This is a genomic window from Halomonas meridiana (genome assembly GCF_009846525.1).
Classification (GTDB): domain Bacteria; phylum Pseudomonadota; class Gammaproteobacteria; order Pseudomonadales; family Halomonadaceae; genus Vreelandella.
Window position 1 is genome coordinate 2729348 of the sequence record NZ_CP024621.1, and the last position, 55426, is coordinate 2784773.

Consider the following 55426-nt stretch of genomic DNA (forward strand, 5'->3'; position numbering starts at 1 on the left):
GTAGTCGTTCCAAGATTCATCTGTCCAACACAACAGTCGCTGACTACTCATCCATTAACTCGCGTGCGCTTGTTTGGCCAGCCCGATATTGCGCTATTGAGCGGTTAAGGTGTTTAGCATTATTAGGCGAACGAAGCAGGTGCACTGTTTCCATTAGGCTATTGTAATAATCCAGCGACATCACCACGGCATCTTCCGCATCCCTGCGCGTGATCACGGTGGTATCCGCATCATTAACGACGCCATCCAGCACAGCTTTCAAGCCATTCCTCGCTTCTGTAAAAGACACGATTTTCATACACGCCTCACATGTACTATTTAGGGTACAAGTCTAGCCGTTGCCCGCAAACCTGTACAGCTAATAAGACAGAACGACTGCTTCAGGCCTTTTTCACAAACTGCGCGGTTACCATCATGTCGCCTGCGCCGTCCACTTTGCAGTCTAGCTGGTGGTCTTTGCCCTCTTTTAGCCGTTTGATGACGGCTTTGGTGCCGATCTTGAGCACTTGGGAGCTGCCTTTCACCTTGAGGTCTTTGATCAGCGTGACCTTGTCGCCTTCGGCAAGCGGCGTGCCGTTAGCATCCGCCACGTTCACGGCCTCTTCGGCGGCGGCTTCTTCAGGGTTCCATTCGTGGGCGCATTCGGGGCAGATAAACAGGCGTTGATCCTGATAAACGAATTCCGATTGGCAGCGGGGGCATGGCGGGCAAGACATAAGCAGTGGCTTCTGTGGTGAATGAGCGGGTGATGATACTGAGCCAGAGCGGCCTTGGCGACTGGCGAGCGCCTTGGGTAGCGCCGCCGTGGGCGCTGGCGAGGCTCAGGCGCTGGCATCGTCCGCGTGTTCGCTGGGGTGAAACGCTTCTTTCTGCTCAGCCCATTTCAGCAGCGCATCCAGCGCAGGGCAGAGCGCTTGGCCCCACTCGGTTAGGCGGTACTCCACTTTGGGCGGCACTTGCGGGTACACCTTGCGCGCCACGATGCCATCGGCTTCCAGTTGCCGTAGCTGCTGGGCGAGCATCTTTTGCGAGATGCCGGGGATCAGCTTTTCAAAATCGGAGTAGCGCTGCACGTTACCGTCGAAGAGGTGGAAGAGAATAATCAGCTTCCAGCGCCCTTCCAGCATTTTTAATACATCTTCCACTCCGCTGGCCGCGCTAGTGGGCGTGTAAATCCTTCTCATGGGTAAGCCACTTACCTTTTTGTGCGTTCTTGATAATCGGTAAGCCTAAGCAGAAGATCCTCGTACAGCAACCACGATGAGGAAGGCTTACCATGAGCGTGTCACTCTCTACTCCCATTGCCACCTATATCGCCATTAGCAACGGCGCGGATGATGCCTCACTGGCGGAGTGCTTTACCGCCGATGAACGCGTGGTGGATGAAGGGCAAACCCACCAGGGCATTGCCGCCATTCGTGCCTGGTTACGCGACACCCGCCGCCAGTTTGAGTACCACGTGGAGCCCACCGACGTCTCTCGCGATGGCGACAAGATGGTGATTACCACCACCGTGACCGGCGATTTTCCCGGCAGCCCGGTGCAGCTGTTTCACCATATCGAACTGGCCGATGAACGCATTCAAAGCTTGGAGATTACCCCATGAACCTGCAGCTTAGTGGGCGTCGCGTATTGATCACGGGTGGCGGTAAAGGCGCGGGCGCGGCGGTGGTGGCGCTGTTTCGTGAAGAGGGCGCGCAGGTGCTGACGACTGCCCGTAACCGCCCCGCTGCCCTACCTGAAGAGCTGTTCGTCGCTGCCGATCTCACCACTGTGGATGGCTGCGCCACTGTGGCAGAAGCCGTGAAGGCGCGCATGGGCGGTGTGGATATCATCGTGCATGTGGTGGGCGGCTCGTCTGCCCCGGCGGGCGGCTTTGCGGCCCTGGGTGAAGACGAGTGGCAGCAGGAGCTGAACCTGAACCTGTTCCCCGCCGTGCGGCTAGACCGCGCCCTGCTGCCGGGCATGCTGGCCCAGGGTGAAGGGGTGATCGTTCACGTGACCTCGATTCAGCGGGAGCTGCCTTTGCCGGAATCCACCACCGCGTACGCGGCGGCCAAGGCGGCGCTCTCGACCTATAGTAAGAGCCTCTCAAAGGAGGTGTCGCCACAAGGCGTGCGGGTGGTGCGCGTCTCGCCGGGTTGGATCGAGACGGAAGCCGCCGTTGCCTTGGCGGAGCGGCTGGCCGAGCAGGCAGGCACCGATTACGAGGGCGGCAAGCAGATCATCATGGGCGCGCTGGGCGGCATCCCGTTGGGCAGGCCCTCTACCCCGGCGGAAGTGGCGAACCTGATTGCGTTCGTGGCCTCGCCGCTGGCAGGCTCAATCACGGGCACCGAGTTTGTGATTGATGGCGGCACGGTGCCGGTGGCGTAGCGCTTGAGTCAGCGGGTATCTCAATTGGCGTTGGCGGGCGGCGGCTCCTAGACTGAAGCTTCGTTTCTCTTGAGATACCCGACCTATGCGCGTTTTTTCTAATCCGGTCGGTGCCGGTTCACTCTGGTTTGATAATTTGGTCACGGCGGATGGTGTGCCGGTGGCCTACGACCCCCAGGCGCGGGCGTTCATTCCCATGCCGCCCTTCTGTGCCAACCGCGACGTGATTGGCTGTAACTGGATTGCCCCGAAGCAGGGCGAGTTCTGCCGCGCCTGCGCGATGACCGCCCTGGCCCCAGACCCTTCCATTTCCGATGCGATACCCAACTGGGCACACACCGAGGCGGCCAAGCGCTGGGTGATCGATAACCTGGGCCGCTGGCACTGGTTTCGCCCGGAAGACCCCGGCGCGCCGCCGGTGTTTCATATGCTGGCGGAAGGCGGTACGCCTGTCCCTATGGGGCACGTGGGCGGCGTGGTAACGATTAGCGTGGCGGAAGCGGATGCCCTGGTGCGCACCACCCGCAAAGAGGCGTTGGATGAGCCTTACCGCACTATGATTGGCCATATGCGCCATGAAATTGCCCATATGCTGTGGTGGCGGCTTAGCCTGCGGGAGGATTTTCTGGCGGCCTTCCGCGAGATGTTTGGCGATGAGCGGGAGGATTACCCAGCGGCCTTGCAGCGCCACTACCAAAACGGCCCGCCGGCGGATTGGCAAACGCGGTTTCTGTCGACCTACGCCTCTTCCCACCCCCACGAGGATTGGGCGGAAACCGCCTCGCACCTGCTGCACCTTACGGACATCACCGACAGCTTCGTATCCTCGGGCATGACGTCGCCCGCGCTACCGGACGACCACAACTGGGATGCCTACGCTGAACCGGATTCAGAGCGGCTAATTCATATTGCGGCGTCATTGGTAGCAGGCGTGAACCATGTCAATCGTTCGATGGGGCTGTCGGATCTTTACCCGTTTGTGCTTTCCGAAGTGGCGCTGCGCAAGCTGGCGTTCGTTCACGACTGGCTGCGGCGCGGGGCGCAAGGGCTGTAGCCACGTGCGCTTTGCTTGATGCGGGTTAGTGAAGGCCCAGCGCCTCAATCACCGCTGCGACCCGTTGGCGAGCTTCCCCTTGCAGGGTGTTCAACGGTTGGGGTAGGCAGGGGGCGCTAACGCGATCGGTGAGTTCAGCAATGGTTGCCGCCACCCGCAGGCTCCCGCCGTATTCATGATACAGCGCCCAGAGCGGTGCTAAGGCGTCTGAGCGGGCTTGAGCCTGTTCAGCGTCGCCCGCTTGGGCGGCACGTGTTAGCGCCAGCGCTAATTCTGGGTAGAGCCCACCCATCACCGAATACCACGCCTCGCAGCCTGCCAGCAGACCCGTCGCGGCGGCGGGGTCGCCGCTGATGCCGATGGTTACATCATCAGGAATCAGCGCCCGCAGCCGCGCCACGCGGGCTTTGGCATCTTCCAAGTCAGTAGACACTGGCGGAATTTTGATCGAGCGCACCTGGGGCAACTCGGCAATGCGCCCGTGCAGCTCGTCGCTGAACGTGAAGTGGGTGGTGCCGGGGTTGTCGTACACGCACAACGGCACGCTGATGGCGCGGCTGACGGTGCTGAACAGGTTGAACACGTCGTCATCGGTCAGCGTTTGGTACGAAACAGGCGCTAATAGCAGGCCGCTTGCCCCGACCTGCTGGGCGTGCTCGGCATTGGCCAGCACATCGCGGGTGCGCAGCGCGCCAATGCCTACCACCACCGGCACCCCCGCCGCACTCTCCACACTCAGCTTGGCCACCCGCGCCCGCTCTTCCACGCTTAAATAAGCATAACTCCCGGTAGAACCCAGCACGCCAATGGAATCCACCTGCGCCCGTGCCAAACGGGCCACGAGCTGGGTCAATTCCTGCTCGTTGATGCCCTGCTCATTCATGGGGGTTAGCGGAAACGCACTCAGGCCGGTAAACATGGGGTGTCCTTTTAGATGGTTGTTTGCACGAGGCGGCTATTCAGCATTACTGCCCAAAGCTAAGTCCCAAGCGCAGCGCTTGCAGGCTATCGAGCTGTACCGTGACTTCATCAGACACCAACGGGTGGCCTTGCACGCGCACGTTGACCGCTGCCTGGGAGCCACGATACCCCACGGTAACGGCGATATGGGTGCTGTCGCTCACCGGGGCCAGCCAATCGTACTCAACGTTATCTACGCTCACCGATGAAAGCCCACGGGCTTCTAACTGCTCCTCGACTTCCTTCTCAATCACCACGCCGTAGTAAAAATAGAGTCCTGCGTAGCCCAGCCCCAGCAGTACCAGCAATGAAAAGAGCTTGCCCATTATTTGCCTCTGTTTGTGGTCATTTGCACGATAGGTGATGGATTACATCCGGCGCTTTAGCGACGCGTAGACTTTGCCTTTGTCACGCTTACCCACAGCAATAACGTAGATAAACAGTTCATCATCCACTACTTCATAGACCAGACGATAGCCTACGCTTCGAAGCTTTATTTTATAGCAGGCATCGAAACCACTGAGTTTATCGGCAAGCACACGTGGGGTTTCTAGCCTTTCAGCCAGCTTCTTTTTGAACTGTTGTTTGACGGGTGGGCTAAGCTTTTCCCACTCTTTCAAGGCCGCGGGCAAAAAGCGTAGCTTATAGGTCATCCAGTGATACCGTGACGGCCTTGTCTTTATCGGCGCGACGCTCTTCCACTAGCTTGGCCAGCTCGTAGTCTTCCAGCATCTCCATCATCGCCTCATAAGTTTCTACAGGGACAAGGTAAGCGGCGGGCTTGTTGTGATTCAACACAGCAATGGGGGCACCGCTTGCCTGGCTCAGCAGTGCCGAAGGGTTTTTCTTTAGCTCAGAAATACTGACCGAAAAGTTAGCTAATACTTGGTGCATGGAAACCTCCTGAAGCCATAAAAAAGCTCCTTTTCTAGCCCTCATATTAGCTCTTTTTTTGCAACTACTCCAAGCGTTCGCTGTTTACATTCACTGCTCAACGATGCGATGCCTAATGTCTACACCCTCTCACACTCTCCGCCAGTTCTTTCACCAGCCCATGCACCCGCATCACGGCGTCATCACCGCTGCTGGCGTGTTCGATGCAGTCTACCAGCGCAGAACCTACAACCACGGCGTCGCTGAAGCGGCCAATGGTGGCGGCCTGTTCGGCGGTGCGAATACCAAAGCCTACGGCGATGGGCAGCGGTGTGTGTTCACGCAGCTGGTTAACGGCGCTTTCTAGACGCTCCGGTGTTGGGGCGCTGCCGCCCGTCACCCCCGCCACGGAAACGTAGTAGATAAACCCAGAGGCATTGGCCAACACTTTGGGCAGGCGTTTGGCATCGGTGGTGGGCGTAGCGAGGCGAATAAAATCGATGCCGTGCTGGGCGGCGGGCTGGCACAGCTCTTCGTCGTGTTCGGGCGGTAAATCTACCACGATCAGCCCGTCTACCCCGGCCTTGGCGGCATCGGTTAAGAAGCGCTCGACGCCGTAGCAGTAAATCGGGTTGTAGTAGCCCATCAGCACGATGGGGGTGGTGCTGTTCTGCTCACGGAACTGGCGCACCATCTCCAGCGTTTTGGCTTGGGTCTGGCCGTTTTCCAGCGCGCGCAGAGCGGCTTTTTGAATGGCGGGGCCATCGGCCATGGGGTCGCTGAACGGCATGCCGAGCTCGATGATATCCACGCCTGCTTCCGGCAACCCGTGCAGCATGCGGCGGGAGGTCTCGGCGTCCGGGTCGCCAGCGGTGAGGTAGCTGACCAGCGCCGGGCGGTTTTGCTGTTTGAGCGCGGTAAAGCAGTATTCAAGACGAGAGGTGCTAGTCATGTCGTTCTCCTGTAGCGCGCTCATACGTTTTTCACTCCGAATTTATCGCCCAGGTGGTGGGCCACGCTCATCATGTCTTTATCACCACGGCCACTGAGGTTGACCACCATCAGGTGCTCGCGGGGAAGTGTCGGCGCGCGCTTAGCCACTTCAGCCAGGGCGTGGGCAGTTTCTAGCGCGGGGATGATGCCCTCTTGGCGGCAGCAGATTTGGAATGCTTCCAGCGCTTCGTCATCGGTGGCGGAAACGTACTCGACCCGCCCTTGCTCGTGCAGCCAGGCGTGTTCGGGGCCGATGCCGGGGTAGTCCAGCCCTGCGGAAATTGAGTGAGCGTTGATAATCTGACCATCTTCGTTTTGCAGCAGGTAGGTGCGGTTGCCGTGCAGCACGCCAGGGGTGCCGCCGTTCAGGCTGGCGGCGTGCAGGCCGCTGTTGACGCCTTTGCCGCCTGCTTCCACGCCCACCATGTGAACGCTGTCATCATTAATGAACGGGTAGAACAGGCCCATGGCATTAGAGCCGCCGCCCACGCAGGCAATCAGCGAATCCGGCAAACGGCCCTGTTTTTCGAGCATCTGAGCGCGGGTTTCATGTCCAATCACCGCTTGGAAATCGCGCACCATCGCCGGGTAAGGGTGCGGGCCTGCCACGGTGCCAATGATATAGAAGGTGTCGTCGACGTTCGTGACCCAATCGCGCAGCGCTTCGTTCATGGCATCTTTCAGCGTGCCGGTGCCTGAAGTGACGGGGATTACTTCCGCCCCTAACAGTTTCATGCGGAATACGTTGGGCTGCTGGCGCTCGATGTCGGTGGCACCCATGTAAATCACGCAGGGCAAACCAAAACGCGCAGCCACGGTAGCGGTGGCAACGCCGTGCATGCCTGCGCCGGTTTCCGCGATGATGCGCTTTTTGCCCATCTGCTTGGCTAACAACACTTGACCAATGCAGTTGTTAATCTTGTGCGCGCCGGTGTGGTTAAGCTCTTCACGCTTGAGATAAATGCTCGCGCCGCCGAAGTGCTCGGTGAGCCGCTCGGCAAAGTAGAGCGGGCTGGGGCGGCCGACGTAATCACCCTGAAAATAGGCGAGCTGGCGCTGAAACTCCGGGTCGTTTTTGGCAGTGGTGTACTCATCCTGCAGCTCAAGAATCAGCGGCATCAGGGTTTCAGCGACAAAGCGGCCACCGAAACTGCCAAACAGCCCGTTGGCATCGGGTAGGCTTAAAGGTTTGTTCATCACGACCTCTGCGTTTTGGGTGCGATTTAGGGTTGTGATGACGTTAGCGCAGGCAGGCGGGAAGAAAAATCGATAAGATGGCAATCACCTGTGAGTTTTACGCAACTATTTGAAGAGGCCCCCATGCACCACAGCCTGCCGCCCTTAAGTGCTCTGCGCGCCTTTGAAGCCACCGCCCGGCTAGGCAGCGTAACCGCCGCCGCCGATGAGCTAAGCGTGACCCACGGCGCGGTAAGCCGCCAGCTAAAGAGCCTGGATGAGCATTTTGGCGTGGCGCTGTTCACCAAAGCTGGGCGGGGGCTAGTGCTCACTCACCACGGAGAGCAATTGCAAAATGGCGTGGGGGAAGCTTTCACCAAACTCAGGGATAGTTGCACCCGGCTCAAGCATGAAGTGGAAGAAGCGCCGTTTACCCTGGCCTGCCCCGGCAGCCTGCTGGCCCGCTGGCTGATTCCCCGTTTAGACCGCTTAAACCAGGCGCTACCGGAGCTAAAACTTCAGGTGGTAGTGAGCGATTCTGAGCAGCCCGGCCAGCCGGAGACCAGCGCAACGCTGGCCTTTTTCGAGCCACCGTGGCCTGACGAGGGCGAGCTGATTGAGCTGATGTCTGAGGAAATTTGCGCCGTGGCCAGCCCACGTTTGGTGGATGGGTGCGATGCCGCTCATCCCGCATCGCTGTTTACCAACAAGCTCCTTTACACCGCCTCACGCCCCCAAGCGTGGCCCCAGTGGGCAGACGCCCAAGGGCTGGAAACCGCCGCATTGAAAACAGCCCTCCAACAGGGCCAAGGCTTTGCGCATCTTTACTACCTCATAGAGGCTGCCGTGGCGGGCCTAGGGGTCGCCATCGCCCCGAAGCTACTCGTAGAAGATGATCTGAAAAGCGGACGGCTTGTCGCCCCTTGGGGCAGTATCGAAACCCCAGCACAGCTCTGCCTGTGGCTACCCAAACACGCCAACGCCCGCCGCAGCGAATCGCTGGCTGACTGGTTACGTAAGGCGTTGGAAGGTTAAAGCCCTACTCGGTGCGGGTACACCACGAATGCCAGCTTGTTGCCATCCGGGTCGCGGACGTAGGCGGCGTAGAAGCCTTCGCCGTATTGGGGGCGAAAGCCCGGTGCGCCTTCGTCGCTTCCGCCGCTTTCCAGGGCGAGCTGGTGCAGCGTGTCGACTTCTTTGATGTCGGTGAATTGAAAGGCGGTCATGGTCCCGTTGCCCACCGTGGCGTCGTGGCCATCGAAGGGATAGCCCACGAAGTATTGGGGTACGTTGACATCGTCCGGGTCGCCAAACGAGACACCGCTATCCTCCTGCCAGCAAATATCCAGCCCCATGGCATTGAACAGCGGCGTATAAAATTGCAGGGCACGCGCTAGGTCTTGGGTTCCCACCATTGTATAAGCCAGCATACGGTTCTCCTTATCGCGCTTGGTCCCCCTAGGTTATGCCATAACGCCAAACAGTCGGCCAATCAGCGACGTCAACGCCATGGCCAGCGCTCCCCAAAACAGCACGCGCAGGGCGGCGGTTCGCACCGGAGCGCCGCCCACTTTGGCAGCCAGCGCGCCCAGAAGCGCCAAGCACGCTAACGAGGCCATGGCCACCAGTGGGATCAGCAGCACCGAGGGTGCCCACCAAGCGACGAGCAACGGCAGCAGTGCCCCCAGGGTAAACATCGCCGCCGATGAGAGCGCGGCCTGCAACGGCCGCGCTTGGCTGACAGCAGTGATGCCGATTTCATCGCGGGCATGAGCGCCCAAGGCATCTTTTTGCATTAGTTGATCGGCCACTTGACGGGCTAGATCTGGCGTTAATCCTCGCTCGACATAAATTGCGGCCAGTTCCTCTTTCTCGTCGTCGAAATGGTGATCTAACGCTTTTCGCTCCATGGCCAAATCGGCGCGCTCGGTATCCGATTGCGAGCTGACCGAGACATACTCCCCCGCCGCCATCGACATAGCTCCCGCGACCAACCCCGCAAGCCCCGCCAACACGATCTCATTTTGCGCAGTTGACGCCGCCGCCACTCCTAAAATCAGGCTACTGGTGGACACGATCCCATCGTTAGCACCAAGCACGGCGGCTCTTAACCAACCTGAGCGATGAGAGCGGTGATGTTCTTGATGGGTCATGGCTATCCTATCCGTTGGATGAGTGACGTGGCGCTGATGGTTCATCGGCCCTCTTTTTAAACTAGCAGGTTATGACCCGATAACAGCAGGCATATTGTCTGCCTCCCCTCACACCGCGCAGTGGCTGGCTCCCTCACGTCGTTTAGTCGTATGGCGAGATCATCATCGTGGCCTGCCCCACGACTTCGTGCGTTTGTCATGTGTGACAGGTAAGGTCATACCTCTCTCGACGACAAGGAGTGATGATGTTGCGCACCTCATGGATCACCCCCCTCACGCTGCTGGCCAGCACGTCCTCGTTGGCCCTGGCAGCCGACGCTACCCCGCTCGCTGAACAGCTCGATGATCTGAATCGCTTTCAGGTCATTGCTCACCGAGGGGCCAGCGGGCATGCCCCAGAAAGCACGCTGGCCGCTTACGAGCTAGCCCACCGCTGGGGGGCGGATTACCTGGAATTGGATGCACAGCTCAGCGCCGATGGCGAGGTGGTCCTGTTTCACGATGGCACCATCGAGCGCACCAGTGACGGTGAAGGGCATATCCACGATTACACCTTGGCCGAACTGAAAGCCTTGGATACCGGTTCATGGTTCCATGAGGCCTACCCTGATCGCTTGGACGAGGACTATCGCGGCACACAGATCCTGACGCTCGATGAGCTCTTCGATCATTTCGGCCATACCACCCGTTACTACATCGAAACCAAGTCTCCCGATCTCAACCCTGGGTTGGAAGAAGCCCTGGTGACGCGTCTGGAAGCCTACGACATGATCGAGCAAGGCCGCGTCCTGGTGCAGTCCTTCGATCAGGAGAGTTTGCTGAAAGTGCGCGATCTGAACCCAGACGTGCCGCTCATTCAACTATTGTGGTACTCCCCCAGCGAGCAAGATAACGCCACTTTCACAGAGTGGAACGACACCACGCCGGGGGCCGACACGATCCGTGACGAGGATTTCGAGCGCATTGCTGAATACGCCGTGGGGATTGGCACCAATGCCGCCTACCAGGGCCAACCCGTGATCGATGCTGCGTTTGTTCGTCAGGCACAGGCAAATGGCTTGCCGGTTCACGTGTACACCATCAATGAACAAGAGGACATGAAGCGTTTGATGGCGCTGGGCGTCAATGGCCTGTTTACCGATTACCCTGACCGCCTGCTGGAACTGGTGAACGAATAAGCCGGAGAGTGAGTGGCAACGTTGATACGCCACAGCGCAAGGGCGCTTGGGGTGATGTAAATTACCCTAAGTGCCCTGTCACTTTTTGCCATTTTTTGTTGCTTGCGTTACGTAAAAAAGCCGATAAGCTCTTTTCTCTAACTCATCTTTTTGGTTGATCGCCGTAAGGGAGAAACGTCATTCACTCATTCACAGCTAACGTGTGGGCCACCCCCACAGGGTGCATGAACCTGACGTTCGGCAAGCCAAGGTACCCCCTGAGCCATGCCGTTTAAGAGGCCGCGACGCACGCTCATTAGCGCTTCACTGACAGCGTTAATGACGCTCGGCCTGTTCTTGGTGACGACGTCAGCCCAGCCCAACGAATTACCCGATACGATCGTGTTGATTGCCCACCCGTCCGTGGGCACGCTAAAGGTGCACCGCGATACGGTGCGGGCCATGTTCGCCATGCGCCAGCGCACGTGGCCCAATGGGCAAGCCGCCCAAGTCTTCGTGCTGCCTAACCGAGATCCCGTTCATGGCCGGTTTACCAAGGAGCAGCTGGGGGTCTATCCCCATCAGCTACAGTTAGCGTGGGATCGAATGGTGTTTTCCGGCATGGGGCAAGCCCCCAACCGAGTACGCGACCAAGCCGAGATGCGTGAGCGGGTCGCTGGCACTCCGGGTGCGCTGGGTTACCTTGAAAGGGAGTACTTGGATGAGAGCGTCCTTGTCATTTCAATGGAGTGAATACCGAGCGCCGACGGCGTGGCTAGCCACAGGGCTGTTGGCCCTGCTGCCCCTGAGCGTCCACGGCGATGGAGGCCGCTGGGATACGCTTCAGGTTCACGGTTTTCTCAGTCAGGCGTTGGTCATTACCGATGATAACGACGTTTTTGGTGCCAGTAGCGATCACGCGGGTAGTCTGGAGTTCACCGAGCTGGGGCTGAACGCCTCGTACCGCCCTCACCGTCAAGTGCTGGTGGCCGCCCAACTGCTCAGCCGCCGTGCCGGCGGCGATACCGAGGATGCCGTGCCGACGCTGGATTACGGGGTGATCGACTACCAAATGCGCTCGACCACCTCGCGCACGCTGGGTGTCCAGCTAGGTCGCTTCAAGAACCCTTTTGGCCTGTACAACCAAACCCGCGACGTGGCGTTTACCCGGCCCAGCATCTTGTTGCCGCAATCCATCTATTTTGACCGCACCCGCGCCCTTGGCTTGGCCGCCGACGGCGTTAGCTTTTATTGGGAAGAGCACATGGACGCGGGCACACTGCGTTTTCGTAGCGGGCTGGGCCGCCCGCAAACGGGCTCGGAGCTAACGCGACAGCTCTTCAACGGTGCGGCCAACGATGTCTCGGCGGCAGAGCCTTCCGCGATTGCCCAGCTGCTATACGAAGCCCCTTCCGGCCAGTGGGTCGCGGCGCTAAGCACCGCCACGGTGAACCTCGACACCTCGTTCGGCGGGCAAGCGGCCGACTTCGATTTCCAGCCCTGGATTGCGTCGCTTCAATACAACGAAGAGTTCTGGAGCCTGACGGCGGAATACGCGCTACGCCAGCAGTCGCTGGCTGGCGAAAACCTGCCGCGCACGTTCGATATCACCGGCGAGAGTTGGTACGTGCAGTATCAGTATCGCTTCACGCCTAGCTGGAGCGGGCTAGTTCGTTTTGATCGCCTGATCAACAATACCGATGACCGTTCGGGTCAGCGTTACGAACAGGCAGGCCTCGGCCCAGCCCACTCACAGTTCGCCGATGACGTTACGCTGGGCGTACAGTGGTCGCCCACGCCTACGCTCATGTTAGCGGGTGAGTACCACGCCGTGGATGGCACCGGGTGGCTGCCGAAACAAGACAACCCAGAGGCCAGCGCCACACGCCAACACTGGAACATGCTGCTGTTTCAACTATCGCTGCGCTTCTAGCCCATTGAACGGATCGGGAACTGCCGTGATGAATCGGTTTTCACCATTGCCAACACGTCATCGGTTTAGTCTCGCCTGGCGGGTCACCGCGCTTAGCAGCCTGCTGTTGCTGATATTGGTCGCGCTGTTCATTTGGTTAGGGCATCACCATCTTGCCCAGCAGTTCGAAAGTAGCCGCTTGGCCCACCATGAGCGCCAGCAGCGCGAAATACGGCTCGCCCTTCAACGCACAGCAAACAACCTGCGTCAACTAGCAGGATTGACCGCCTCGGCACCGCCCCTCGTGGATGCGCTGGCCGTGGGAGACACCACCGCCATCGACGACGCCCTACGCGCTCAGTGGCCCTCTTTGCAGTTGGAGGCGGGGATCGATGAGGTCTTCGTCTTCGATCCGCTAGGGCGCTTGCTCGGCCACTCCGGCGGCATTCAAAGCGCGGTGGATATCCCCGTCGAGGGGTGGGTGGAGGACGTGCTCGCCCGCGAGGCCCCCATCACCACGCTACGCTGTGGGCTGAACTGCCAGCAGTATGCGGCCGTGCCCATTTTGATGGAGGGCAGCAGCATTGGCATGGTGGTGCTATCCCGCTCGCTGGCCGACGTGACCCGCGAAGCCAGAGAGGTGTCCGGCAGCGAAGTCGCGTTGATGGTGACGGGCTATAGCGGCACGCCCGGCATGGACGCCAGCCGCCGGATAGCACAGTGGAACGGCCATTTGGTTGCCCTCACCAGCCGCGAGGTCACGCTCCCCTTATTGGAGCGCGCTGCCCTCACGGCGCCCATCGTGGAGCTGGCCGAGCGGCCGCTGAATTTGCCGTACGCGGAGCGCTACCTGGAACTCAGCGCCGTTTACATGGAGGACGATGCCGACTGGCGCAGCACGGGCTATTTTCTACTGATTTCCGATGTCACGGCGCAAACCGTGGCCATTCAGAAAGCCACCAATACGCTGCTCTTACTCGGCGTGGTGGGCTGGCTGGCCGCCGAGCTGCTGCTGCTCGCGATTCTGCTCGGGCCCATGGCCCGGCTGCGCCGGGTTGCCGCGCTGCTACCAGCACTAGCGAGAGGCGACTTTACGGGAGTGCGAGGCAAGCTGCCCCAGCGCGCGCCTCGGCTTTCCAATGAGATCGATGTCCTGGAGAACGCGACCCGCACCCTGGCGAACCAGCTCGAGCACTTGGAGTCCAGCGTGACCGAGCACAGCAGCCAGCTTGCCGAGCGCATCGACGAGCTGGCCCATGAAAGAGACTTCGTGAATAGCCTGTTGGATACCGCTCAGGTCTTCATCGTGGTACACGACCGTGAGGGGCGCATTCAGCGAGTCAACGCGTACACGCGCACCCGGCTCGCGCTGAAAGATAGCGAACTGATGGGCCGGTATTTTGCGGACATTTTTGACCATGCCCCGCTCACCGGGCTGCCAAGCCGTTTCATTGCAAAAGACGCGCCGCTCGATACCGCCCTGACCACACCCCAGCAGGAAGAAAAAATCCTGCAAACCGCCGACAAGCGCTGCTGTACCGTGGTCTGGTACCACTCCGTGCTGCCGGTCAGCCCCCGAGACGATGCGCTGCGCATTTCGGTCGGGCTGGACATTACCGAACGCAAAGCCGCCGAAGAGCGACTGACCTGGCTCGCTGAGCGCGACCCGCTGACCGAGCTGTTCAACCGTCGCTATTTCCAGGATGCGCTGCAGAGCGCCCTGCTGAAGAACAGCGAAGGGGCCATCGTGCTGCTGGATTTGGATCAGTTCAAAGAGATCAATGAACTCAGCGGCCACCATGTCGGCGATCACTTGCTGCGTGAGGTCGCCGAGACGCTGTTCTTGAACCTTGGCCAGCGCAGCATCATCGCCCGTCTGGGAGGCGACGAATTCGCCCTGCTACTGGAGGGCGTCAGCAGTGAGCAGGCCATTAGCATGGCGGGGTACATCAGCCAGCTACTGAGCGGCATCGGTTTTCAATCGGCAGGCCGAAAGCACCATATTTCTGCCAGCATGGGCATTGCGCTTTTCCCTCTACATGGCCGCACCCCCGCCGACCTGCTGGCAAGCGCCGATATGGCGATGTACAAGGCCAAAGAGAGCACTCACCAGCGCTGGTATCTACTCTCTCAGGCCGAGAACGCCAAAGACGAACTACAAGATCGCGTTTACTGGGTCGAGCAGCTCCATCACGCGCTGGAGAACGACAGCTTCGAACTGATGGTGCAACCCATCGTGCACTTGTCCGACCAATCAATGAAGCACTATGAAGTGCTGCTGCGTCTTCGCGCGCCGGACGGCAGCCTGATTGCCCCTCAGCACTTCATTGCCATTGCCGAACAGAGCGGCTTGGTCGTGCCGCTTGACCGATGGGTCCTTCGACATAGCCTGGAAGCCCTGGGTACGCTGCAAGCGCGGGGCATTTCCTTGGCTGTGAATTTGTCGGGGCAGTCGCTGCACGACCTGGAGCTCAAACAGTACTTGACCGACGAGTTACAGCACAGTGGCACCGACCCCCACCATTTGATTCTGGAAGTCACCGAAACCGCCGCGATCACCGACTTTTCGACCGCGCGCAACGTGCTGCAAACCGTACGCGATTTAGGCTGCCGTACGGCCCTGGACGACTTCGGCATTGGGTTCAGCAGCTTTCACTACTTGGGTCAGCTACCGGTGGACTACATCAAAATAGATGGCTCGTTCATTCGCAGCTTATTGATCAATCCCGATAGCCATACCATTGTGAAAGCCATCGCCGACATCGCCAAAGGGTTTGGCAAACAAACCATTGCAGAGTTTGTCGACCAGGCGGCACTGCTGCCTATTTTAAAAGAGTACGGCATTGCTTACGGACAAGGCTTTTATGTAGGCAAACCCCTGCCCCTGGCGCAGCTACTAAAAGGATGAACGCTGGTGATAACGACAATAACCCCCGCCATGACCACGCCAGAGATCCTCGAAGACACGACCTTTAGCCCTACGTTTTTCAACGACCACTTCAGACTGCTGATTGCCCAAACCCCCGACGAGCAGCACCGGGCGTTTGCACTGCGCCACGCGGTATTCATCGAAGAACTCAACTACGCCATTGGCAAGGAAAGCGCTCTGAACATCGAGCGCGACGAGCACGATCAACACTCGCTGCTCTGTTTGCTTCACCATAACGCCACGGGGATCGACGTGGGCTGCGTCAGGGTGGTATTGATCGACCCCGCCCCAGGACAACCCGCCCGAGGCCTACCGCTGGAAGATTACTATCATGCCCACCTCTTTATTCCCGACGCCCACCCGCATACGTTTCCACTTCATAAAACCTGCGAAGTATCGCGCTTAGCCGTTCACCCCACCGTTCGTAAAAAGCCGAAAGGCCGCGCTGGGCTAGCCGCTTCCACCTCTGATGCACGACGTCCCTCGCCTTTTCCAGCGCTTCAAACGCCTTACGAAAGCATCAAAGAGAGCCCAGCGCTCTTGAGCCTGAGCCTCTTTTTAGCGGCCACGGCCATGGTGGGGCTCAGCGGGCGCTACCATGTTTTTGCCATGTTAGAGCCGCGCTTTAGCCGTTTATTGAAAGCCTCGGGGCTGCATTTCCATCAGGTAGGTGGGGTCATCAATTACTGCGGCAGTCGCGCGCCCTACTACATCGACCAGCGGGTCGCGGAAGAGAGCCTGCCTAAGCGCATCGTTCCGCTTTACCACACCATCAAGACGCAGCTTGCCGCCCAACTACCGGCCACCACCTGCGTCTATGCTCATTAAGCCGCAGGCGCAGCGGTAGATGGCGTCGACACGCTTTGGGGGGTGATGCTGGCAAACTTGTCGACGAAATAGACCAGCGTTTCGGGATGTCGGAAGCGACGTTCGAAGGTTTCCTGGCGAACCTCGTCTTCGGTGTGATAGCGACGCGTGACGTTGGCGAGGTAGTCGCTGCCCACCTTCGCCACCTTGACGCTGTTTTCATGGCCCGGCTCCCGGTGTACCAGCGTGACGTTTGGCTGCTGCGCCAGCAGCGTCGCTAGCCGCTGGGCCGCGTCACGCTCTTCGTCAGTGGCCCAAAGCGGCTGGTCGCGGTTGCCGTAGTGGTAGAGCAGCACCGCCAGCAGCACGGCGAAAATGCTGCTGGTGAGCATCCAGGTCAGCAGCACGCCGGACACCGGCATGGTCAGCATAATGACGAGCTGCAGCAAGCTCCCCAACGACAAGACCGCTGCCAATGGTCGCCACATGCGCTGACTCATGACGGCGCGATTCAAGATGTATCCCCACAGCCCTACCACGCCCAGCGCCCCGAAAAACAGGTGCGCCATGGCAAGCGGTGTTCCCCCACCGGAAAAGATCGCCACGACTCCCATCACGGGTAGCAGGCTGTAAAGTCCGGCCAGTAGCACGTAGGCACGCTGTAGAGACATAGAGGACTCCTTATTTCATGGTAAAGCCGCGTTTCACCAAGAAGTCACGCATATGGGGGCGCAGCTTGCTATCGAACAGAGGGGTTAGGTTGTGCGACCAATCACTGTTTTTATTGCCGCTACTCCGAGACTGATAGTACGCCTGCATGGTGTCGTCAAAGGCGGCCACATGATCGCTATCATCAGTGTAGTAGTCCTCTTTCAGAATCGCTTCAACGGGCAGGCGCGGCTTCACTTCCGGCTGATGCGCTGGGTAGCCCAGACACATGCCGAACACCGGGTAGACATGGGCTGGCAGACGCAGCAGCTCACTGACGGCGTCCGGGTCATTGCGAATACCGCCGATGTAGCAAATACCCAGGCCTTCTGATTCGGCGGCGACCGCCACGTTTTGCGCCATGAGCGCCGTATCCACGGTGGCGACCAGCAGCTGTTAGGTCATGCCGCGCTCGACATTGGCGCCGGTACGCTCAGAGGCGTCGGTGGGACGCTTCATGTCGGCACAGAAGACCAAAAACGCCGCGCTGCTAGCCACGTAACCTTGGCCACCGGCCAGCTCGGCAATCGCTTCGCGATTGGCGGTATCTTTGACATGAATCACCGTGTACGCCTGCACATGGCTCGACGTCGCTGCCGCTTGGCCCGCTTGAATCAGTTCACGCAGTAGCCCCTGGGGAATCGCTTGATCGGTGAATTTACGAATCGACCGGTGGGCATTGAGTAGCTTGATCACATCGTTCATATCACGTACCTCTTGGGTGGTTGTCCATTGGGCGGGTTAGTGTTTACGGCGGTTGAACAGGCCCTGCTTACACTCCCGCTGCGCCTCGACGTCGCCACGAATCTGTGCATGGCTGATCAGCGCGAAAATGAAGGTGCCGCCAATGACGTTACCGGCCAGCGTCGGCAGTGCAAAACCCACCACCGCGTCGTACCAGGAAATATGGCCATCGAACACCAAATACAGCGCTTCGCTGGTGCCGACGATGATGTGAGTGAACTCTCCAATCGCCATGACGTAGGTCACGATGATGATGATCCACACCTTGGCCTGGTCGGCGGCGGGAATCAGCCACACCAGGGTCGCAATCATCCAACCAGCGAGAATCCCTTTAGAGAACATTTCCATGGGCGTATTCGCCATCATGTGCTCCCCAAGGGCGATGAACGCTTGGTGCGTTGCCTCGTCGAACATCGGCATGTGCAGGAAGGTAAAGGAAGAGAGCGCGGCCCCCATCAGGTTGCCTACCAGTACCACGCCCCATAACCTGCCCAATGCTCCAAGGTTCGGCAGCGTTGGGCGGCTCATGACGGGCAGCACGGCCGTGACCGTGTTTTCGGTAAAGAGCTGTTGGCGGGCCAAAATGACGGCAATGAAGCCCACGGTGTAGCCTAGACACTCGACTAAAAAGCCAATGTCGGTTTGCGGCAGATGGGCATGCATGACGCCGCGCGCCACCATGGAGAAACTCATCGAGATACCCGCCGCAATGGCCGACCATAGCAGCGCCATGGAGTCTCGCGAGAGCTCCTTTTGCCCCTCTAAGCGTAAATGCTGATGCACCACGGCAGCTCTGGAGGGCAAGTTCGCCTCTCGCGCTTCCTGCTGATTACTCGACGCCTGGGAAGCTGGCTCATGCTGGCCGTGCTCCTCACGACGCTGATCCCCCCTTCAAAATTGTCATCCGCTTGGTGCTGTTGGTTCATGCTGGCTCTCTCCCTAGTGAGTTTTCAGCGTAACGCTATTGTCTAAGATTGGGTAGCCACTCAAGGGGGTTAACGTACGGTGGATAAAGAATTTTTACGCGATGTTGCACGCGAGAAAGACAACGCTCGCTATACTATTTCTAACCCTCAGGCCTCATCACGTTGCTAGGAAGCCGATATGTCTAACGCCTCTCACACACCGCCCGGCCAGGCATGGAACGCCGGTCGGTATGCGGAGCACGCCAGCTTTGTTCCCGATCTAGGTACGGAGGTCCTCCGCCTGCTTTCGCCCCAACCAGGTCAGCGCATTTTGGACGTGGGCTGCGGCGACGGTGCCCTCACCGAACGCATCATGCAGCTTGGCGCGGACGTCGTAGGGATCGATGCCTCAGCAGAGATGGTTGCCGCCGCCCAACAGCGCGGCGTAACGGCGCGCGTGATCGACGGGCATCAGCTGCCCTTCGACCACGAATTCGACGCGGTCTTCAGCAACGCGGCGCTGCACTGGATGCTCGACCCGCAAGCCGTACTGGCGGGCATAAAACGCGCCTTGAAGCCCGGTGGGCGTTTCGTGGCAGAGTTTGGTGGCCATGGCAACGTGGCGGCTATCTGCACCGCGCTGATTGCCTCGCTCCAGTTCCGCGGTATCAGCTCGAAGGGCCGTCACCCGTGGTACTTCCCCACTACCCAGGAGTACACCAATCTGTTGCAAACGGTCGGCTTTCGGGTCGATAGCGTCGAGCTCATTCCCCGCCCTACGCCGCTGCCGACGGGCATGGCGAGCTGGCTGGATACCTTTGCCACTCCTTTCTTCCACGGCCTGGAAGAGGACCTGAAAGATGCCATTTTCGATAACACCCTCAACCTGCTGGCCCACAGCCTGAGCGACGGCCACGGCAACTGGACGGCAGACTACGTGCGCATCCGCGTCGTCGCCCACGTTTAAACGCGTTTCCTCTTATCGCTCCAAAAAACAGGGCGGCTCGATAGCCGCCCTGAGAGGGATGTACGGATGAGAAAGATAGACAGATAGGGCCCCTGGTTAGAACTCATCCCAGTCGTCGCTGCTCGACACCGTCGACTGCGCAGCAGGCTTGGCCGCCGGGCGCTGCTCCACCAACGGGGCGCTAGCCGCAGGCGGCTGGCTCCCTTCGGCTAGCCGGAACGTTGCCATGAGCGTCGCAAGCTGGCTGGCTTGCCCTTCCAGCGCGCTTGCCGCCGAGCTGGTTTGCTGCACCAGCGCAGCGTTTTGCTGGGTCACCGAGTCCATTTCCGTCAGTGCGGCGTTGATCTGTTCGATGCCGCTGTTTTGCTCTCGGGTAGCCGTGGAGATCTCCCCCATCAGCGTGGTGACCTGACGAATGGCGTCGACGGTCTGGCTCAGCGTCTCGCCGCTCCGTTCGGCCTGCGTGGCGCCGCTGTTGATTTGGGTGGTGGTTTGTTCGATCAGCCCCCGAATCTCTTTGGCCGACTCCGCACTGCGGGTCGCCAGCGAGCGCACTTCGCTTGCCACCACCGCAAAGCCACGCCCCTGCTCGCCTGCCCGCGCCGCCTCTACCGAGGCGTTGAGCGCCAGAATGTTGGTTTGGAAGGCAATCGAGTCGATCACACCGATGATATCGTTGACCCGATCGGCGCTGGCGGCGATCTCGCGCATGAGCTGGACGGTACGCTCGACCTCTTCGCCGCTCGCCTCAGCAGATTGGGAGGCCGCGACCGAGAGCTGGTCGGCCTCCTGGGCTATCTCGGCATTTTTGCTCACCGTGGTGGCCATTTGCTCCATGCTGGAGGCCGTTTGTTGCAGCGCCGAGGCCTGCTGCTCGGTACGTGAAGAGAGGTCTTGACTGCCCGACGAGATATCGCTGGCGCCGCTGTAGACGTGTTCACTGCTGCTACGCAGCGACATCACCAGTGTCTTCAGCTTCTCTTGCATGGTCGCTAAACCGATGAAGAGCTGACCAATTTCGTTACGGCCACGGTCTTCGATACGCCCGGTCAAATCACCGTTGGCAATGCGGTCGAAATGCCCCAGCGCCTGCTGGAGCGGGGTCACCACGCCACGCATCATCGCCATACGAATGACGATCGCCGCCAGCAGGGAAAACAGCAGCAGACCAACCGCTACCGCACCGCCAATCGTCGCCAAGCGCTCCACCTGGCCCATGACTTGCTGGCCGCGTGCCTCGGTGTAGGCCACGAACTCGCCCATCGCGGTATCCAGGTTAGCCCCCAGCTCGCCCAACGCTTCCTGTTGGCGCTGAATTTGAAACGGCGCGGCATCCAATAACGGCACGATGCCGTCAGTCACGAAGGCGTGATAGGCCGCGATCACGTTGTCACGCCTCTGGGCCAGCTCGCTTTCCGGTGTTACGGGAATCGCCGAGAACTCGTCAAAGCGGCTTTGCGCTGCCGTCACGGCGTCTGCCGCCATGGCCAGGCTCTCCTGCCCTTTATCCGGATTGCCCTGGGTACTGAAACTGGCCGAGCGGTCGAGGAAGGTTTGCGCCCTAAGCGCATTCACTTGGGTGCGGTTCGCCAAGTTGGCGAGTCGCACGTTGATGTTATTGATCTCGCTGAGTGCTCGATCGCTGGTGGTATTGGTGTAAAACCCCAGCGCGCTGATCAAGCCGATCATCACTACGAGCAGTGCCAAGGCAGCCGTCAGGCTCCACTTGATGGAGAGTTGTTTCATCGCTGCGTTCCCTTCTGCTTTATTAGTTGTTACCCCACCTGTCAGGAGGGTAAAGCAAGACGAGCAGAAATATGACGCCACTACGACCTTTGTATACCAATAAATTTTACATAACGACAAAACAAAAAAGCCCACCGCCTTGAGGGGGTGGGCTTGCCGACGCTCGATGGCTTAGGCAGCGGTCTCTTTTAGAGTCGCCATGTCGATCACGAAGCGATAGCGCACGTCACCTTTCTCCATGCGCTCGAAGCCTTCGTTGATCTTGTTGATATCGAGCATTTCGATATCGCAGGTGATGTTCTGCTCGGCGCACAGCTTGAGCAGCTCTTCGGTTTCCGCAATGCCGCCGATCAAAGAGCCTGCCACGACGCGACGCTTGAACACGAGGTTGAACGCTTCGATGGCTGGTTCGATGGGCTCTAGCAGGCCGACCAGAATGTGCGTACCGTCATACTTCAGCGACGCCAGGTAGGGGTTCAAGTCGTGCTGAACCGGCACGGTATCGAGCATGAAGTCGAAGGTTTCGGCCACGGCATCCATCTGTGCTTGGTCGCTGGAAACCACCACGTGGTCGGCACCGTTGCGCTTGGCTTCTTCGACTTTGGCATCGGAGCGCGTGAATACGGTCACTTCGGCACCCAGCGCCTTGGCCAGTTTGACGCCCATGTGGCCCAGACCGCCCATGCCGATCACGCCGACCTTGTGGCCTTTGCCAACGCCGTGATGCTTCAGCGGCGAGTAGGTGGTGATACCGGCACACAGGATGGGCGCCGCGGAGGCCAGATCGATACCGTCAGGCATCTGCAGAACGAAGTGCTCGCTGACCACGATGGAGTCGGAGTAGCCGCCCTGAGTCAGGGTACCGTCCTGGCGGTCCGAGCTGCCGTAGGTCATGGTGAATCCTTCCAGGCAGTACTGCTCTACGCCATCTTGACAGGCAGAGCAGGTGCGGCAGGAATCGACCATGCAACCCACGCCGACCAGGTCACCAGCTTTGAAACGGGTCACGTCGCTGCCCACGGCCGTGACGCGGCCCACGATTTCGTGGCCCGGCACGACCGGGTACTGGCTCATGCCCCAGTCGTTACGGGCAAAGTGCAGGTCGCTGTGGCATACGCCGCAGTAAAGGATTTCAATGGCAACATCGTCGGGACGCGGCTCACGACGATCAAAGGTAAACGGCGCGAGGGGCTTGTCAGCGGAAAACGCGGCGTAAGATTTTGCTTGGCTCATGAAAACTCCTTTTTAAATACATCCCGCAGGTGCGGAAAGGTGCTTCCATTATTGGCTGCCTAAGGGGAGATAGCGATGAACGAAGCTACGTTTTTTTTGCTTATTTCTCTAACCAGGTGCAATAAAATAACAAAATAAGTCAGAAAAACGTCATAATTCTCGCAACCCAACGATTGCAAAGCGTAAGGAGAGTCCATGGCCAGCACCGCCCATGTCGGCAATGCCCTTGCCGACCTCATCACTCCGCTCGTAAAGAGCGATGGACCCAGCCCCTCCCGCCTGAACCGCGTCAGCCTGCTCTGCCTAGGCCGACACCAGGTACGCACGCCGCTGATGTATGAACCGAGTCTCATCATCATCGCCCAAGGGCGTAAAGTAGGCTATCTGGGCGATCGGGAGATTCACTACAACCCTGGGCACTACCTGGTTCAAACGCTTCCTCTGCCATTCGAGTGCGAGACCCACGGCTCTCCGGAGGCGCCGCTGCTGGGCATTTCGGTCAAACTCGACCCGGCACTGCTCAGTGAAATGGTCACCGCCATGGGCGACCGTTACCAGCCGGACATCACGCCCCTGCCGATGGCCTCGGTGGCAATGAACGAGGGGATGCAGGCGGCCGTCTTACGCTTGGCGCGCACCCTGCATGATGCGGTGGAGTGCAGCACCATGGGCGATGCCCGCATACGCGACGTGGTATTCGAGGCGCTCAAGGGCGAACAAGGGCCTGCCTTACGCGCGCTGGTACAGGGGCACGGCAACTACTCACGTATCGTGCAAGTGCTCTCGCAGCTCCACAGCCACTTTGCTGACGATTTTTCAGTAGAGCAGCTCGCGCAGCAGGCGAACATGAGCGTGTCGACGTTTCACCAGCACTTCAAGCAAATTACCCGCGCCTCGCCTGCCCAGTACCTCAAACGGCTGCGCTTGATCAAAGCGCAGCAGCTCCTCTTGCAGGATAGCCACAACGTGAATCAAGCGGCACTGGCGGTGGGTTACCGCAGCGTGCCGCAGTTCAGCCGCGACTATAAACGCTATTTTGGTGAGTCGCCCCTCCAGCATCGCCGCCAGGAGCAGGCGCTGCGCGCGTGAGGCGCACGGGCGTTCGACGCTTATTTAGCGAAGATTTGGCGCTTGTCTTTGAAGGCCTTGAACTCCAGCGCGTTACCGCAGGGGTCGAGCAGGAACATGGTGGCCTGCTCGCCCACTTCGCCTTTGAAGCGAATGTAAGGCTCGATGACGAAGTCAGTGCCACGCGCTTTCAACCGCTCGGCCAGCGCTTCCCACTCGTCCCACTCCAAAATCACCCCAAAGTGCGGCACCGGCACGTTATGACCATCTACCGGGTTGGTATGGGCGCTCTCCTGACCCGGCGTTTTGGGGTGCTCATGAATGACGAGCTGATGACCGAAGAAGTTGAAGTCGACCCAGTGATCGCTGGAGCGACCCTCTTCCAAACCAAACACATCGTTGTAGAAAGTGCGCGCCAAGGCGACGTCGTAGACGGGAATCGCCAAGTGAAAAGGGGAAAGGCTCATGGGTGTCTCCTGATAGGGTGCTTTTGTTGGTAGATGGCTAGCGCGCTGCGCTAGGCCCGTGTCACTATCCTAAAAGGCGGCATGTAAAAATAAAATCAATTGTTTTTTTGATCTATTCACAACTTTTATTGATGAATACATAGACCATGATCCGCGAACTCAGGACGCTCATCGCCGTTGCCCAGCACGGCACCTTTGCGGCAGCGGGCCAACGTATCGGCTTGACCCAAGCCGCCGTCAGCGCGCAGATGAAGCGCTTGGAGGCCGAGCTTGGCGTGGCGCTGTTCGAACGCAGCGGGCGGGCAGCGGTTCTCACCCAGCGCGGACACAAAACGCTACAACAAGCCCAGGCACTGCTGGCCCTGTACGGCACCTTAGGCGCCTCCTCCGCTGGGCAAGAGGCCGCTACCCGCGTTACCTTGGGGGCGATAGCCTCCATTCAGCGCTCGCTGCTACCAAGCGTATTGGCGCGCTTTCATCGCCAATTTCCCGAATGCCGCTCCCGCGTGGTGCCGGGACTGTCACTGGCGCTGATGAATCAGGTGGATGCGGGGGAGCTGGATATGGCGGTGATCATTCGTCCACCTTTTTCGCTACACAGCGACCTACGCTGGCAGCCTCTTGCCCATGAGCCGTTTCGGTTACTGGTGCCCCGCCAAATGGCCGGTAACGATTGGCGTGAGTTACTCTCCAGCCAGCCGTTCGTGCGCTATGACCGCGCCTCGTTTGGCGGGCGCCAGGTCGACCGCTTTCTGAGAGACAATCACTGCCAAGTACATGATGTGTGTGAAGTCGACGAGCTCGACGCCATCGTACAGCTAGTGGCCAACGGCGTGGGCGTCGCGCTGGCACCGCAACCAAGCGCTCTCCAGCGCTGGCCCACTGGCGTGCGGGCCATCGACTTGAACGAGCACACCTTCCATCGCGATATCGGTATCGTTCACCGCGCTAGCGGTCAGCTCAGCGAACCGGCCCAGGCCCTGGCCGCCCTGCTGACGCAAGTAGCCACCAAGTAACCGCTGCTGCACACTAAAACGCCAGCCCGAAGGCTGGCGCAAATGAGCCCATCCTGCACGTGGCCTAGGCCTCGGTGGTGTTCTCGTCTTCCGTAGCGCTGTCTTCTGTAGCGCTCGGCTCTTCTTGCGATGCCTCGTCAGCGGCTTGGTTGGATTCGTCTGCGGCGTCGGCCTCGTTGGACAGATTCATGGGCTCGTCTAGCGCGAGCGTCCGTGCCGTGTAAGCGCGCACCTCGCTCAACAGCTCAGGATTCTCTGCCAGCTTTTGGCCGTAGGAAGGAATGATCTCGGTCAGCGTGGACTGCCACTCGTCGCTTGCCACGTGAGTCGGGAATACGCGGTCCAGCAGGCCAAGCATGATCGACGGCGCAGTCGAAGCACCCGGCGAAGCGCCCAGCAGCGCAGACATGGTGCCGTCTTGCGACGTCACGACTTCCGTACCGAATTGCAGTACGCCGCCACGCTCGGGGTCGTTCTTGATGATCTGTACGCGCTGGCCCGCCGTCCACAGTTCCCAATCGTCGCGGTTAGCGTTGGGGTAGTACGCTTGCAGCGCTTCGAAGCGGTCATCGTCAGACATCAGTACCTGGCCCACGAGGTAGCTCACCAGATTGAAGTTATCCAGACCGACTTCCACCATGGGCCAGGTGTTGTCCAGCGTCATGGAGCCAAACAAGTCCGTCCAAGAGCCCTCTTTCAAGAACTTGCTGGAGAACGTGGCGAAGGGGCCGAAGAACAGCGCCGGTTCACCATCCAAGTAGCGCAGGTCCAGGTGCGGAACGGACATGGGCGGCGACCCTTCCCCCGCTTTACCGTACGCTTTCACGTCGTGCTGCGACACCACGTCCGGGTTGGTGGTGTAGAGGAACTGGCCGCCAACGGGGAAGCCCGCGTAAGCCTCGGCCTCGGGAATCCCCGATGCCTGCAGCAGCGGAAGCGCAGCCCCGCCTGCGCCGATAAACACATAGCGCGCATCGACGGTGCTCTCTTCACCGCTTTCCAAGTTGGCAATGGTGACGTGCCAAGTGTCATCGTCGTTGCGGGTCAGGTCGCGCACTTCGCTGTTCAACCCCAGCGTGAAGTGCTCGCTGCGTGTCAGCGCTTCAACCATCTCACGGGCCTGAGCCCCGTAGTTCACCTCGGTTCCCATCTGCATGCGCGTGGCAGCCACCGGGCGGTCGTCGTTTTCACGACCGTCCATGACCAGCGGCATCCACTCGGCCAGCTCAGCGCGATCTTCCGAGTACTCCATGCCCGCGTATAGCGGATTCTGCGTCATGGCGTCGTAACGCTCGCGCAGGAAATTGACGTCCTCATCGCCCCACACCACGGCAATGTGCGGCACGCTATTGATAAATGAGGAGGGCTCACCAAGAATGCCGTTCTCGACCTGATGCGCCCAGAACTGACGAGAGATCTCGAACTGCTCGGTGACGTTGATCGCGCGCTGGATCTCGACACGGCCACTGGCATCCGGCGTGTAGTTCATTTCCATGAACGCAGAGTGGCCGCTACCGGCGTTGTTCCAAGCATTGGAACTCTCTTGAGCGACTTGATCCAGGCGCTCATAGAGATGAATGTCCCACTTAGGCTCTAACTCTTGCAAGTAAGTGCCCAGGGTCGCGCTCATGATACCGCCGCCAATCAGCACTACGTCGACCGGTTCATCGGCGGCGACGGGCATGGCGGCAAGGGCTAACAGTGGTGAACAAAGTAACAGACTTAAACGTTTTTGCATGTCATGTCCCTGACGATACAGAAATGACGTGCCGGAACAGCGGGTGCCCAGCGTCGAGGGGATAAAAATTGCGACGAAAGTCTAACAAATAACCCTGTTCACGGGAACATAAAAGAAACCTTAAATGAGAATGAAAGGAATTAACGCATGAAGCCAGAAGACCTGGAAACATTGGTGACGCGAACGATGCCGTTTGGCAAATACGAAGGCTGGCTCATCGCCGATCTACCGGGCCCTTATTTGAACTGGTTTGCCCGGGAGGGGTTTCCCAACGGCGAGATTGGACAGCTCTTGCAACTGATGCATGAGATCGACCATAACGGCCTGAGCGATCTGCTCACACCGCTACGCAACCGTTAACGAGCGCGCAGCGCCTGCGCTCGCTCTTCCATGTAACGGTGGCGATGCTGGTCGGGGTCGTCCGGAAACCGGCCTAGCGCGACGGCTTTCTCGAAAAAGCCGGTGGCCGGTATGTCGTCACCCCGACGGCTGATGACCAGCGCGGCGATCATGGGTCGCCCGGCGGCGACGTCCTCGTCCATCAACTGCTCGAGCGCTTGGGCCACCCGTGCAATGGTGCGCGGGGGCGTCAGCCCTAGCGCGCTGGCAACGTGCTGATAGGTCATCGGCAACGCGTTGGAGGGAGCTTGCATCAGAAGGGCACGGACTTGGCGGGCAAGAGCGTCGACATCGGCTGAGTGCATGGGGGAGTTACTCGTTCTAAGCGGCGGTAGAGAAAGATAGCCACGCTACCACATCGCTGGCTATGCTGTTGCCAATGCGTGACGATTGAGTGGCAATCACAAAGAGGGAGCTTATGGTTAGACAACGCCCACATCAGCCCGCCAAACGCCGCTGGCTCCATGTCATCGTTTGGTTGAGCGTGCTGGCGCTGCTGGCAGCGGCACTACTCATGGCAGGCGCTGGTCCCGCCTATCGCTGGCAGTGGATCTCCTTAGGGGAGGCCTTCAACCTACTGCGAAACGGCGTTTATGCGGCGACGGCCGCCGTCGCGCTGAGCGTACTCGTGCTGCTGGTCAGTGCCATCCTGCGGCGCGGGGGAACGGCTATCGCGGCCATTGGCGTTCTGCTTGCCACGGCCGCCCTACTCTACATGCCATGGCAACAGTGGCAGCGCGCCCAAGAAGCGCCGGTGATCCATGACATCACCACCGATACCCAGCAGCCGCCCCCATTCGTTGCCCTACGCGATGAGCGCGAGGCGGCCCCTAACGGGGTGGCGTATCCAGGCGATGACACCGCCGAGCAGCAGCGGACCGCTTACCCGAACGTACAACCCCTGGTGGTGAATGCTCCCGCCGCGACCGTGCTGGCCGCGGTTCAAGCCGAAGTAGATGCCGCCGGCTGGGACATTGCCGAGATCACCCCGACCCGTTTGGAAGCCACTGCCGTGACGCGCTGGTTTGGCTTTGAGGATGACGTGGTGATTCGACTGACCGAACAGGGCGAGCGTACTCAGGTGGACATGCGGTCGGCATCGCGGCTGGGTGCCAGCGACGTGGGCACCAATGCGCTGCGCATCGAGACCTTTTTGAACGCACTACGCAAACGGTTGGAGTAGCTTCGGGCCGACCTTAGTGAACGCGTTTTTGGTGGTCATGCCGCGTACGTTCGCGGGCCAAAATCTGCTGGGCGTCCAGCTCGCCAATGGGCACGGTCACGCTGGCGGGAATCTCCCCACTTAGCTGTAGCGCCTGGTAGCGCAGCGCACACACCCGCAAGAACGAGGTGAAGTTACCCAGGTCATGCCCGGCATCGATCGATTCATGGTACAGCCGGGTGATCATCTGCGCGGTGTTCATTCCGTCGCGCTGGGCAATCTCTTCCAGCAGTTGCCAGAAATAGTTCTCCATCCGCACGCTGGTCACCATGCCATCGATACGCAGTGAGTGCGTGGCGCTGCGCCACAGTGCCGGGTCCGCATCGATAAACAGTTTGCACATGGTCACTTCCTCCAAACCAACCGTCTCCGATTAGCATAGCGGCTGAGCGAGTGCGCGCCCAGCAGAGGCACGCACCTTCACGACGAGGCCACTATTTGTCGAGTAGCGCCATGAACTGCGCCAGCCAAGCGGGGTGGGCGGGCCAAGCGGGGGCCGTGACGAGGTTGCCATCGGTCACCGCCTCGGTGACGTCTAACGCTGCGAACCGACCACCGGCCAGTTCGACCTCGGGCTGGCAAGCGGGGTACGCCGAGCACTGCTTGCCCTCCAGCACCTTGGCTGCCGCCAGCAGTTGAGCCCCGTGGCAGATCGCCGCGACCGGTTTCTGGGTATCGAAAAAGTGTTTCACCATGGCGAGCACGTCTTGATTGAGCCGCAGGTACTCCGGCGCTCGACCGCCGGGCACGACCAGGGCGTCGTAATCCGCCGGGTCGACGCTTGCGAAATCCGCATTGAGGGCAAACCGGTGGCCTGGCTTTTCGGTATACGTTTGGTCGCCTTCGAAGTCGTGAATGGCTGTGGCCACGGTATCTCCCGAAGCCTTACCCGGGCAGACTGCATCGACGCGATGCCCGACCGCCATCAGCGCTTGGAAAGGCACCATGGTTTCGTAATCTTCGGTGAAGTCGCCGGTGATCATTAAAATGCGTTTGCTGCTCATCTCCGTTCTCCTTGTGATTGTCGTCGGTCGAGCACGCGGTGGGCGTGTCATGGCAGATTAGCAAGCCATCAGGCGGGATAGGTAGTACGCCGTTACTACACGCCCAATGGCACCCGCTTATCATAAAAAAAAGCCCGCTACGAACGAGCGGGCTTGAGCTGGATGGATATCGATTACAGCAGCGCGTCGATGGGCCGCTGCCCATCCAGCAGTGTTATCTCCTGGTTGATGAGACTCGGGGTCTGCACCACGCGAAGCAGTGCATAAGCCACGTTGGCCCGGGAGATCTGGTTGTCTCCCGCTTCCTCGACGCTGTTGGCGAATTTGTGCGTCGGCGCCTCATCGGTGAGACGGCCGGGCTTCAAAATCACATGGGAAACGTCGCTGTGCCGCAGATGCGCATCGGCTGCGAATTTGGCGGCCATGTAGGGGCGCATTTTTTCGGGGGCTTCCAAGGGTTTTTCCGCCCGAATGGCGCTGACCATGATGTAACGCGACAGGCCCTGCTGGCTGGCGATATCCGCCGCACGGATCGCGCCAAACAGATCGATGAGTAGCGTTTTGTCCGGCCCGGTGTGCGGGCCAGAACCGGCGGTAAAGACGACTTGATCGCACCCTTCGAAGGCGTGTTCCATGTCGCCTTCCAAGTCGCCCACGACGGTTTGAATGCCCCGCTCTTGGAACCAGGCGGCCTGCTCTTCATGGCGAATCATGGCTTTGATGGGCGTACCAGCCTCTTGGGCTAACGCGCAGAACTGTTTACCGATCTGACCATTGGCACCAATCACTAGGGTCGTCATTTTGCCTCCTTGTCTATCGTGTCTGCTTTATCAGTGTAGGCGGCACGCCTAAAGTTCAACCCTAGAGGCAAAAACCGCGGGCACCTTTCGGTGCCCGCGGTAAGAACGTCGGTCCCGCTCATCGGCTTACGTCAGGCGCGCGTGCTCCTCACGAGCAGGCAGCGCAGCCTGTTGTCCGGCGCTGGGACTGACGTGAAAGCGGCTGACCAGGGTATGCATGTCGCCCGCGCGCTCATCCAGCGTTTGGCTAGCGCTGGAGGCATCTTGAACCAAGCGCGCGTTTTGATGTGTCACCTGATCCAACTGGGAGATGGCCTGGTTGATCTGATCGATACCCGCCGACTGCTCTTTCGTGGCATCGGCAATTTCGGTGACGTAGCGGGTTACCTCCGAGAGGCTGTCGATGATGTCCTGCAAGTGATGGCTCGACGCGTTGACCAACTGCTCGCCTTCGCTCACTTTTTGCACGCTGTCGTCCACTAGATGGCGAATCTGCGCTGCTTCTTCTGCGCTGCGCCCCGCCAGCTTGCGCACTTCCTGTGCCACCACGGCAAAACCGCGCCCCTGCTCACCGGCACGGGCCGCTTCTACCGAGGCGTTCAGCGCCAGCAGGTTAGTCTGGAAGGCGATGTCGTCGATGGCCTTGATGATGGACGTGATCTTCTCGCTCGCCTGACGAATATCGCTCATGGCGGCCGTGGTGCGTTTAGCCACGTCGCCTGCAGAGCGTGCCCGATCATCCACACTGCTGCTGGCTCCTTTGGCCTGATCGGCGTAGTCAGCGGTCTGCTTGACCGTGGCGGTAATCTGCTCGAGGCTGGAGGCCGTCTCCGCCAGCGATGCCGCCTGTTGGTCCGTGCGCTGCGACAGGTTTTCATTGCCGGAAGCGATTTGGCGGCTGCTGGCGGCAATCGCCTCGGCGCTTTCACGAATCTGCGACACCATGCCTTCGAAAGTGTCCATCATCCGGTTGAACGCCTGGGCGGCTTGGCCGACCTCATCGTTACGCTGAAGCGCTAACCGCATGGAGAGGTCGGCGTTTTCACCGGCGGCACCGCTAATGCTCTCCATTTGACGACGCATGGCCACCAGCGGGCCAAGCACACGTACCAGCGTGCGCCAGCCAAAGATGGCCAGTACCCCGATGACCCCCGCCGTCACCAAAATCAGTAGCGTACGCCCTGCATTGGCCAGCGTTTCGGCTTCTTCGCTGGCGCTGGCTGCCTGGGCAACGGTATAGGCTTCGATGTCACTAAGCGCTGCGCGCATTTCGGTCGTCGCGGCAGCCACATTGGTCAGTGCGGCCTGTACTTGGGCCCCCAGGTCCAACTGCTGCTGGCGCAGCGCATAGACCGAATCGGCGTCTTCCACCATCACGCCGTTCAGCTCGACGATGACCTCATCGAGTTCGCTGATCAGGGCGCGCTGCTCGACGGTGGTGCTGGGCGCCTCGGCGATCGCCGCCAGGGACTGGCGCGCCAGCGACACCTGTTGGGAAATCTCGTTGCTACGCAGGTTGACCAGGGCATCGATGCTATCCACCTGCATCATTTGCCGCCCTAAATCGGACAGCGTGGCGACGGCCATGCGCGCATTGCCACTCAGGCGACCAATATCGACCCGGGCGGTAAACATGTTATCCAGCAGCTGGGTAGGCAGCGTCGTGGTGCCCTCCTCCCGCCAGGCTTCCATCAGTTCCCGCTGGCGGCGCTCTTCACGCACTTGAGCCAAGGCAGTACGCCCGGCAATGTCTTCGGCACTGCGCATGACGTTGGTGATGGCCGCTTGCATCTGAACGATCTGCTCGTCCATCTGCGCTTGCAGAGTCAGCGCATCACGGCGCACGTTTTCCAGCGCCTCGTCACCGGCCAGCAATGCGTCATACTCGTTGTCCAGCGCGGCAAGCTGTTCGGCGGCATCGGTTTGCTCGATACGCGCCAGCCCCGTACGCGCTTGGCGATAGCGCGCGTCCAACTCACTACGAGGCGTCACGTCATCTAGCGCTTGGTTGCTGTCGACCGCCAGCAGGTCGGCATGGCGCTGCCCAAAGGCCCCCATGGTCAACACCATGCTACGGCTGGCGTCTTGCAGCGGCAGCACCTCATCGGTCACAAAGTGCTGGACGTTGATCAGCCGCTGGTTGGTCATCCAACCCGTACCTGCCAGCACCATGCTACCCAGCACGGCGGCAGCAAAGAGGCTAATGAGCATCGCGCGGATACTTATGGTTTTTTTCATCAGGGGTATTCGCTGTGTCAGAGATAATGCATACGGAATATGGAACCACGATTACTGCACTAAGTTGTTCCAATCCACCGGCTCGAACTGGCCGTTTCGGATGATGGTGGGCCATACGGCATCGCTGGCTTGATGGTCGTTCGGCCCTAGCGTCAGCGGCTCGCCAACGCCGATATCGATGCTGCCCAGGCTCAACAGGCCATCCACGATGGCTTCACGATCTGGTTGATCACCTGCGGCTTTGACGCCTTCGGCAAACAGTTTGGCGGCCAAATAGCCTTCCAAGGAGATAAAGTCCGGGTTGGCATTGGGCGCGAATTCCGCCAGTGCCTGACGGTACTCTTCGACCGCAGGCAGGTCGGCGTCCAACGGGGGCACGACTTGCGTCACGATGACGCCTTCGGCCAGCGGGCCGAGCGTGTCCAGCAGCGCTTGGCTACCCACGAACGAGACGTTCAGGAACAGCGCATCGGGCAGGTCTTGTCGTGCTTCGCGAATGAAATCCGCAGCGGGGCCAAACGTGCCGACAATGATCACCGCCCGAGGAGTGACCGGCGCTTGCAGAATGCTGGCAAGGCCTTGGTGAATGTTACGCGTACCGCGAGTGAAGCGGCCATGCACGAGCTGAGACGTGTTCGAGAAGCCCTGCGCATTGAGCGCGCGAATCGCGCCGTTGTAGCCCGCATCGCCGAAGCTATCGTTCTGGGTAAAAAATGCGATTTCCTCAGGCTCGATACCGGCGGCCAACAGACCCTCGATCATCGTCGCCGTCTCTTGCACGTAGCTGGCCCGATAGTTGATCACGTAGCGGTCTGGCGGGGAACGACGCAAAATACCGGCGCCGGTAAAGGCCCCAAATAGCAGCGTCTTTTCCTGGTTGTAGATGGGTATAGTGACGGCGGCGGTGGGTGTTCCTACGTTGCCGATGGCCGCCAACAGGTTGTCATTTCCCACCAGGTCGCGGGTGTGTTTGGCCGCCAGCAGCGGCGAGTATTGGTCATCGAAGGTCGTTAGGCTGAGCGTTTCTCCACCGATGCCGCCTTCGCTGTTGAGTTGGGCGAAATAGGCCTGCACCCCTTGCTGCATGCCGATGCCCAACGGCGCCGCGCTGCCGCTCGCTGGGGCCACCATGCCAACCTCAAGCGCTGCGTGCGCCAGTGGTGCGGCCAATAGTCCCGCCGTCATGAGCCATGTCGTGATTCGTCGCATCGATTCTCCCCCACATCGTAGTGCTTTTTTCTCTTATCGGCGGAAGAATATACGACTTAAGCCTAGCTAGCTTTAAACAGAATGTAATAAAACGTGTCTTGGACTAAGAGGGACGTTCGATGGCGAAACGGTCGGTGATACGCACGTAGTCGCTCCCAGCCAAACGGCCGATGGGCTGGAGCGCCTCCATATCCACATGCCGTCCATCCCAGAGCGCATCGTCGATATGTATCGCGACGACTTGCGCCAGCACCAGGCTGCCTGCCAGCGGCCGGTCGCCAAAGCGAACCACGTCCACCAGCTTGCAGCCAAACGCCACCGGGGCTGCTGCGATGCGAGGCACGCGAACGCCCGGCATGGCGGCCTTCTCGAGCCCTGCCAGGGTGAACTCGTCCTCCCCCCTGGGCAGGCTCGCGCTGGTGGTGTTGAGCGCGTCGACCAGCCCTTCCGTGCCTATATGCACCACGCACTCATCGACCTCTGCCAAGTTGCGCAGCGTATCTTTGGGTTGCGCGCTACCATCCAGCAAAGGCGAAAACGCCAGGATGGGTGGATCGATGCTGGCGACGTTGAAAAACGAGAACGGCGCCAAATTGGCGTTACCGTGCTTGTCTTGGGTGGCCACCCACGCAATGGGCCTTGGGCACACGCTGCCCGACAGCAAGCGATAGAGCGTGCCTGCACTGAGCGGGGACTGTTCAAGTAGGGTATCCATGGGCGCTCCTGATCACTGGGTGATAACGATGCCCTTAATAGGCCGCCGACGCCCGCCCCCTGTCAAGTGTGTTAGCCTTGTACGCACATTGAAAGACGAAGGATCTGAATGCTCACTATTTCCAACAGCGTTAGCTTGGCCGATTGGGAAATCGACTTGAGCCAAATTCGCGCGCAGGGGGCTGGCGGTCAAAACGTCAACAAAGTCGCCTCTGCCGTGCACCTGCGTTTCGACATTCAGCGCTCGACGCTACCGCCGGTCTATAAAGAGCGGCTGATGGCCCTCTCGGATCAGCGCATTAGCAAAGAGGGCGTGGTGATCATCAAAGCCCAGAGTTACCGCACGCTGGAGCTGAACAAAGAGGATGCCTTGAAGCGTCTTCAGGCGCTGATCAAGAGCGTGGCCAAACAGCCCAAAACGCGCCGTCCCACCAAACCCACGAAGGGCTCCCAGCGCCGCCGGGTCGATCACAAAACCCGCAAAGGCAAAATCAAGTCGCTGCGTGGTAAAGTGCCGGTAAGCTAGCGCTGCACGCGCCGCTTTTCTCTCTACCTGACACAGTGACCTTGATGCCAACGACACCCCGTCCGCTTTCGCCCTGTATCCACGTTTGCCAAATCGTGCCAAGCACCCAGGTGTGCAAAGGGTGCGGACGTACGCTGGATGAAATTGCCTGCTGGGGAAGCATGACCGAGGCCGAGAAGGCCCCGGTATGGAAACGTATCGAACAAGCGGGCTATGTCGAGCGGCAGTCCGATGATGCCGCCCCAGAGTGAACGCTTGGGATCGCTCAACGCTCTTCGTCGTGGCGGTCGCTCAAGATATGGTGAAGTTCACCACAGGCCACCATCGGATCATCGCAGTTGATGACAATATTAGACTCCGCCAGCACGTAGCTGCGTCCGGTAATGGTGTTTTCTACTACTTGGTAAGCGCCTTCTTGATGCGTACCGGTAAAGGTACCGATGAAACCTGTCTCCCGCAGCGATATCGTTTCTAACTTGTCGCCCAGCTTTAACCGCCCTTCGTAATTCATCAATGCCAGCCGTGCCGACGTACCGGTGCCCGTCGTGCTGCGACAAATCACGCTAGGGTGAACATACGTCGTGGAGCGAGAGCGGATATAGCCTTCCGCCACCGGCTCTTCTGGCCCCATGAAGTGCAAAAACGGCAGCGGCCCCACATCCCCGAGGGTGTAGTGGGAGAAGCCGCGCTGCGCCTGAATCGCCTCGACGATTTTGTGAGCGCACGCCGCCAGCGCCTGCTCTTCATCACGCACCAGTTTGAAGCCCAGCGCCTCGGCATCGACCAGAGCGTAAAAGCCTCCGCTGTAAGCGACCGAGTAAGTCACTTCACCGATCCCCGGGACTTGGATGGTGTCGCGGTAGGTATCGATATAGCTGGGCAAACCTTCGCAAGTCACGGATTCCACCACGCCGTTATGCACCCGCGCTTCGATTTGCACCAAGCCCGCCGGGGCTTCCAGCTTGAAGCGCTGAATCCCCTCCTGCTTGGGCACGATACCGGTCTCGAGCACGGCCGTCGCCGTACACAGCGTGTTCGAGCCCGAGTAAATTGGGTAACCCATCACTTCCATGATGATGTACCCGGCAACTGCTTCTGGGTCGGTGGCGGGCACCAATAGATCCACCGACATTTCGGGAATGCCGTAGGGTTCTTCCAGTAGCAAACGGCGCAACCCATCGGCGTCGTCACGCAGGTACTCCATCTGCTGGCGAACCGTGGCACCGGGCAGCGTATCGATACCGCCAGTGACGATGCGGCTCACATCGCCCCCGGCATGTGTGTCCAACAATTGAATCGTATGAAGGTTTTTCACTCACCCGGCTCCTAGGCAGTGGTAATGGCAAACGGTGCACCGTGGGTGTCCCACTGAGCATCGGGGACAATAACGATTTTCCCCAGGTAGTTGCTGCCCCGGTTCACGAAATAGCGCTCGGCCTGATGTAATGCCGAGAGTTTGAACGCGCCGTGCAGCACCGGCTTCAACTCACCGCTACGAATCCAGGCGATTAGCTGCTCTGCCTCCTCGCGAGTGCCGTGGGAGACCCCGAATATCTGCACCTGATACAGGTAAATGCGGGTCCACATGATTTCGCTAAGATTGCCACCGCTAGCACCGGCAATGGAGAGCCGGGGATACGTGGTGCGGCGCTGCATATCGCCAATCATGGTATCGATGAACAGGTCGGTCATCTCGCCACCCACGAGATCCATCACGGCATCGATGGCTTGGCCCTTGGTTTCCGCCAACACACGCTCGACAAACGTCGGTAAGTCACCCCGATCGATCACCGCTTCTGCGCCCAGCGAGCGCAGCGCGTCGGCTTTATCAAGCTGACTGACGGCGTAGGGAATCGCGCCGACGATGCGGCAGAGTTGAATCAATGCCGTGCCGACCCCTCCGCTGGCACCGCTGACCAGCACGCGCTCGCCCGCCTGGACGTTAGCGGCGGTCATCATGTGATAGGCCGTTTGATAGGAGCACATGCCCATGGCCGCCAGCTCCGCATCGTGCAATTCGGGGTTGGCCACGTGGTGGAACTGATCGGCAGGCACCGCCACGTACTCGGCGTAGCCGCCATCGGCACCGTGGCCATAGTAGTCCGGCGTCAGGTTGATGTCGCGACGCTCATCGGCGTATAGGTTGAAATCCAGCAGACCGCGCTCGCCGATGCGCTGGGCGTCAACGCCCTCCCCCACGGCGACGATCCGCCCAGCCACGTCTGCCCCCTGTATGCGAGGGAACGTCAGCGTTGGGGAGCCGCCCATGGCAAACGAAGTGACGTCCTCTTTCCCTTTGGTGGGGTATAGCCCTTCGCGTGCTTTGCGGTCGGTGTTGTTTTTCGCCGTGGCCGTGACCTGCACCAACACCTGGCCGGGGCCAGGTTGTGGCGTGGGCACGTCTTGGCGGTACTGCAGAACGTCTACATCACCGTGGCCGGTCAAAAGCATCGCCGACATCGTGGCCGGTATCGCCGCGCTGTTATCCGTATGGGCCATGGGTGGGCTCCTTATTCAGTGCATATGCCGCGACAATAACAAACGCCGGGCGAGGTTCAAGGGACTAGCCGAAGACCGGCACACCGATGAGCACCGGGTGTAAGTAGAAGGCAAACAGGGCATACGCCACTACGCCGATCGCCACCGTGGCCAGCGTAGCCGCCAGCGAGGTCGTTGCCGGTGCAGCGGGCTGTTGACGGCTACGCTGTTTCGCGGCTTTAAACGCCAAGATTGCCCAGACGAGAAACGCAGCAAAGAAGAGCACATCGCCCAGTCGGCCATTCACAAGCAGGTGCGAAAACGCCCAAATTTTGACGGCCAGCATCATCGGATGGCCCAGTTTGGCTTTGATCGCATTGCCCGGCACATACGCCGCCACCAGCATGATGAAGGCGGGCAGCATCAGTAGCGCCACTGCATGGCGTAAGCCCATCGGCGGAAACCATAGGTGGATAGGGTCGAGGCGCGTTTGACCGTAGCCATATATGGCGATGGCAAGGCCAATGAGGGCCACCACGGAGTAAGCCAGCTTCCACGTGCTCTGGCCACGGTTAGCGATCTGCTGCTGTCGCCAGGATTCCGCAAAGATACGTACCGAGTGCCCGCCTAAAAAGATCAGCAGGCCTAAGATCATGAGGGTCATGGTGGTCACTCTCCGGTGAGTTGCAAGTCGTTGGTCGAGTGGGAGCATGCCACACTCCTTGGCAAACCACATGGCGCGGCGTCAACTTTTCGCCAATAGTGATGGAGAGCAAAACCCGTCAAGCTAGACGACTGACTGTGCCTCTGCCCTCGCCAAGGATCGGTATGCTTCACTTCCCCTCGACGTACCATCGCCGTCTCACCTGGACCTATTTTGGGCTGTTCATTGCCATTGGCATGACCGGCGGCCTGCTTGGCCCGGCCCTGCCGCACCTGGCCGAGGTCAGCGGTGCCTCCATGAGCCAGATCGCCGTGCTGTTTACCGCACGCGCCGTGGGCAACATGAGCGGCGCGATGGTCACCGGGCTGCTCATGGACCGCTTCAACGGCCACCGCGTGCTGGTGATGATGGGCGTGCTGGCGGTGGCTGGGCTAGCCGTGGCTCCGCTTAGCCCGCTTTTGCTGCTGTTGACGCTTCTATTCATGCTGCTGGGGTTTGCGGAGGTATCGCTCAACGCGGGAGGCAACACGCTGCTGCTATGGCTGCATCGAGATGCGGCAGGCCCCAACGTGAGCGCCCTGCACTTCTGCTTTAGTTTCGGCAACATGCTGACGCCGTTGATCATGATTGCCGCGCTATCGCTCACCGGGCAGTTCCATCTCACGTTTTGGATCGTTGCGGCTAGCGTGGCGGTCATGTTGTGGCCGCTGTCCCGCTTCGTCAGCCCGTCCATGCCCGCCGTCGACCCTCATCCCGACACCGCGGCCGCCCTCAAGCACCGCGACCCGCTACTGCTGGGGCTATTCATGCTGCTGTTTTCCGTTTATGTGGGCATCGAGATTACGTTCGCCGGTTGGGTTACCGCGTATGGCACGCTCTCTGGGTTGAGCACCGAGCAGGCGGCGCTGCTGGCAACGCTGTTTTGGCTGGCGCTATCGGCAGGGCGTCTGCTGGCGATTCCGCTGCTGCGCGTTTGCTCACCTTGGCAGGTGCTTGCCGGCTGCTTGGCGCTGGGGTTGAGCGCGGCGGCAGGGCTGCACGCCAACGCGCTGCCGCTTAGCGTCGGCGCGCTGCTGTTTGGCCTATCCGCCTCGGCTTTCTTCCCCACGCTGTTTGCGCTGTGCAACCAGTCGATCGTCATGCGGGGACGCACCACCGGCGCCATCTTCACCGCTGCGGGCAGCGGTGCGCTGGTCATCCCGTCACTGACCGGGCCACTGTTGGATATGGCGGGGGCCCAGGCGTTTCCCATTCTACTGGCCACGCTCTGGCTACTGATTGCACTGGGGCTGATGCTGCTGGCGTACCGTCTGCGGCAGTTGACGGTTCGGCAAGGGCTTTAAAACCAGTCTTTCCGTTTGAACAGCCAAATGAGAATCCCACCAATTCCGAGCATGGCGCCCCAAACGAAAAAGTAGCCGTACTGATAGCTCAGCTCAGGCATGTACTCGAAATTCATGCCGTAAATACCGGCGATAAACGTCAACGGAACGAAAATAGCGGTAATCACCGTCAATACGCGCATGGTGATGTTCAGCTGGTGAGACGAAATGGAGATATAGCCATCGACCAAATCACCACAAATGTCGTAGTACATCTGCGTCAGCGTATAGAGTCGCTCGAAACGCTCTTCGACATCGGTAATGGCATGCAGCGTTTCGCTTTCGCCTCGGGGTAAATGCGCGTAATCATACGCCGTCAGCTCTTGTGTGATGCCTTTGTGGTAGCTGAAGATGCGGCGCATTTTGACCAGACGAGAACGGTAAGTGGTGATTTTACGCATCAACACATCGTTGCCGTTCTCCAGCAGCTCATCTTCGAGATCGCTCAACTCCGTCTCGAACTCCAGCAAGCTGTCGATGTAAAAGCCCGCAGAGGTATACATCACTCTTAACGCGACCTGCTCGGGCGATTGGGCCAGCAGGGCTTTGCCGTGCTCATTGAATAAACGCTCGATACTGAGCGCCTCGCCGGGGTGCAGCGTGACCAGAAAACGCTCGCCAACAAAGAAACAGACCTGCTGGGGCACGAAATTGAGCTGGGCATCGAACGACGAAATACCGCGATAGATGATCAGCGTGTGATTGTCGAACTCTTCGATCTTTGGGGGGTGGCGCTCTTTATGAGCATCTTGGATCGCCATGGGGTGGCAATCGAAACGCTCTAGCACGTCACGCTCCTGCGTTTCGCTCTCGCCTTTCATATCGACCCACAGATGTGCCGTGGGCATGCGTTTCCACTCGTCCATCAGGCTCAAATCGCCCTCACGCACATCGCCTTCTGGGGTGGTCAATAAACAACGAATCATACGCGTCCCTGGGTTCGTTAAAGAGGGTTGGGGGTATCCGCCGGACGCGCCAACGCGACACGCGCTTTACCTGCGCGTTTGGCGTTATACATGGCGTCATCGGCACGTTTCAGCAGCTCCTGTGGCGTCTCAGCCGCGTTGGGCACGAACAGCGCCACGCCAATGCTGGTGCTCACTCGCAGCGTGGCACTCCCCACGTGTAGCGGCTCTTCGATCACCTGAATCAGCTTGTTTGCCAACGGTTCAAGAGCCTCGGTAGTCACCCCTTCGAGCAGTACGACGAACTCATCTCCCGCCCAACGGGCAATGAAGTCCGTCTCGCGGACGGCGTTCTGAAGGCGCTGCGCGACCTCACGCAGCAGCTCATCGCCCATGCCGTGGCCGTGCTGGTCGTTGATGCGCTTGAACCCGTCGAGGTCCAGAAACAGCACGACAAGCGGCGCCAGGGTACGACGTACCCGCGCCATCGCTTCGGGAAGCCGCTCATCCAGGGCGCGACGATTGGGCAAGCGCGTCAGTACGTCCTCTCGGGCCTGCTGGTCACGCAGACGCTCAAGCTGCTGGCGTTCGGTAATGTCGTGGATGAAGACGCTGCGGCGCGGGCGGCCATTCACTTCAAAGCTCTTTAGCCGCACCTCGACCGGCAAGCGAACCCCGTCTCGTCGTATGGCGTCGCAGGTCAAGGGCATCGCGGCGTCGTCACAGGTCAGCCCCTGTGGGAACATGAGCGAGGTGAGTGGGCGCGTCAACGCGTCTTTGCGGCTCCAGCCGAACATGCTTTCGGCGGCCCGGTTCCAGTCCAACACGCGCCCCTGCGCATCGATGCTCAGGTAGGCGTCGTAGGCAGACTCGATCACCAAATTGAGCTCACGCGTGCGCTGCTCAATACGCTGTTCAAGACTTTGATGAAGCGCCGTGAGCGACTGCTGAGTGGCGGCGCGAATTTTCTGCTCGTTGATGAGCCGCTCGCGCAGATGAATTTCGCCGATCACGATATCGGCCAAATCCTGCATCGCAGCTTGTTCCTGAGGAGTCAACTGGCGCGGCTGCGTATCCATCGCACACAGCGATCCAAGCACTAGACCATGGGAGTTGCGCAACGGTATCCCGGCATAAAAACGGATGCCGCCGGGTTTCGTCACGATGGGATTGGTAGCGAAGCGCTCGTCACTCTGAGCGTCTTCGACCACCAGCGGTTCGTCCTCCAGCACGGTATAGGCGCAAAATGCCATGTCCCGGGGGCTCTCGGAGAACTCCATGCCTACTTGCGACTTGAACCACTGACGGTCGGTATCGATCAAGCTGATGGTGGACTTAGGAACGCCGAGCAGCACGGTGACCAACCGCGTGATGCGATCGAAAACGGGCTCGTTCGGCGTATCCAGCAGGTCCAGCTCGTTAAGCGCAGCCAAACGGGCGGTTTCGTTAGGGGGTAACAGGTGGCTCATGGCGATCACACCTAAGTGGTCATCAGTCCCCTAACAGCATACCGTGAAACGGAATTTTCTGCTCAACGCCCCACTTAACGCACGGCGATACGCCGCGGGGTCAACCCGGCCCACACCACGCTCACCACCGTGGAGAGCAGCAGCGCCCCCACGAACGGCCCCAGTGTCGGTACACTGCCGGGGAACGTCGCGGCCAATACTCCCGCGCTGACGCTACCTTGACTCAGCCAGCCAGGCAGCACGGCGCCTACTAGCCCCGCTAGCCCACCGCTGATCGCAGCCGTCGGTGTCATTCGTTGCCACAAGCCCAGCAGCACCGGCACCACGATCGCTGCACACAGCAGGTCGGCAATCAAAAACAACCGCAGCACCGACAGCCCCTGTAAAGCAATCACGATCACGGGCAGCATGATGGCCACGGTGAGCCAGCGCGCTTTGTTGAGGGCCTCGGACCGGTGGCCGCTGGCCCACAGTGACGCAATACCGTTTTGTAAAGTGTCGACGCTCGAGGTGACCAGCGTGACGGCCAGGACCAGGGATGGCAGCGTGATCCATACCGGGGCATCGCTAAGCAGCGCAAAAAACGGCATGGGCGGCTCGCCGAGGCTGACCCCGCTCATCGCTGCCATGATGCCAACACCACCGATCACCATGACGACCAGAACGGTCAGGCCGCCGCCCAGCCAGGCACCGCGCCCCAGGCTCGCGTCGTCTTGGGCCGCCCATACCCGCTGCCAATAGCCTTGGTGAAACAAGTTCGCTGCCGTCACGGCGATCACCAGCGTCAACGCGACGCTGAGCGAGCTACCGATGGGGAGCGACGGGAGTTGTGCGTCACTCGGCATATTGGGTAGTCGCCAGAGCGTTACGCTGGCGACGGCGAGCAGCAGTGCCAAAAGCAGCCACGCTTGCCAGCGGTCGGTGGCGAGACTTGCCCGAAGCCCACCCATCACGGTGTAGACCAGCGTGGTGAGCGCCACCCCGATGATGACCACGGCAGGAGGCACGTCGGAGAGTAGCGCGGTAATCGCCCCGATGGCGGTGAGTTCAGCAGCCAGGAAGCAGCCCATGTAAGCCACGGAAACGAGCGCGACGAAGCGGCGCACGCCCGTGCCGTAGCACGTATCAGCAAACTCGGCGATGCTGCGCCCTTCCGGCAGCGCTTGGCGTATTTTGGGGCCATAAAGGCCCAGCACGATGAAAGGCAGCGCCGAGCCAAGCGCATAGCCCAGCAGCGCTACGGGGCCCACGAACGCGCCAATTTCCGGGGGCGCAAACAGAATCCACGCCCCCATACCCGAGGCCAAAAAGGAGAGCCCCAAGGTAGACGCGGTTTGAGAATTGCGGGCGGTGACATAGTCATCCAACGAACCGCCACCAAAGCGGGCCCGAAGGCCCAAAAAAGCAAAGCAGCACAACGCTGCGCCTAATACGAGAGACGTTAGGTAAGGCATGTCGCGCTTCCTCCGCCGGTACGAACCGGATCAGGTTCCAGGGTCTGCGTTACGCGCATTCTCAGCCCCGATGGGGCTCCCCTGGCGACAGTGAATGGAGGCGACATCCTCAATCAAACTAGCGCATTAGTAAAGTCTCAGGTGGTCTGCCGAGCACTCTCCTCCGGCTGTTTGGGGACGCGCCCCATCGTATAGAACTCGGCGTTGGGCGGCGTTCCCGCCAGCGTCACCAAGCGGTTGGACATGCCGAAAAAGGCCGCAATGGCACCAATGTCCCAACAGTCGTCCAAGGTAAACCCAACGGTTTCCAGGCGCATTTGCCACTCGGTTGAAAACTCCCCCAGCTCGATGGCGCTATGCAGCGCAAAATCGAGCATCAACCGATGACGCTCGCTGAGTCCCGCCACGCGATGATTAATGGCGATATTGTCCGCCAGCAAAGGGTCTTTACTATAAATACGCACCAGCGCGCCATGGGCGACAACGCAGTACAAACAGCGATTACGGGCACTGGTGGCCACGACGATCATCTCTTTTTCCGCTTTCGTCAGCGTATCGGACGCCCGGTCCATCAACGCATCGTGATAGGCAAAAAAAGCACGGAACTCCTGGGGACGATGCGCGAGCATGAGAAATACGTTGGGTACGAAGCCCGCTTTTTCCTGCACCGCTAACATGGCTTCCCGGATATCCTCGGGAACTTCTTCTAGCGTCTCAGGAAGTGTAAATCGACTTATCGAGACAGACATACGCACTCCTGTTTTTTGTAACGTGGCGCCTAACTGCTGAATGGCGTTTACTCGTAACAAATTGCTAACTAAAGAGTCTTTCAATACGCCTTAACGCTCGCCATACTCTTAATGATTTAATGTCATAAGAGCCGTACGCTATTAGCCAAGCGGTGTACTAACAGGGAAACCACCATGTCATACTCCGAAGCAAAAGAGCACACGCCAGGGCGTTTGCATGAACTGTTCGCCGACCCTTACCGTGCGTTCGAAAACGATACGGATGAGCGTCAGTTGCATATCCGCGTCATGCTTCACACCCTGCTGGCCCGCCCCATGAAGCGAGGTCAGGTAACGCTTCGTGTGATTCACGGCTGGGAGAACGGTGGCTTCGAACCCGCCGACCTGCAGCACGCCGACTTTACCCTGCACAGCCTGACAGATTTCGATGCCGCCGTGACGCGCTTCGCTACGGCTGCCGAGAAAAACGCACCGTTGCCCGCAGATCAAACCGCCATCCTGGCCGAGCCGCTAGCCGACGCCATTGCCGATGCCGAAGCAGATGGCAACGCACTGACCGACGACATCCGCGAAACGCCGGCCCGTTGGCCCGCGTTCGAAGGTGGGCTCGCCCTCTACACGCTGTTCAAGATGTACCACCGCTTGGTTTACGGCGAAGATGACACCTACCGCTGCTCCCAGTGCGACACCCCCCACGGCCCTCGCGAGATCCATGAGTTTCATTTGGAGGAGGGCGAGTTTGCGCTGCTGGTGCCCATCAGCGAGGAGCAGGACGCGCCTTATTTGCTAGTCCTTCACGAAAGTCAGCTGGGTCCCATCGCCCAACTGCTCTCGGAAAGCCTGCCGCTGTTCGAACGTTATTGAGCTGCGCGCCTCCTCGGCCGAGGAGGCGCTTTACTGCGCCCAGGGCGCGCTATAGCGAAATCGTGCTGTTGATACCGCTTGAGACGTTTTCCGGCTCGAACCAGCGGGCAGTGACCGTTTTGGTTTGGGTCCAGAAGGCAATCGCCTGCTTACCGTTGGGCCCCAAGTCACCCAGTTTCGAGGCCCGAGAGCCGGTAAAGCTGAAATAAGCCACCGGCACTGGAATCGGCACGTTGATACCGATTTGGCCCACGTCGATGTCGGTCTCGAAGCGCCGTGCTACCCAGCCCGAGTTGGTGAAGATCGAGGTGCCGTTGCCATTTGGGTTGGCATTAATGAACGCGATGGCGTCGTCCAGCGTCTCGACGTTGACAACGCACAGCACCGGGCCAAAAATTTCCTCGCGATAGATCGTCATGTCTGCCGTCACATCGGAAAACAGAGTCGGTCCGACGAAGTTACCATCCGGGTAGCCGTCGACCGTGTAGCCGCGACCATCCACCAGCAGCGTGGCGCCCTCTGCTTCGCCTGCGCTAATCAAGCGCTCGACGCGGGCCTTGGCCTGTGGCGATACCAGCGGCCCTAGGTCCGCTTCACGCTGAGTACCCGGCCCCACGGTCATACTGCGCGCACCGGCTTCGATATCTTTGATCCACTCGCGCGCCTCTCCCACCAGCACGACCACCGAGTTCGCCATGCAGCGCTGACCGGCGGCACCAAAAGCAGAGCCCAGCAGGCTATCGATGGCTTGACTACGGTTGGCATCCGGCATGACGACACAGTGGTTTTTTGCGCCCATCATGGCCTGCATGCGCTTACCTGCGGCGGCAGCGCGGTTGTACAGCAGTGACCCCACATGGGTCGAACCGATGAACGACAGTGCCTTGATATCCTGATGGTCGGCAATTTGGTTAGCGACATCCGGCCCACCGTGGACCACGTTCAAAACCCCGGCAGGAATACCTGCTTCGTGCGCCAGCTCTACGAGCCGCATGGTCGAGCTGGGGTCCTGCTCGGAGGGCTTCAACACGAAGGTGTTGCCCGTGGCAATGGCCAGCGGAAACATGAAACAGGGCAGCATGATCGGGAAGTTGAAGGCCGTAATGCCCGCTCCCACGCCCAGCGGCTGGTGCATGGTGTATACATCGACGTCATTGGCGGCATTTTCGGCCAGCTCGCCTAGCTGAAGCGAGGTAATGGAGCACGCATGCTCGACCACTTCCAAGCCGCGCCCCACTTCACCTTCCGCATCCGGCAGGGTTTTGCCATGCTCTTCGGTAATCAGTGCCGCCAGCTCCGCCGTGTTATCTCGGATGAGCGCCTGCAGTTTGAGCATGATGCGCATGCGTTTGCCCAGCGGCACTTTACGCCACTCTTTGAACGCCGTCTTGGCGCTGGCGATGGCGCGCTCGACCTCGTCGGACGTACAGAAGGGCACCCGGGCGACCACTTCTTGAGTCGCTGGGTTCACCACGTCGCGCCACTCTTGGCTTTGGGACATGACCGGCTGGCCATCGATATACATCGGTATTTCACGAACAGACATGATGCGTTTCCTCGGGTTGTGTTTGTTATGGGATCGAATAAGGCGCTACTAGGGTATATCAGCAAGTTGACGTAAACGTCAATTAGCCTCTGGGCAAAGATAATTTCCGCATCGAGCGACGATTTGGCTTTCCCTCTCAGTCAGGGCCTCGCTATGCTGAGACAGTTGCGTATCAGCACTCACCTTCGTGAGATGCGCTGTGGTGATCACAAGGAGGCATCCATGCAGACGTTTAGCTGCCGCTGTGGCAATCCGCTGTTTTTCGAGAACACTCACTGCTTGGCCTGTGAGTCGGAGGTAGGCTGGTGCCCCGCTTGTCGTCATATCGTGGCACTGGCACCGCTGGATAGCGGCGGCTACCGCTGCACCCATGAAGGCTGCGGTACGGCGCTGATGAAGTGCCACAACTACGCCGTCGAAAACGTTTGTAATCGGATGGTCGTGATGGCCGAAGGGCACGCGGATACGCTGTGCGACTGCTGCCGCTATAACGAGGTGATTCCCGATTTAGAGGTCGACGGCAACCGGGAGCGTTGGGCAGCGCTGGAGAGTGCCAAACGGCGGCTTTTCTATACGCTGGATTTGCTCAAGCTTCCCCATGGCGTCGAGGGCGAGGACATCCGCGTTCCGCTGAGCTTTTCGTTCATGGCTGATGCGCTGCCCGACCACGGTCTATGGCGTTCCACGGCGAACCAAGAGAAGGTCTACACCGGCCACGCCAACGGCCATATCACCATCAACGTCAAAGAAGCCGATGACGTAGAGCGTGAGCGGCTGCGTGTCGACATGAACGAATCCCACCGCACGCTGATCGGCCATTTTCGTCATGAAATCGGCCACTACTACTGGGATCTGCTGGTCAAAGACCAAGACGAAGCCGCCAGCATTCGCGTATTCGGCGACCACAACCACCCTACCTATGGCGAAGCCCTGGAGCAGTACTATCAGCAAGGCGCGCCGGCAGACTGGCCCTCGCGGTTCATTTCCGCCTACGCCGCCATGCATCCGTGGGAGGATTTCGCCGAGACGTTTGCCTTCTATCTGGACATGGTGGCCGTGCTGGATACGGCACTGCACATGGGCCTCTCACGTGCCGAGTACGACGGCTCTTTGGAGAGCATGCTTCAGGCGTTTCATCAGGTGGGCATGGCAGTGAACGAACTCAATCGTGACATGGGCCTGCTGGACTTGGCACCCGGCGTCATCGCCCCGGCGGTGCGTGAGAAGCTGGCGTACCTGCATGAACTCATTCAACAGGCGAACGCCAGCTCTCAAGCGGCCTAGTTAATCGTTGTCATGGTCGCCTGTGTGGCTTTGGGTTTGACGCTGGGTGACCCGAGGAACGCCGTCGCCGTTCACGAAGTAGGTAGCGCTAAGCGTATCGTGGATGGCGGCAAAGCCAATTTGCAGTTCGTCCACGAAAGCGTGCAGCTTGCTCGGCGAGTGCGCCAGCGCCTGAATATCCGCATCGACCACGTCGGCTCGTACCAACGACACCGTCGCCGCGACGCGGTCTTGGCGGGGCAGTAGCTGTAGCTCGTGCCCCAAGGTTTCCAAACTACAGGCAATGGAGCGAGGCAAATGCGGATCTTGCAGCAGAAAACGCAGCACGTCCGGGCCGCGCACCCTTAGCCTGACCTGTTGACGATACATTTGATACGCGGTGAGTGACTTCAAGACGCTCATCCACTGCAGGTTCTCGAACGGCAGCAGCTCTTCAGGGTTTTGCGGCAGCAGGCTGGCCGAACGCACATCGACGATCCGCGTGGTCATATCTGCCCGCTCAAGCTGGCGGCCCAGTTTGATGAACGTGCGCGCCGGGCCGTGGCTCAAGGTGCCTTCGATCAACCCGGTCAACGTTTGGCAGCCACGAATGACGTTTTTCAAAAATGCGTCTCGCCGTCGAGGGCTCACGCCGTTTTCCGCGTGGTCCGCGACGTTAAGATAGAGCTGATTGACCTCTTCCCAAATCTCGCGGGGCACTACGTCCCGGGTGGTGCGTAAGTTCTCCCGGGCGCTCGCCAGCGCCGAGAGAATCGAGCTGCCGTTTTGGGCATCGGCACACAAAAAGTGCACCACGCTACGCTCGTCGAAACTGGAATGGCGGGCATTGAAGGCCTCCAGCGTCCCGGTCATTTCGATGAGCGGCGCCCAGCCCAGTGGCAAATGCCGAGGCAAGTCCAGCATCAAATGGCTGTTGACGCTCAGTAACCGCGCGGTATCTTCGGCACGCTCGATGTAGCGCGCCATCCAGTAGAGGTTTTCAGCAACGCGTGACAGCATGGCGCTAGGCTCCTTTCTGCTCAGCGGCACCCGCCGCGTTCTCGTCGGTCTCGACGATCCAGGTGTCTTTACTACCGCCCCCTTGGGACGAATTGACCACCAACGAACCCTCGACCAGCGCCACGCGAGTGAGTCCCCCGGTGGTGACGTGGGTTTCCGGGCCGGAGAGAATGAAGGGACGCAGATCGACGTGGCGAGGCTGAGGCAAGCCGTTGGCCAGCGTTGGCGTGGTCGAGAGGGCCAGCGTCGGCTGGGCCATGTAGTTACGCGGATTTTCGTTGATCAAGCGCGCGAACTCGTCGCGCGTCTCTTTGGTGGAGCGTGGGCCGATCAGCATGCCGTAGCCGCCGGACTCGTTGGCGGGTTTCACCACCAGCTCATCCAAATGGTCCAGCACGTACTTGCGATCCTCTTCGAACATGCATAGATAACTCGGCACGTTCGGCAGCAACGGCTCTTGATCCAGGTAGTAGCGGATCAGCTCAGGGACGAAGGCGTAGACGACTTTGTCGTCGGCAACCCCTGCCCCAGGTGCGTTGGCCAGCGCGACCTTTCCTGCGCGCCAGGCGCGCATCAGCCCCGGCACGCCCAGCATGGAGTGCGGGTTGAACGCCTCTGGATCGAGGAACTCATCGTCCACCCGGCGATAGATCACGTCGACACGGCGCAGGCCCTCTACCGTGCGCATGTAAACCACGTCGTCGTCATCGACCAGCAGATCGCTGCCTTGCACCAGCTCGACGCCCATTTGTTGGGCAAGGTAAGCGTGTTCGAAATAGGCAGAGTTATAGATCCCCGGTGTCAACACGACCACCTGTGGGTCATCACCCGGGCGCGGCGACATGGCTGCCAGCATGTCGTAAAGCTGCGCGACATAGTCATCCACCGGCAAGATCTTGCCCGACGCGAACAACTCCGGTAGTACGCGTTTGGTGACGTTGCGGTTTTCCAGCATGTACGAAACGCCCGACGGAATGCGCAGGTTATCTTCCAACACATAGAGCGTGCCATCACCGCCACGCACCAAGTCAGACCCGCAAATATGTGCCCAAACGCCATGGGGAGGATTGATGCCTACACATTGAGGTCGGAAATTGGCCGACTGAGCCAATACTTCCGCGGGGAGTACTTTATCTTTCACGACGCTCTGTTCGTGATACAGATCGTCGATAAACAAGTTCAGCGCTTGCACCCGCTGCTTCAAGCCCGCTTCCGTTTTACGCCACTCATTGGCGGGTATGATGCGGGGAACGATATCGAAAGGCCAAGCACGGTCGATCATCGCCCCTTCTGAATAAACGGTAAACGTAATACCCATCGTGCGAATGGCAATTTCTGCCGCCGTTTTGCGTTCGGCTAACTCTTCAGCGCTGAAGCGCGCCAACATGTTACACAACTCATCCGCAGAAGCACGTGGTTTGCCCGGTGCCGCCAGCAACTCATCGTAAAAATCACGGCACGCATAGTTATTCCAATCGACTTGGCTCATGGGCGCTCTCCTGGCGCTAGGGTGGAAGCGGCAACTTCCTTAATTCAGTAGTGTAGGCCTGCCGCGTGCAATGTACGTAGCAACTTGACCATATAAACACGCAAAACTCGTACCATATTCCCCGCTATTTCAACGCTTAATCCGAGTTTGATACTCGCGATTCTCTCTATCTAACGTTATTGGTCCCCTTGTTATGCATAAATGTACTGACACTGCTCCTTTTTAGTCCCCCATTAAACTAAAGGCACCAAAATAGTGCATGAAAGTTAATACTCATGAGGCGATGACAATTTTCCACACTCTTTAAACGTCTTAGTTCATATTGCAGCTGCAAAATAGTTCAACTCCAACGATACTTCTGGGTACTTATTTTCTTCACCGTCGCGTTACGCTGGCGTCGCGCGGTGACTTTTGGCTTTCTTTGAGGGTGGCTCATGACCATTCGCGTTGCCTTGCATCACCGCACGACCTACCGCTTCGACCGCCCCGTCAAGCTGTCACCTCATGTGATCCGGTTACGCCCGGCCCCTCACTGCCGTACTCATATCGATGCCTATTCGCTGACTATCTCTGGGGATGATCATTTTCTGAATTGGCAGCAAGATCCGTTCGGTAACTTCAATGCTCGTGTGGTATTTCCTGAACCGCGCAAAGAGCTGACCATTGCCGTCGAGCTCGTTGCGCCGATGACGGTGATCAATCCGTTCGACTTCTTTTTGGATGACGTTGCCCAGAAGATTCCGTTCACCTACCCCGACGAGCTCACCAAAGAGCTTGGCCCTTACCTGGAGGTGACCGAAGCGGGACCACGGCTGCTGGAGTGGCTAAAAGACGTCTCTCTCGAGCCGACCACCAGCGTCGACTTCCTCGTCGCCCTCAACCAACGCCTGCAGAAAGACATCAGCTACTTGGTGCGCATGGAGCCTGGCGTACAAAGCTGCGAAGAGACGCTGACCCTGGCGAGCGGCTCCTGTCGCGACAGCGCTTGGCTGTTGGTGCAGATACTGCGCCATTTGGGCCTGGCGTCGCGGTTTGTGTCGGGCTATCTGATTCAGCTCACGCCGGATGTCAAAGCGCTTGATGGCCCCAGCGGCACCGACGTGGACTTTACCGACCTCCACGCCTGGACCGAAGTCTTCCTACCTGGTGCAGGCTGGGTCGGCCTCGATCCCACCTCTGGCCTCTTTGCCGGTGAAGGGCATATCCCGCTAGCCGCCACCCCCACCACCGGCAGCGCTGCGGCCATCACTGGCTTTTCTGATAAGTGCGAGGTGGAGTTTGATGTGGAAATGCGCGTTGAGCGCATTCATGAAGACCCGCGTGTCACCAAACCGTACAGCGACCAACAGTGGGAAAAAATTCTTAAGCTAGGCGACCAAGTGGATCGCGAGCTCAACGAGCAGGATGTTCGCCTCACCATGGGCGGTGAGCCAACGTTTGTTTCCATTGATGATATGGAAAGCCCCCAGTGGAACACTGAAGCATTGGGTGAACATAAGCGCGAACGTGCCGAAGCGCTGCTAACACGGCTTCAAGCTGCCTACGCTCCGGGCAGCGTCATCCAACAACAGCAAGGCAAGTGGTACCCCGGCGAGCCGCTTCCCCGCTGGGCATTGGCCTGTTACTGGCGCAAAGATGGCGTACCGCTGTGGCGCGACCCGACCTGGCTTGCCTGTATGGAGGGTGCGCCCTCTGTGGCCGTCGATGATGCTATGGCGCAGCGCTTTACCCGTGCGCTTAGCAAACAGTTGGGTATTGCCGAGCGCCACTGGATTCCTGCCTTTGAAGATGCCTACTACTACCTGTGGAAAGAGCAAACGCTGCCGATCAACGTGGACCCACGTAAAGCTGATTTGAAAGACGACGCCGAGCGCCGACGCCTCGCTCGCCTGTTGGAGCAGGATCTCAGCGCGGTCGTTGGCTATGCGCTGCCGCTACGCCACTCTATCGCCCAGTCGCATCGCTGGGAAAGCGGTCGCTGGCCGTTGAAGCGCGACCACCTTTTCCTGGTGCCCGGCGACTCGCCTATGGGGCTGCGCCTGCCGCTCTCTGCCCTGCCCTGGGCCGACCCAGAAGACCAGCCCCAGCCGCAGTCGCTGTTTGCCCCACGCCCGGCGCTGGGCGACATCCATGGCGAAGTGGCCCGCCGTAACGCCGAACAGCACCGCTTCACGAATGCCGAGCGCTTGGGGCAGACCACCCATCCAAGCCATCGTCACCCGGAAGGCGAATCGGTGCAGCAGCAACCCAGCGCAGAGGAGGATCGAGAGCACACGATCATCCATACGAGCCTGTGTGTCGAACCCCGTGAGGGACGATTGCATATTTTCTTGCCGCCCCTGACTCAGCTCGAGCACTACCTCGACCTGCTCAGCAGCATCGAAGAGTGCGCCCGCGAGCTTGCCTGCCCGGTCATGATCGAAGGCTACGCCCCGCCCCGTGACCCGCGCCTGGAAAGTTTCCAGATCACTCCCGACCCGGGCGTCATCGAAGTCAACATCATGCCCGCCGCCAGCTGGAAGACGCTGGTCGCACAGACCGAACGGCTCTATGACGAAGCGCGTCAAGCACGCCTGGGTACCGAAAAGTTCATGCTGGATGGCCGCCATACCGGCACCGGAGGCGGCAATCACGTGACCTTGGGCGGCGTCACCCCGGACGATTCGCCGTTCTTACGTCGTCCCGACTTGCTGGCCAGCCTAGTGACTTTCTGGCAGCATCATCCGAGCCTGTCGTACTTGTTTTCTGGGCTGTTCATTGGCCCCACCAGCCAAGCGCCGCGCGTCGATGAAGCGCGCCACGAAGCGCTCTACGAACTGGAAATTGCCCTACAGCAAATGCCTAAGGGCGAGGTAGTACAGCCATGGCTGGTCGACCGCCTACTGCGGCACCTTCTCACCGACCTGACCGGCAACACTCACCGCGCCGAGTTCTGTATCGATAAACTCTATTCGCCGGATAGCGACAGCGGCCGCCTGGGGCTACTGGAGCTGCGTGGCTTCGAAATGCCTCCCCACGCGCGGATGGGACTGATGCAAATGTTACTGATTCGTGCGCTGGTCGCCCGCTGCTGGAAAACGCCGTACCGTGCCAAACCGGTTCGCTGGGGAAGTGCGCTACAAGACCGCTGGATGCTGCCCCACTATTTATGGGAAGACTTGAACGACGTGCTCAACGACCTGCGCCATCATGGCCTCGATTTCGAGCTGGCTTGGTTTGCGCCGTTCTTGGAGTTCCGCTTCCCGGTGCACGGTCGTCTGCATACGCCGATGCTCTCGATCGAGCTTCGCCAAGCCATCGAGCCCTGGCACGTACTGGGCGAAGAGGCGACCGCAGGCGGCACCGCACGCTACGTCGACTCATCGGTGGAGCGTTTGGAAGTCAAAGTGAGCGGCATGAGCGGCGACCGCTACGTCGTTACCTGCAACGGCCGTCCGGTGCCGTTGGCCGCCACCGGACGTAACGGTGAAGCCGTGGCTGGGGTACGCTACCGCGCTTGGCAGCCTCCTTCTGCGCTGCATCCGCAGATTCCGATTCACGCGCCGCTGGTGTTCGATGTCATCGACACCTGGAACCAACGTTCAGTAGCAGGCTGCACCTACTATGTGGTACACCCCACAGGGCGCAGCTTTGAAACCTTCCCTGTGAATGCGTTTGAAGCCGAAGCCCGCCGTTTAGGGCGTTTCAGCGACAGTGGCCATACCCATGGCTATCGGGTTCCTACGCCCGAAATGCCGAGCCAGGAGCTGCCCTGCACGCTAGATCTACGCTGGAACCCACGCTCATGAAACGGCTAATGCTTTCTTATCCGCGCTAGCTACAGGATAATCCGCCCCCTACCCGCTTAGGACAAACAGGATCATGACCGCCCCTGTCTCTCCCTCACTGCTCGAGCTCGGCGCTGCCGGGCTCGTTGAGGATTACTCGAATCAGCTAGGCAAGGGACAGCCCGGCACGTTTGATGCGATGCTCGATCGTCAGGGGCAACTGCGCCCCGGCTGGCAGAGCTTGCTCAACGCCCTGGAAACACTCGGCGCGGATGGCCGCTACCAGCAGCACGAAGAGATTCAGCGCCTGCTGGCGGAAAACGGCGTGATTTTCAATATGCACGAAGATACCCAGGGCCGCTCCTGGCGGCTCGACCCGCTCCCCTGGGTGATCGATCAAGTGCAGTGGCAAGCGCTAGAAGTCGGATTGATGCAGCGCACGCGCCTGTTCAATGCGCTCTACGATGACCTGTATGGCCCGCGCAAACTGGTCGACGCGGGGCTACTACCGACCCAGGCCATTCTCGCTTCTCCCCACTTTTTGCTGCCTTGCCACGGTTCGCAACCCAGCGACCGCCCCGCGATCAGCTTTCATGGCATTGACGTTATCCAAGATACCGACGGCCAGTGGCGGGTAATCGGGGATCGCCTGCAGGCCCCTTCGGGCACCGGTTTCGCGCTGGAAAACCGGATCTTGATGGCCCGCGCGCTGCCGGAGATGTACCGCAACGCGCCGCTCAAGCGGTTGGCCGGCTTCTTGGACAAGTACCACCGCACCCTGACCGCGCTGGCCTACCAGCACCGCGATAACCCAACGATCGTGCTGCTCACCCCCGGTCCTGGCAGCCCACGCTACTTCGAGCACGCGTATCTGGCGAACTACCTGAACATCGACCTCGCCGAAGGGCAAGACATGGTCGTGCGCGATAGTCAGCTATGGCTGCGCACCTTAGGGGGATTGCAGCCCGTGGATGTGGTGCTGCGCCACTGCGACGACGCTTACTGCGACCCGCTGGAGCTGCGCGGTGACTCGCAACTGGGCGTGCCGGGGCTGCTACAAGCGACCCGCGCCAGCGGTGTGGCCATGTCGAATGCGCTAGGCGTGGGAGTGCTGGAGATGGCCGAGCTAGCAGACTACCTGCCTGCCCTTTGCCAGCATGTGCTGGGCGAAGAGCTGCTGCTGCCCAATGCCGACACGAGCACTCGACCGGCCACGGCACCGGTGTTCGATGCCCATATGCAGCGGTTATCCCCAGCGACGCTCAACCTACGCTGCTTCGTC

At 59.7% G+C, this 55426-nt stretch carries 56 protein-coding genes, 1 pseudogene and 1 riboswitch (2 of these 58 cut by a window edge); of the genes and pseudogenes, 21 read left to right on the top strand and 36 right to left on the bottom strand.

Annotated elements, in window-relative coordinates:
* The 4 genes from CTT34_RS13075 to CTT34_RS13090 form a co-directional block, all read right to left on the bottom strand.
* On the bottom strand, positions 1–51 hold the beginning of the coding sequence (locus CTT34_RS13075; RefSeq protein WP_159342812.1) for a Txe/YoeB family addiction module toxin. It extends 216 nt beyond the left edge of the window; 51 of the gene's 267 nt are visible here — the first part of the coding sequence; it begins with the start codon at positions 49–51; its stop codon lies beyond the left edge, outside the window.
* Positions 44–298, bottom strand: coding sequence for a type II toxin-antitoxin system Phd/YefM family antitoxin (locus tag CTT34_RS13080; protein ID WP_159342813.1), 255 nt, complete (start codon positions 296–298; stop codon positions 44–46). Before CTT34_RS13080 ends, CTT34_RS13075 begins: the two co-directional genes overlap by 8 nt.
* An 82-nt stretch (positions 299–380) precedes the next feature.
* A complete protein-coding gene (locus CTT34_RS13085; protein ID WP_009100498.1) occupies positions 381–716 on the bottom strand; it encodes a zinc ribbon domain-containing protein YjdM in 336 nt (111 codons plus the stop codon).
* Between the two features lie 105 nt (positions 717–821).
* Positions 822–1184 (bottom strand): winged helix-turn-helix transcriptional regulator, encoded by a 363-nt coding sequence (locus CTT34_RS13090; protein ID WP_153842707.1) that lies wholly within the window; start codon positions 1182–1184, stop codon positions 822–824.
* 92 nt (positions 1185–1276) lie between these two features.
* Here CTT34_RS13090 and CTT34_RS13095 point away from each other — a divergent pair, with 92 nt between their 5' ends.
* From CTT34_RS13095 to CTT34_RS13105, 3 genes are all read left to right on the top strand, one after another.
* Positions 1277–1606: a nuclear transport factor 2 family protein gene (locus CTT34_RS13095; RefSeq protein ID WP_159342814.1), complete on the top strand. Its 330-nt coding sequence runs from the start codon at positions 1277–1279 to the stop codon at positions 1604–1606.
* Positions 1603–2376: an SDR family oxidoreductase gene (locus tag CTT34_RS13100; protein WP_159342815.1), complete on the top strand. Its 774-nt coding sequence runs from the start codon at positions 1603–1605 to the stop codon at positions 2374–2376. The genes CTT34_RS13095 and CTT34_RS13100 overlap by 4 nt, the downstream gene beginning before the upstream one ends.
* Positions 2377–2461: 85 nt before the next feature.
* On the top strand, positions 2462–3430 hold the full coding sequence (locus CTT34_RS13105; RefSeq protein ID WP_159342816.1) for a zinc-binding metallopeptidase family protein: 969 nt from the start codon (positions 2462–2464) through the stop codon (positions 3428–3430).
* 25 nt (positions 3431–3455) lie between these two features.
* Here CTT34_RS13105 and CTT34_RS13110 read toward each other — a convergent pair whose 3' ends face one another.
* From CTT34_RS13110 to trpB, 6 genes are all read right to left on the bottom strand, one after another.
* Positions 3456–4349, bottom strand: coding sequence for a dihydrodipicolinate synthase family protein (locus tag CTT34_RS13110; RefSeq protein ID WP_159342817.1), 894 nt, complete (start codon positions 4347–4349; stop codon positions 3456–3458).
* 46 nt (positions 4350–4395) lie between these two features.
* Positions 4396–4716, bottom strand: coding sequence for a hypothetical protein (locus CTT34_RS13115; RefSeq protein WP_159342818.1), 321 nt, complete (start codon positions 4714–4716; stop codon positions 4396–4398).
* A 42-nt stretch (positions 4717–4758) separates the two neighbouring features.
* Positions 4759–5043 carry a type II toxin-antitoxin system RelE family toxin gene (locus tag CTT34_RS13120; RefSeq protein ID WP_159342819.1) on the bottom strand — a complete coding sequence of 95 codons (285 nt, stop codon included), beginning with the start codon at positions 5041–5043 and terminating at the stop codon, positions 4759–4761.
* On the bottom strand, positions 5033–5284 hold the full coding sequence (locus tag CTT34_RS13125; protein WP_062372637.1) for a type II toxin-antitoxin system Phd/YefM family antitoxin: 252 nt from the start codon (positions 5282–5284) through the stop codon (positions 5033–5035). The genes CTT34_RS13120 and CTT34_RS13125 overlap by 11 nt, the downstream gene beginning before the upstream one ends.
* A 112-nt stretch (positions 5285–5396) precedes the next feature.
* Positions 5397–6215 carry a tryptophan synthase subunit alpha gene (gene trpA / locus CTT34_RS13130; protein WP_159342820.1) on the bottom strand — a complete coding sequence of 273 codons (819 nt, stop codon included), beginning with the start codon at positions 6213–6215 and terminating at the stop codon, positions 5397–5399.
* A 20-nt stretch (positions 6216–6235) separates the two neighbouring features.
* Positions 6236–7453: a tryptophan synthase subunit beta gene (gene trpB / locus CTT34_RS13135; RefSeq protein ID WP_159342821.1), complete on the bottom strand. Its 1218-nt coding sequence runs from the start codon at positions 7451–7453 to the stop codon at positions 6236–6238.
* A 123-nt stretch (positions 7454–7576) separates the two neighbouring features.
* On the opposite strand from trpB, the gene CTT34_RS13140 reads away from it, so the two are divergent.
* The gene (locus CTT34_RS13140) at positions 7577–8467 is read left to right on the top strand and encodes a LysR family transcriptional regulator (RefSeq protein ID WP_159342822.1); all 891 of its coding nucleotides are present in this window, start codon (positions 7577–7579) and stop codon (positions 8465–8467) included.
* On the opposite strand, the gene CTT34_RS13145 is transcribed toward CTT34_RS13140, so the two are convergent.
* Together CTT34_RS13145 and CTT34_RS13150 are read right to left on the bottom strand one after the other, a co-directional pair.
* Positions 8464–8862: a VOC family protein gene (locus CTT34_RS13145; RefSeq protein ID WP_159342823.1), complete on the bottom strand. Its 399-nt coding sequence runs from the start codon at positions 8860–8862 to the stop codon at positions 8464–8466. The genes CTT34_RS13140 and CTT34_RS13145 overlap by 4 nt on opposite strands.
* A gap of 33 nt (positions 8863–8895) precedes the next feature.
* Positions 8896–9585: a VIT1/CCC1 transporter family protein gene (locus CTT34_RS13150; RefSeq protein ID WP_159342824.1), complete on the bottom strand. Its 690-nt coding sequence runs from the start codon at positions 9583–9585 to the stop codon at positions 8896–8898.
* 245 nt (positions 9586–9830) lie between these two features.
* Between CTT34_RS13150 and CTT34_RS13155 the strand changes: the two genes are divergently transcribed.
* From CTT34_RS13155 to CTT34_RS13175, 5 genes are all read left to right on the top strand, one after another.
* Positions 9831–10763 carry a glycerophosphodiester phosphodiesterase gene (locus CTT34_RS13155; RefSeq protein ID WP_159342825.1) on the top strand — a complete coding sequence of 311 codons (933 nt, stop codon included), beginning with the start codon at positions 9831–9833 and terminating at the stop codon, positions 10761–10763.
* A gap of 264 nt (positions 10764–11027) precedes the next feature.
* Positions 11028–11495, top strand: coding sequence for a hypothetical protein (locus CTT34_RS13160; RefSeq protein WP_339119463.1), 468 nt, complete (start codon positions 11028–11030; stop codon positions 11493–11495).
* Positions 11464–12675 carry a porin family protein gene (locus CTT34_RS13165; RefSeq protein WP_159342826.1) on the top strand — a complete coding sequence of 404 codons (1212 nt, stop codon included), beginning with the start codon at positions 11464–11466 and terminating at the stop codon, positions 12673–12675. The genes CTT34_RS13160 and CTT34_RS13165 overlap by 32 nt, the downstream gene beginning before the upstream one ends.
* Positions 12676–12703: 28 nt before the next feature.
* Positions 12704–15562, top strand: a complete 2859-nt coding sequence (locus CTT34_RS13170; protein WP_159342827.1) for a bifunctional diguanylate cyclase/phosphodiesterase — start codon at positions 12704–12706, stop codon at positions 15560–15562.
* A gap of 6 nt (positions 15563–15568) precedes the next feature.
* Positions 15569–16411 carry a PEP-CTERM/exosortase system-associated acyltransferase gene (locus CTT34_RS13175; protein ID WP_159342828.1) on the top strand — a complete coding sequence of 281 codons (843 nt, stop codon included), beginning with the start codon at positions 15569–15571 and terminating at the stop codon, positions 16409–16411.
* On the opposite strand, the gene CTT34_RS13180 is transcribed toward CTT34_RS13175, so the two are convergent.
* The 3 genes and pseudogenes from CTT34_RS13180 to CTT34_RS13190 form a co-directional block, all read right to left on the bottom strand.
* On the bottom strand, positions 16408–17061 hold the full coding sequence (locus CTT34_RS13180) for a hypothetical protein (protein ID WP_159342829.1): 654 nt from the start codon (positions 17059–17061) through the stop codon (positions 16408–16410). The two genes, CTT34_RS13175 and CTT34_RS13180, sit on opposite strands and share 4 nt — an antisense overlap.
* Before the next feature lie 10 nt (positions 17062–17071).
* A pseudogene (gene nfsA, locus CTT34_RS13185) lies at positions 17072–17803 on the bottom strand (oxygen-insensitive NADPH nitroreductase).
* A 36-nt stretch (positions 17804–17839) separates the two neighbouring features.
* Positions 17840–18646: a formate/nitrite transporter family protein gene (locus CTT34_RS13190; RefSeq protein ID WP_159342830.1), complete on the bottom strand. Its 807-nt coding sequence runs from the start codon at positions 18644–18646 to the stop codon at positions 17840–17842.
* Between the two features lie 300 nt (positions 18647–18946).
* Between CTT34_RS13190 and CTT34_RS13195 the strand changes: the two genes are divergently transcribed.
* Positions 18947–19714: a class I SAM-dependent methyltransferase gene (locus tag CTT34_RS13195; RefSeq protein ID WP_159342831.1), complete on the top strand. Its 768-nt coding sequence runs from the start codon at positions 18947–18949 to the stop codon at positions 19712–19714.
* A 96-nt stretch (positions 19715–19810) separates the two neighbouring features.
* Here the strand turns inward: CTT34_RS13195 and CTT34_RS13200 are convergent, their stop codons facing one another.
* Both CTT34_RS13200 and CTT34_RS13205 read right to left on the bottom strand, forming a co-directional pair.
* Positions 19811–21460, bottom strand: a complete 1650-nt coding sequence (locus CTT34_RS13200; protein ID WP_159342832.1) for a methyl-accepting chemotaxis protein — start codon at positions 21458–21460, stop codon at positions 19811–19813.
* A gap of 171 nt (positions 21461–21631) precedes the next feature.
* Entirely contained in the window at positions 21632–22693 is a 1062-nt protein-coding gene (locus CTT34_RS13205; RefSeq protein WP_159342833.1) for an NAD(P)-dependent alcohol dehydrogenase, read from the bottom strand.
* Between the two features lie 195 nt (positions 22694–22888).
* On the opposite strand from CTT34_RS13205, the gene CTT34_RS13210 reads away from it, so the two are divergent.
* Positions 22889–23782, top strand: a complete 894-nt coding sequence (locus tag CTT34_RS13210; RefSeq protein WP_159342834.1) for an AraC family transcriptional regulator — start codon at positions 22889–22891, stop codon at positions 23780–23782.
* Between the two features lie 20 nt (positions 23783–23802).
* On the opposite strand, the gene CTT34_RS13215 is transcribed toward CTT34_RS13210, so the two are convergent.
* On the bottom strand, positions 23803–24228 hold the full coding sequence (locus tag CTT34_RS13215; RefSeq protein ID WP_159342835.1) for a VOC family protein: 426 nt from the start codon (positions 24226–24228) through the stop codon (positions 23803–23805).
* A gap of 146 nt (positions 24229–24374) precedes the next feature.
* Here CTT34_RS13215 and CTT34_RS13220 point away from each other — a divergent pair, with 146 nt between their 5' ends.
* Entirely contained in the window at positions 24375–25244 is an 870-nt protein-coding gene (locus CTT34_RS13220; protein WP_159342836.1) for a LysR family transcriptional regulator, read from the top strand.
* Between the two features lie 64 nt (positions 25245–25308).
* Here CTT34_RS13220 and mqo read toward each other — a convergent pair whose 3' ends face one another.
* Positions 25309–26982 carry a malate dehydrogenase (quinone) gene (mqo, locus tag CTT34_RS13225; protein WP_159342837.1) on the bottom strand — a complete coding sequence of 558 codons (1674 nt, stop codon included), beginning with the start codon at positions 26980–26982 and terminating at the stop codon, positions 25309–25311.
* 147 nt (positions 26983–27129) lie between these two features.
* On the opposite strand from mqo, the gene CTT34_RS13230 reads away from it, so the two are divergent.
* On the top strand, positions 27130–27342 hold the full coding sequence (locus CTT34_RS13230; protein WP_159342838.1) for a DUF3820 family protein: 213 nt from the start codon (positions 27130–27132) through the stop codon (positions 27340–27342).
* On the opposite strand, the gene CTT34_RS13235 is transcribed toward CTT34_RS13230, so the two are convergent.
* Entirely contained in the window at positions 27339–27686 is a 348-nt protein-coding gene (locus CTT34_RS13235; RefSeq protein WP_159342839.1) for a hypothetical protein, read from the bottom strand. The two genes, CTT34_RS13230 and CTT34_RS13235, sit on opposite strands and share 4 nt — an antisense overlap.
* A gap of 113 nt (positions 27687–27799) precedes the next feature.
* Between CTT34_RS13235 and CTT34_RS13240 the strand changes: the two genes are divergently transcribed.
* Entirely contained in the window at positions 27800–28564 is a 765-nt protein-coding gene (locus tag CTT34_RS13240) for a DUF1499 domain-containing protein (RefSeq protein ID WP_159342840.1), read from the top strand.
* A 13-nt stretch (positions 28565–28577) separates the two neighbouring features.
* Here the strand turns inward: CTT34_RS13240 and CTT34_RS13245 are convergent, their stop codons facing one another.
* The 6 genes from CTT34_RS13245 to CTT34_RS13270 all read right to left on the bottom strand — a co-directional run bounded on the left by CTT34_RS13245 (position 28578) and on the right by CTT34_RS13270 (position 34569).
* Positions 28578–28946 (bottom strand): ribbon-helix-helix domain-containing protein, encoded by a 369-nt coding sequence (locus CTT34_RS13245; RefSeq protein WP_159342841.1) that lies wholly within the window; start codon positions 28944–28946, stop codon positions 28578–28580.
* A gap of 91 nt (positions 28947–29037) precedes the next feature.
* Complete coding sequence (locus tag CTT34_RS13250; protein ID WP_159342842.1) at positions 29038–29607, bottom strand: DJ-1/PfpI family protein; 570 nt, start codon at positions 29605–29607, stop codon at positions 29038–29040.
* Between the two features lie 173 nt (positions 29608–29780).
* Positions 29781–30407 (bottom strand): SDR family oxidoreductase, encoded by a 627-nt coding sequence (locus CTT34_RS13255; RefSeq protein WP_159342843.1) that lies wholly within the window; start codon positions 30405–30407, stop codon positions 29781–29783.
* Positions 30408–30533: 126 nt separating this feature from the next.
* Positions 30534–32645 carry a methyl-accepting chemotaxis protein gene (locus CTT34_RS13260; protein ID WP_159342844.1) on the bottom strand — a complete coding sequence of 704 codons (2112 nt, stop codon included), beginning with the start codon at positions 32643–32645 and terminating at the stop codon, positions 30534–30536.
* A gap of 51 nt (positions 32646–32696) precedes the next feature.
* Positions 32697–33854: an ABC transporter substrate-binding protein gene (locus CTT34_RS13265; RefSeq protein ID WP_159342845.1), complete on the bottom strand. Its 1158-nt coding sequence runs from the start codon at positions 33852–33854 to the stop codon at positions 32697–32699.
* 103 nt (positions 33855–33957) lie between these two features.
* A complete protein-coding gene (locus tag CTT34_RS13270) occupies positions 33958–34569 on the bottom strand; it encodes a flavin reductase family protein (RefSeq protein ID WP_159342846.1) in 612 nt (203 codons plus the stop codon).
* A gap of 108 nt (positions 34570–34677) precedes the next feature.
* Here CTT34_RS13270 and arfB point away from each other — a divergent pair, with 108 nt between their 5' ends.
* Both arfB and CTT34_RS13280 read left to right on the top strand, forming a co-directional pair.
* Positions 34678–35094, top strand: coding sequence for an alternative ribosome rescue aminoacyl-tRNA hydrolase ArfB (arfB, locus tag CTT34_RS13275; RefSeq protein WP_159342847.1), 417 nt, complete (start codon positions 34678–34680; stop codon positions 35092–35094).
* 44 nt (positions 35095–35138) lie between these two features.
* Positions 35139–35345, top strand: a complete 207-nt coding sequence (locus tag CTT34_RS13280) for a DUF1289 domain-containing protein (RefSeq protein WP_159342848.1) — start codon at positions 35139–35141, stop codon at positions 35343–35345.
* A 14-nt stretch (positions 35346–35359) separates the two neighbouring features.
* Here the strand turns inward: CTT34_RS13280 and CTT34_RS13285 are convergent, their stop codons facing one another.
* The 3 genes from CTT34_RS13285 to CTT34_RS13295 form a co-directional block, all read right to left on the bottom strand.
* A complete protein-coding gene (locus CTT34_RS13285) occupies positions 35360–36409 on the bottom strand; it encodes a proline racemase family protein (protein ID WP_159342849.1) in 1050 nt (349 codons plus the stop codon).
* 11 nt (positions 36410–36420) lie between these two features.
* Complete coding sequence (locus CTT34_RS13290; RefSeq protein ID WP_159342850.1) at positions 36421–37593, bottom strand: alcohol dehydrogenase catalytic domain-containing protein; 1173 nt, start codon at positions 37591–37593, stop codon at positions 36421–36423.
* Positions 37594–37657: 64 nt separating this feature from the next.
* Complete coding sequence (locus CTT34_RS13295) at positions 37658–38236, bottom strand: NnrU family protein (RefSeq protein WP_159342851.1); 579 nt, start codon at positions 38234–38236, stop codon at positions 37658–37660.
* 164 nt (positions 38237–38400) lie between these two features.
* Between CTT34_RS13295 and CTT34_RS13300 the strand changes: the two genes are divergently transcribed.
* Positions 38401–39579, top strand: coding sequence for an MFS transporter (locus CTT34_RS13300; RefSeq protein WP_159342852.1), 1179 nt, complete (start codon positions 38401–38403; stop codon positions 39577–39579).
* Here the strand turns inward: CTT34_RS13300 and CTT34_RS13305 are convergent.
* The 4 genes from CTT34_RS13305 to CTT34_RS13320 all read right to left on the bottom strand — a co-directional run bounded on the left by CTT34_RS13305 (position 39576) and on the right by CTT34_RS13320 (position 44195).
* The gene (locus CTT34_RS13305) at positions 39576–40544 is read right to left on the bottom strand and encodes a magnesium transporter CorA family protein (RefSeq protein ID WP_159342853.1); all 969 of its coding nucleotides are present in this window, start codon (positions 40542–40544) and stop codon (positions 39576–39578) included. The two genes, CTT34_RS13300 and CTT34_RS13305, sit on opposite strands and share 4 nt — an antisense overlap.
* 17 nt (positions 40545–40561) lie before the next feature.
* Positions 40562–41992: a sensor domain-containing diguanylate cyclase gene (locus tag CTT34_RS13310; protein WP_159342854.1), complete on the bottom strand. Its 1431-nt coding sequence runs from the start codon at positions 41990–41992 to the stop codon at positions 40562–40564.
* Between the two features lie 74 nt (positions 41993–42066).
* Positions 42067–43446, bottom strand: a complete 1380-nt coding sequence (locus CTT34_RS13315; RefSeq protein WP_159342855.1) for an SLC5/6 family protein — start codon at positions 43444–43446, stop codon at positions 42067–42069.
* A riboswitch (TPP riboswitch) is annotated at positions 43436–43539 on the bottom strand. (Overlaps the previous gene by 11 nt.)
* Positions 43540–43583: 44 nt before the next feature.
* Entirely contained in the window at positions 43584–44195 is a 612-nt protein-coding gene (locus CTT34_RS13320) for a peroxidase-related enzyme (protein ID WP_159342856.1), read from the bottom strand.
* 174 nt (positions 44196–44369) lie between these two features.
* On the opposite strand from CTT34_RS13320, the gene CTT34_RS13325 reads away from it, so the two are divergent.
* On the top strand, positions 44370–45059 hold the full coding sequence (locus CTT34_RS13325) for a hypothetical protein (RefSeq protein ID WP_159342857.1): 690 nt from the start codon (positions 44370–44372) through the stop codon (positions 45057–45059).
* 49 nt (positions 45060–45108) lie between these two features.
* On the opposite strand, the gene CTT34_RS13330 is transcribed toward CTT34_RS13325, so the two are convergent.
* On the bottom strand, positions 45109–46605 hold the full coding sequence (locus CTT34_RS13330; protein ID WP_159342858.1) for a CoA-acylating methylmalonate-semialdehyde dehydrogenase: 1497 nt from the start codon (positions 46603–46605) through the stop codon (positions 45109–45111).
* Between the two features lie 222 nt (positions 46606–46827).
* Here CTT34_RS13330 and CTT34_RS13335 point away from each other — a divergent pair, with 222 nt between their 5' ends.
* Positions 46828–47889 (top strand): zinc-binding metallopeptidase family protein, encoded by a 1062-nt coding sequence (locus CTT34_RS13335; RefSeq protein WP_159342859.1) that lies wholly within the window; start codon positions 46828–46830, stop codon positions 47887–47889.
* On the opposite strand, the gene CTT34_RS13340 is transcribed toward CTT34_RS13335, so the two are convergent.
* Both CTT34_RS13340 and CTT34_RS13345 read right to left on the bottom strand, forming a co-directional pair.
* Positions 47890–48888, bottom strand: a complete 999-nt coding sequence (locus tag CTT34_RS13340) for an alpha-E domain-containing protein (protein ID WP_159342860.1) — start codon at positions 48886–48888, stop codon at positions 47890–47892.
* Between the two features lie 4 nt (positions 48889–48892).
* Positions 48893–50377 (bottom strand): circularly permuted type 2 ATP-grasp protein, encoded by a 1485-nt coding sequence (locus CTT34_RS13345; RefSeq protein WP_159342861.1) that lies wholly within the window; start codon positions 50375–50377, stop codon positions 48893–48895.
* A gap of 434 nt (positions 50378–50811) precedes the next feature.
* On the opposite strand from CTT34_RS13345, the gene CTT34_RS13350 reads away from it, so the two are divergent.
* Both CTT34_RS13350 and CTT34_RS13355 read left to right on the top strand, forming a co-directional pair.
* Complete coding sequence (locus CTT34_RS13350) at positions 50812–54165, top strand: transglutaminase family protein (RefSeq protein ID WP_159342862.1); 3354 nt, start codon at positions 50812–50814, stop codon at positions 54163–54165.
* 73 nt (positions 54166–54238) lie between these two features.
* Positions 54239–55426, top strand: partial view of a circularly permuted type 2 ATP-grasp protein gene (locus CTT34_RS13355; protein WP_159342863.1) — the start only. The gene runs 1221 nt beyond the window's last position; only the first 1188 of its 2409 coding nucleotides appear in the window; the start codon lies at positions 54239–54241; its stop codon lies off the right edge, out of view.

Excerpts from the sequence above, each read along its gene's own strand:
- CTT34_RS13155 (WP_159342825.1), top strand. The coding sequence starts at position 9,831 with ATGTTGCGCACCTCATGGATCACCCCCCTCACGCTGCTGGCCAGCACG.
- CTT34_RS13220 (WP_159342836.1), top strand. The coding sequence starts at position 24,375 with ATGATCCGCGAACTCAGGACGCTCATCGCCGTTGCCCAGCACGGCACC.
- trpA (WP_159342820.1), bottom strand. The coding sequence starts at position 6,215 with ATGACTAGCACCTCTCGTCTTGAATACTGCTTTACCGCGCTCAAACAG.
- CTT34_RS13115 (WP_159342818.1), bottom strand. The coding sequence starts at position 4,716 with ATGGGCAAGCTCTTTTCATTGCTGGTACTGCTGGGGCTGGGCTACGCA.
- CTT34_RS13325 (WP_159342857.1), top strand. The coding sequence starts at position 44,370 with ATGTCATACTCCGAAGCAAAAGAGCACACGCCAGGGCGTTTGCATGAA.
- CTT34_RS13145 (WP_159342823.1), bottom strand. The coding sequence starts at position 8,862 with ATGCTGGCTTATACAATGGTGGGAACCCAAGACCTAGCGCGTGCCCTG.
- CTT34_RS13230 (WP_159342838.1), top strand. The coding sequence starts at position 27,130 with ATGAAGCCAGAAGACCTGGAAACATTGGTGACGCGAACGATGCCGTTT.
- CTT34_RS13195 (WP_159342831.1), top strand. The coding sequence starts at position 18,947 with ATGTCTAACGCCTCTCACACACCGCCCGGCCAGGCATGGAACGCCGGT.
- CTT34_RS13330 (WP_159342858.1), bottom strand. The coding sequence starts at position 46,605 with ATGTCTGTTCGTGAAATACCGATGTATATCGATGGCCAGCCGGTCATG.
- CTT34_RS13290 (WP_159342850.1), bottom strand. The coding sequence starts at position 37,593 with ATGGCCCATACGGATAACAGCGCGGCGATACCGGCCACGATGTCGGCG.
- CTT34_RS13265 (WP_159342845.1), bottom strand. The coding sequence starts at position 33,854 with ATGCGACGAATCACGACATGGCTCATGACGGCGGGACTATTGGCCGCA.
- CTT34_RS13125 (WP_062372637.1), bottom strand. The coding sequence starts at position 5,284 with ATGCACCAAGTATTAGCTAACTTTTCGGTCAGTATTTCTGAGCTAAAG.
- CTT34_RS13205 (WP_159342833.1), bottom strand. The coding sequence starts at position 22,693 with ATGAGCCAAGCAAAATCTTACGCCGCGTTTTCCGCTGACAAGCCCCTC.
- CTT34_RS13320 (WP_159342856.1), bottom strand. The coding sequence starts at position 44,195 with ATGTCTGTCTCGATAAGTCGATTTACACTTCCTGAGACGCTAGAAGAA.
- CTT34_RS13090 (WP_153842707.1), bottom strand. The coding sequence starts at position 1,184 with ATGAGAAGGATTTACACGCCCACTAGCGCGGCCAGCGGAGTGGAAGAT.
- trpB (WP_159342821.1), bottom strand. The coding sequence starts at position 7,453 with ATGAACAAACCTTTAAGCCTACCCGATGCCAACGGGCTGTTTGGCAGT.
- CTT34_RS13345 (WP_159342861.1), bottom strand. The coding sequence starts at position 50,377 with ATGAGCCAAGTCGATTGGAATAACTATGCGTGCCGTGATTTTTACGAT.
- CTT34_RS13340 (WP_159342860.1), bottom strand. The coding sequence starts at position 48,888 with ATGCTGTCACGCGTTGCTGAAAACCTCTACTGGATGGCGCGCTACATC.
- arfB (WP_159342847.1), top strand. The coding sequence starts at position 34,678 with ATGCTCACTATTTCCAACAGCGTTAGCTTGGCCGATTGGGAAATCGAC.
- CTT34_RS13310 (WP_159342854.1), bottom strand. The coding sequence starts at position 41,992 with ATGAGCCACCTGTTACCCCCTAACGAAACCGCCCGTTTGGCTGCGCTT.
- CTT34_RS13250 (WP_159342842.1), bottom strand. The coding sequence starts at position 29,607 with ATGAGCAGCAAACGCATTTTAATGATCACCGGCGACTTCACCGAAGAT.
- CTT34_RS13350 (WP_159342862.1), top strand. The coding sequence starts at position 50,812 with ATGACCATTCGCGTTGCCTTGCATCACCGCACGACCTACCGCTTCGAC.
- CTT34_RS13300 (WP_159342852.1), top strand. The coding sequence starts at position 38,401 with ATGCTTCACTTCCCCTCGACGTACCATCGCCGTCTCACCTGGACCTAT.
- CTT34_RS13120 (WP_159342819.1), bottom strand. The coding sequence starts at position 5,043 with ATGACCTATAAGCTACGCTTTTTGCCCGCGGCCTTGAAAGAGTGGGAA.
- CTT34_RS13215 (WP_159342835.1), bottom strand. The coding sequence starts at position 24,228 with ATGAGCCTTTCCCCTTTTCACTTGGCGATTCCCGTCTACGACGTCGCC.
- CTT34_RS13260 (WP_159342844.1), bottom strand. The coding sequence starts at position 32,645 with ATGAAAAAAACCATAAGTATCCGCGCGATGCTCATTAGCCTCTTTGCT.
- mqo (WP_159342837.1), bottom strand. The coding sequence starts at position 26,982 with ATGCAAAAACGTTTAAGTCTGTTACTTTGTTCACCACTGTTAGCCCTT.
- CTT34_RS13200 (WP_159342832.1), bottom strand. The coding sequence starts at position 21,460 with ATGAAACAACTCTCCATCAAGTGGAGCCTGACGGCTGCCTTGGCACTG.
- CTT34_RS13100 (WP_159342815.1), top strand. The coding sequence starts at position 1,603 with ATGAACCTGCAGCTTAGTGGGCGTCGCGTATTGATCACGGGTGGCGGT.
- CTT34_RS13080 (WP_159342813.1), bottom strand. The coding sequence starts at position 298 with ATGAAAATCGTGTCTTTTACAGAAGCGAGGAATGGCTTGAAAGCTGTG.
- CTT34_RS13165 (WP_159342826.1), top strand. The coding sequence starts at position 11,464 with ATGAGAGCGTCCTTGTCATTTCAATGGAGTGAATACCGAGCGCCGACG.
- CTT34_RS13150 (WP_159342824.1), bottom strand. The coding sequence starts at position 9,585 with ATGACCCATCAAGAACATCACCGCTCTCATCGCTCAGGTTGGTTAAGA.
- CTT34_RS13105 (WP_159342816.1), top strand. The coding sequence starts at position 2,462 with ATGCGCGTTTTTTCTAATCCGGTCGGTGCCGGTTCACTCTGGTTTGAT.
- CTT34_RS13240 (WP_159342840.1), top strand. The coding sequence starts at position 27,800 with ATGGTTAGACAACGCCCACATCAGCCCGCCAAACGCCGCTGGCTCCAT.
- CTT34_RS13210 (WP_159342834.1), top strand. The coding sequence starts at position 22,889 with ATGGCCAGCACCGCCCATGTCGGCAATGCCCTTGCCGACCTCATCACT.
- CTT34_RS13160 (WP_339119463.1), top strand. The coding sequence starts at position 11,028 with ATGCCGTTTAAGAGGCCGCGACGCACGCTCATTAGCGCTTCACTGACA.
- CTT34_RS13140 (WP_159342822.1), top strand. The coding sequence starts at position 7,577 with ATGCACCACAGCCTGCCGCCCTTAAGTGCTCTGCGCGCCTTTGAAGCC.
- CTT34_RS13095 (WP_159342814.1), top strand. The coding sequence starts at position 1,277 with ATGAGCGTGTCACTCTCTACTCCCATTGCCACCTATATCGCCATTAGC.
- CTT34_RS13255 (WP_159342843.1), bottom strand. The coding sequence starts at position 30,407 with ATGACGACCCTAGTGATTGGTGCCAATGGTCAGATCGGTAAACAGTTC.
- CTT34_RS13110 (WP_159342817.1), bottom strand. The coding sequence starts at position 4,349 with ATGTTTACCGGCCTGAGTGCGTTTCCGCTAACCCCCATGAATGAGCAG.
- CTT34_RS13180 (WP_159342829.1), bottom strand. The coding sequence starts at position 17,061 with ATGTCTCTACAGCGTGCCTACGTGCTACTGGCCGGACTTTACAGCCTG.
- CTT34_RS13245 (WP_159342841.1), bottom strand. The coding sequence starts at position 28,946 with ATGTGCAAACTGTTTATCGATGCGGACCCGGCACTGTGGCGCAGCGCC.
- CTT34_RS13085 (WP_009100498.1), bottom strand. The coding sequence starts at position 716 with ATGTCTTGCCCGCCATGCCCCCGCTGCCAATCGGAATTCGTTTATCAG.
- CTT34_RS13335 (WP_159342859.1), top strand. The coding sequence starts at position 46,828 with ATGCAGACGTTTAGCTGCCGCTGTGGCAATCCGCTGTTTTTCGAGAAC.
- CTT34_RS13270 (WP_159342846.1), bottom strand. The coding sequence starts at position 34,569 with ATGGATACCCTACTTGAACAGTCCCCGCTCAGTGCAGGCACGCTCTAT.
- CTT34_RS13235 (WP_159342839.1), bottom strand. The coding sequence starts at position 27,686 with ATGCACTCAGCCGATGTCGACGCTCTTGCCCGCCAAGTCCGTGCCCTT.
- CTT34_RS13170 (WP_159342827.1), top strand. The coding sequence starts at position 12,704 with ATGAATCGGTTTTCACCATTGCCAACACGTCATCGGTTTAGTCTCGCC.
- CTT34_RS13280 (WP_159342848.1), top strand. The coding sequence starts at position 35,139 with ATGCCAACGACACCCCGTCCGCTTTCGCCCTGTATCCACGTTTGCCAA.
- CTT34_RS13295 (WP_159342851.1), bottom strand. The coding sequence starts at position 38,236 with ATGACCCTCATGATCTTAGGCCTGCTGATCTTTTTAGGCGGGCACTCG.
- CTT34_RS13315 (WP_159342855.1), bottom strand. The coding sequence starts at position 43,446 with ATGCCTTACCTAACGTCTCTCGTATTAGGCGCAGCGTTGTGCTGCTTT.
- CTT34_RS13305 (WP_159342853.1), bottom strand. The coding sequence starts at position 40,544 with ATGATTCGTTGTTTATTGACCACCCCAGAAGGCGATGTGCGTGAGGGC.